Source organism: Paraprevotella clara YIT 11840, from assembly GCF_000233955.1.
Taxonomy (GTDB): domain Bacteria; phylum Bacteroidota; class Bacteroidia; order Bacteroidales; family Bacteroidaceae; genus Paraprevotella; species Paraprevotella clara.
In genome coordinates this window covers 1-57,671 of record NZ_JH376642.1, presented here as the reverse complement: position 1 = coordinate 57,671, position 57,671 = coordinate 1, and the positions used below count along the sequence as shown (strand labels likewise).

At 45.2% G+C, this 57,671-nt stretch carries 53 protein-coding genes, 1 tRNA gene and 1 pseudogene (1 of these 55 running past the window's edge); 14 read left to right on the top strand and 41 right to left on the bottom strand.

Annotated features, from left to right (window positions below; all coding sequences use genetic code 11):
• From HMPREF9441_RS15470 to HMPREF9441_RS15455, 4 genes are all read left to right on the top strand, one after another.
• Positions 1–111: the 3' end of a tagaturonate reductase gene (locus HMPREF9441_RS15470; RefSeq protein ID WP_008622788.1), read on the top strand. The gene continues 1,335 nt to the left of window position 1, outside the view; only the last 111 of its 1,446 coding nucleotides appear in the window; the start codon falls outside the window, past its left edge; it ends in the stop codon at positions 109–111.
• Positions 112–120: 9 nt separating this feature from the next.
• Positions 121–1,608: a UxaA family hydrolase gene (locus HMPREF9441_RS15465; protein ID WP_008622787.1), complete on the top strand. Its 1,488-nt coding sequence runs from the start codon at positions 121–123 to the stop codon at positions 1,606–1,608.
• A gap of 87 nt (positions 1,609–1,695) precedes the next feature.
• On the top strand, positions 1,696–2,253 hold the full coding sequence (locus HMPREF9441_RS15460; RefSeq protein WP_008622786.1) for an NUDIX hydrolase: 558 nt from the start codon (positions 1,696–1,698) through the stop codon (positions 2,251–2,253).
• On the top strand, positions 2,220–2,801 hold the full coding sequence (locus HMPREF9441_RS15455) for a hypothetical protein (RefSeq protein WP_230315577.1): 582 nt from the start codon (positions 2,220–2,222) through the stop codon (positions 2,799–2,801). Before HMPREF9441_RS15460 ends, HMPREF9441_RS15455 begins: the two co-directional genes overlap by 34 nt.
• Positions 2,802–3,319: 518 nt before the next feature.
• On the opposite strand, the gene HMPREF9441_RS15445 is transcribed toward HMPREF9441_RS15455, so the two are convergent.
• From HMPREF9441_RS15445 to HMPREF9441_RS15430, 4 genes are all read right to left on the bottom strand, one after another.
• The gene (locus tag HMPREF9441_RS15445; RefSeq protein ID WP_008622783.1) at positions 3,320–3,751 is read right to left on the bottom strand and encodes a Fur family transcriptional regulator; all 432 of its coding nucleotides are present in this window, start codon (positions 3,749–3,751) and stop codon (positions 3,320–3,322) included.
• Between the two features lie 67 nt (positions 3,752–3,818).
• Entirely contained in the window at positions 3,819–5,759 is a 1,941-nt protein-coding gene (locus HMPREF9441_RS15440; RefSeq protein WP_407946632.1) for a heavy metal translocating P-type ATPase, read from the bottom strand.
• A 306-nt stretch (positions 5,760–6,065) separates the two neighbouring features.
• Entirely contained in the window at positions 6,066–6,734 is a 669-nt protein-coding gene (locus HMPREF9441_RS15435; protein WP_008622780.1) for a bifunctional 4-hydroxy-2-oxoglutarate aldolase/2-dehydro-3-deoxy-phosphogluconate aldolase, read from the bottom strand.
• 25 nt (positions 6,735–6,759) lie between these two features.
• A complete protein-coding gene (locus HMPREF9441_RS15430) occupies positions 6,760–7,782 on the bottom strand; it encodes a sugar kinase (RefSeq protein ID WP_008622779.1) in 1,023 nt (340 codons plus the stop codon).
• A gap of 212 nt (positions 7,783–7,994) precedes the next feature.
• Here HMPREF9441_RS15430 and HMPREF9441_RS15425 point away from each other — a divergent pair, with 212 nt between their 5' ends.
• From HMPREF9441_RS15425 to HMPREF9441_RS15415, 3 genes are read left to right on the top strand one after another with little or no spacing between them, the layout of a single operon-like run.
• Entirely contained in the window at positions 7,995–9,074 is a 1,080-nt protein-coding gene (locus tag HMPREF9441_RS15425) for a LacI family DNA-binding transcriptional regulator (protein ID WP_008622777.1), read from the top strand.
• A 28-nt stretch (positions 9,075–9,102) separates the two neighbouring features.
• On the top strand, positions 9,103–10,386 hold the full coding sequence (locus HMPREF9441_RS15420) for a Na+/H+ antiporter NhaC family protein (RefSeq protein WP_008622776.1): 1,284 nt from the start codon (positions 9,103–9,105) through the stop codon (positions 10,384–10,386).
• Between the two features lie 56 nt (positions 10,387–10,442).
• Positions 10,443–11,618 (top strand): MFS transporter, encoded by a 1,176-nt coding sequence (locus HMPREF9441_RS15415; RefSeq protein ID WP_039865544.1) that lies wholly within the window; start codon positions 10,443–10,445, stop codon positions 11,616–11,618.
• 21 nt (positions 11,619–11,639) lie between these two features.
• Here the strand turns inward: HMPREF9441_RS15415 and HMPREF9441_RS15410 are convergent, their stop codons facing one another.
• Genes HMPREF9441_RS15410 through HMPREF9441_RS15395 form a run of 4 tightly spaced genes read right to left on the bottom strand, consistent with a single transcriptional unit; the run spans position 11,640 to position 14,813 of the window.
• On the bottom strand, positions 11,640–12,161 hold the full coding sequence (locus tag HMPREF9441_RS15410) for an IbrB-like domain-containing protein (protein WP_008622774.1): 522 nt from the start codon (positions 12,159–12,161) through the stop codon (positions 11,640–11,642).
• Entirely contained in the window at positions 12,148–13,446 is a 1,299-nt protein-coding gene (locus HMPREF9441_RS15405) for a DUF3440 domain-containing protein (RefSeq protein ID WP_008622773.1), read from the bottom strand. The genes HMPREF9441_RS15410 and HMPREF9441_RS15405 overlap by 14 nt, the downstream gene beginning before the upstream one ends.
• A complete protein-coding gene (locus tag HMPREF9441_RS15400; RefSeq protein WP_008622771.1) occupies positions 13,443–13,847 on the bottom strand; it encodes a hypothetical protein in 405 nt (134 codons plus the stop codon). The genes HMPREF9441_RS15405 and HMPREF9441_RS15400 overlap by 4 nt, the downstream gene beginning before the upstream one ends.
• A 45-nt stretch (positions 13,848–13,892) precedes the next feature.
• On the bottom strand, positions 13,893–14,813 hold the full coding sequence (locus HMPREF9441_RS15395; RefSeq protein WP_008622770.1) for a restriction endonuclease: 921 nt from the start codon (positions 14,811–14,813) through the stop codon (positions 13,893–13,895).
• A gap of 245 nt (positions 14,814–15,058) precedes the next feature.
• Here HMPREF9441_RS15395 and HMPREF9441_RS15385 point away from each other — a divergent pair, with 245 nt between their 5' ends.
• Genes HMPREF9441_RS15385 through HMPREF9441_RS15375 form a run of 3 tightly spaced genes read left to right on the top strand, consistent with a single transcriptional unit; the run spans position 15,059 to position 17,133 of the window.
• Positions 15,059–15,838 carry an RsiV family protein gene (locus HMPREF9441_RS15385; protein ID WP_244949812.1) on the top strand — a complete coding sequence of 260 codons (780 nt, stop codon included), beginning with the start codon at positions 15,059–15,061 and terminating at the stop codon, positions 15,836–15,838.
• A gap of 13 nt (positions 15,839–15,851) precedes the next feature.
• Positions 15,852–16,472 carry a 16S rRNA (guanine(527)-N(7))-methyltransferase RsmG gene (gene rsmG / locus HMPREF9441_RS15380; RefSeq protein ID WP_008622766.1) on the top strand — a complete coding sequence of 207 codons (621 nt, stop codon included), beginning with the start codon at positions 15,852–15,854 and terminating at the stop codon, positions 16,470–16,472.
• A 13-nt stretch (positions 16,473–16,485) separates the two neighbouring features.
• Positions 16,486–17,133 (top strand): MBL fold metallo-hydrolase, encoded by a 648-nt coding sequence (locus HMPREF9441_RS15375; protein ID WP_008622765.1) that lies wholly within the window; start codon positions 16,486–16,488, stop codon positions 17,131–17,133.
• A gap of 391 nt (positions 17,134–17,524) precedes the next feature.
• Here HMPREF9441_RS15375 and galE read toward each other — a convergent pair whose 3' ends face one another.
• From galE to HMPREF9441_RS18085, 15 genes are all read right to left on the bottom strand, one after another.
• Positions 17,525–18,559: a UDP-glucose 4-epimerase GalE gene (gene galE / locus HMPREF9441_RS15370; RefSeq protein WP_008622763.1), complete on the bottom strand. Its 1,035-nt coding sequence runs from the start codon at positions 18,557–18,559 to the stop codon at positions 17,525–17,527.
• A gap of 144 nt (positions 18,560–18,703) precedes the next feature.
• A complete protein-coding gene (rsxA, locus tag HMPREF9441_RS15365; protein WP_008622762.1) occupies positions 18,704–19,315 on the bottom strand; it encodes an electron transport complex subunit RsxA in 612 nt (203 codons plus the stop codon).
• A gap of 19 nt (positions 19,316–19,334) precedes the next feature.
• Positions 19,335–19,919, bottom strand: coding sequence for an RnfABCDGE type electron transport complex subunit E (locus HMPREF9441_RS15360; RefSeq protein WP_008622761.1), 585 nt, complete (start codon positions 19,917–19,919; stop codon positions 19,335–19,337).
• 18 nt (positions 19,920–19,937) lie between these two features.
• On the bottom strand, positions 19,938–20,567 hold the full coding sequence (locus tag HMPREF9441_RS15355; RefSeq protein ID WP_008622760.1) for an FMN-binding protein: 630 nt from the start codon (positions 20,565–20,567) through the stop codon (positions 19,938–19,940).
• Positions 20,564–21,553, bottom strand: a complete 990-nt coding sequence (locus tag HMPREF9441_RS15350) for an RnfABCDGE type electron transport complex subunit D (RefSeq protein ID WP_008622759.1) — start codon at positions 21,551–21,553, stop codon at positions 20,564–20,566. The genes HMPREF9441_RS15355 and HMPREF9441_RS15350 overlap by 4 nt, the downstream gene beginning before the upstream one ends.
• Before the next feature lie 12 nt (positions 21,554–21,565).
• A complete protein-coding gene (gene rsxC / locus HMPREF9441_RS15345; RefSeq protein WP_172634985.1) occupies positions 21,566–22,912 on the bottom strand; it encodes an electron transport complex subunit RsxC in 1,347 nt (448 codons plus the stop codon).
• 29 nt (positions 22,913–22,941) lie between these two features.
• Positions 22,942–23,898: a Fe-S cluster domain-containing protein gene (locus HMPREF9441_RS15340; RefSeq protein ID WP_008622757.1), complete on the bottom strand. Its 957-nt coding sequence runs from the start codon at positions 23,896–23,898 to the stop codon at positions 22,942–22,944.
• Between the two features lie 8 nt (positions 23,899–23,906).
• Positions 23,907–24,326: a SoxR reducing system RseC family protein gene (locus HMPREF9441_RS15335; protein WP_008622756.1), complete on the bottom strand. Its 420-nt coding sequence runs from the start codon at positions 24,324–24,326 to the stop codon at positions 23,907–23,909.
• 125 nt (positions 24,327–24,451) lie between these two features.
• Positions 24,452–26,083 carry a RagB/SusD family nutrient uptake outer membrane protein gene (locus HMPREF9441_RS15330; protein WP_008622755.1) on the bottom strand — a complete coding sequence of 544 codons (1,632 nt, stop codon included), beginning with the start codon at positions 26,081–26,083 and terminating at the stop codon, positions 24,452–24,454.
• Between the two features lie 11 nt (positions 26,084–26,094).
• A complete protein-coding gene (locus tag HMPREF9441_RS15325) occupies positions 26,095–28,836 on the bottom strand; it encodes a SusC/RagA family TonB-linked outer membrane protein (RefSeq protein WP_407946636.1) in 2,742 nt (913 codons plus the stop codon).
• Positions 28,837–29,092: 256 nt separating this feature from the next.
• The gene (locus HMPREF9441_RS15320) at positions 29,093–29,659 is read right to left on the bottom strand and encodes a 6-pyruvoyl trahydropterin synthase family protein (protein ID WP_008622751.1); all 567 of its coding nucleotides are present in this window, start codon (positions 29,657–29,659) and stop codon (positions 29,093–29,095) included.
• Positions 29,660–29,672: 13 nt separating this feature from the next.
• Positions 29,673–30,077: a Fur family transcriptional regulator gene (locus HMPREF9441_RS15315; RefSeq protein WP_008622750.1), complete on the bottom strand. Its 405-nt coding sequence runs from the start codon at positions 30,075–30,077 to the stop codon at positions 29,673–29,675.
• A gap of 228 nt (positions 30,078–30,305) precedes the next feature.
• Positions 30,306–30,379 (bottom strand) — tRNA-Ala (locus tag HMPREF9441_RS15310).
• An 89-nt stretch (positions 30,380–30,468) separates the two neighbouring features.
• Entirely contained in the window at positions 30,469–32,115 is a 1,647-nt protein-coding gene (locus HMPREF9441_RS15305; RefSeq protein WP_008622748.1) for a hypothetical protein, read from the bottom strand.
• A gap of 32 nt (positions 32,116–32,147) precedes the next feature.
• Positions 32,148–33,020 carry a hypothetical protein gene (locus HMPREF9441_RS18085; RefSeq protein WP_244949811.1) on the bottom strand — a complete coding sequence of 291 codons (873 nt, stop codon included), beginning with the start codon at positions 33,018–33,020 and terminating at the stop codon, positions 32,148–32,150.
• 284 nt (positions 33,021–33,304) lie between these two features.
• On the opposite strand from HMPREF9441_RS18085, the gene prmA reads away from it, so the two are divergent.
• A complete protein-coding gene (prmA, locus tag HMPREF9441_RS15295; protein ID WP_008622745.1) occupies positions 33,305–34,150 on the top strand; it encodes a 50S ribosomal protein L11 methyltransferase in 846 nt (281 codons plus the stop codon).
• A gap of 63 nt (positions 34,151–34,213) precedes the next feature.
• Here prmA and HMPREF9441_RS15290 read toward each other — a convergent pair whose 3' ends face one another.
• Both HMPREF9441_RS15290 and HMPREF9441_RS15285 read right to left on the bottom strand, forming a co-directional pair.
• Complete coding sequence (locus HMPREF9441_RS15290; protein WP_253270819.1) at positions 34,214–35,167, bottom strand: glycoside hydrolase family 25 protein; 954 nt, start codon at positions 35,165–35,167, stop codon at positions 34,214–34,216.
• Between the two features lie 89 nt (positions 35,168–35,256).
• Positions 35,257–36,894 (bottom strand): diphosphate--fructose-6-phosphate 1-phosphotransferase, encoded by a 1,638-nt coding sequence (locus HMPREF9441_RS15285; protein WP_008622743.1) that lies wholly within the window; start codon positions 36,892–36,894, stop codon positions 35,257–35,259.
• Positions 36,895–37,081: 187 nt separating this feature from the next.
• Here HMPREF9441_RS15285 and HMPREF9441_RS15280 point away from each other — a divergent pair, with 187 nt between their 5' ends.
• Genes HMPREF9441_RS15280 through HMPREF9441_RS15270 form a run of 3 tightly spaced genes read left to right on the top strand, consistent with a single transcriptional unit; the run spans position 37,082 to position 40,815 of the window.
• Complete coding sequence (locus HMPREF9441_RS15280; protein WP_008622742.1) at positions 37,082–37,351, top strand: hypothetical protein; 270 nt, start codon at positions 37,082–37,084, stop codon at positions 37,349–37,351.
• Positions 37,352–37,906: a 1-acyl-sn-glycerol-3-phosphate acyltransferase gene (locus tag HMPREF9441_RS15275; protein ID WP_008622741.1), complete on the top strand. Its 555-nt coding sequence runs from the start codon at positions 37,352–37,354 to the stop codon at positions 37,904–37,906. It abuts the gene before it with no gap.
• Entirely contained in the window at positions 37,906–40,815 is a 2,910-nt protein-coding gene (locus HMPREF9441_RS15270) for a golvesin C-terminal-like domain-containing protein (protein ID WP_008622740.1), read from the top strand. Before HMPREF9441_RS15275 ends, HMPREF9441_RS15270 begins: the two co-directional genes overlap by 1 nt.
• On the opposite strand, the gene HMPREF9441_RS15265 is transcribed toward HMPREF9441_RS15270, so the two are convergent.
• From HMPREF9441_RS15265 to HMPREF9441_RS15190, 16 genes and pseudogenes are all read right to left on the bottom strand, one after another.
• The gene (locus tag HMPREF9441_RS15265; RefSeq protein ID WP_008622738.1) at positions 40,778–41,893 is read right to left on the bottom strand and encodes a glycosyltransferase family 4 protein; all 1,116 of its coding nucleotides are present in this window, start codon (positions 41,891–41,893) and stop codon (positions 40,778–40,780) included. The genes HMPREF9441_RS15270 and HMPREF9441_RS15265 overlap by 38 nt on opposite strands.
• Before the next feature lie 283 nt (positions 41,894–42,176).
• Positions 42,177–42,429, bottom strand: a pseudogene (locus HMPREF9441_RS19125) (glycosyltransferase family 4 protein); the annotation flags it as partial.
• Between the two features lie 9 nt (positions 42,430–42,438).
• Positions 42,439–43,671, bottom strand: coding sequence for a glycosyltransferase family 4 protein (locus HMPREF9441_RS15260; protein ID WP_008622736.1), 1,233 nt, complete (start codon positions 43,669–43,671; stop codon positions 42,439–42,441).
• Positions 43,672–43,690: 19 nt separating this feature from the next.
• Complete coding sequence (locus HMPREF9441_RS15255; RefSeq protein ID WP_008622734.1) at positions 43,691–44,704, bottom strand: capsular polysaccharide synthesis protein; 1,014 nt, start codon at positions 44,702–44,704, stop codon at positions 43,691–43,693.
• Between the two features lie 101 nt (positions 44,705–44,805).
• Positions 44,806–45,243 (bottom strand): serine O-acetyltransferase, encoded by a 438-nt coding sequence (locus HMPREF9441_RS15250; RefSeq protein ID WP_008622733.1) that lies wholly within the window; start codon positions 45,241–45,243, stop codon positions 44,806–44,808.
• A gap of 7 nt (positions 45,244–45,250) precedes the next feature.
• Positions 45,251–46,249: a glycosyltransferase family 2 protein gene (locus HMPREF9441_RS15245; RefSeq protein WP_008622732.1), complete on the bottom strand. Its 999-nt coding sequence runs from the start codon at positions 46,247–46,249 to the stop codon at positions 45,251–45,253.
• Between the two features lie 2 nt (positions 46,250–46,251).
• On the bottom strand, positions 46,252–47,124 hold the full coding sequence (locus HMPREF9441_RS15240) for a glycosyltransferase family 2 protein (protein ID WP_008622731.1): 873 nt from the start codon (positions 47,122–47,124) through the stop codon (positions 46,252–46,254).
• 10 nt (positions 47,125–47,134) lie between these two features.
• Positions 47,135–47,812, bottom strand: a complete 678-nt coding sequence (locus tag HMPREF9441_RS15235) for an acyltransferase (protein ID WP_008622730.1) — start codon at positions 47,810–47,812, stop codon at positions 47,135–47,137.
• Positions 47,790–49,073 carry a glycosyltransferase family 4 protein gene (locus HMPREF9441_RS15230; RefSeq protein WP_008622729.1) on the bottom strand — a complete coding sequence of 428 codons (1,284 nt, stop codon included), beginning with the start codon at positions 49,071–49,073 and terminating at the stop codon, positions 47,790–47,792. The genes HMPREF9441_RS15235 and HMPREF9441_RS15230 overlap by 23 nt, the downstream gene beginning before the upstream one ends.
• A 32-nt stretch (positions 49,074–49,105) precedes the next feature.
• Positions 49,106–50,194 (bottom strand): hypothetical protein, encoded by a 1,089-nt coding sequence (locus tag HMPREF9441_RS15225; RefSeq protein ID WP_244949810.1) that lies wholly within the window; start codon positions 50,192–50,194, stop codon positions 49,106–49,108.
• Positions 50,195–50,394: 200 nt separating this feature from the next.
• Entirely contained in the window at positions 50,395–51,447 is a 1,053-nt protein-coding gene (locus HMPREF9441_RS15220; protein WP_008622726.1) for a polysaccharide pyruvyl transferase family protein, read from the bottom strand.
• A complete protein-coding gene (locus HMPREF9441_RS15215; RefSeq protein WP_008622724.1) occupies positions 51,437–52,681 on the bottom strand; it encodes a Coenzyme F420 hydrogenase/dehydrogenase, beta subunit C-terminal domain in 1,245 nt (414 codons plus the stop codon). Before HMPREF9441_RS15215 ends, HMPREF9441_RS15220 begins: the two co-directional genes overlap by 11 nt.
• On the bottom strand, positions 52,678–54,147 hold the full coding sequence (locus tag HMPREF9441_RS15210) for a lipopolysaccharide biosynthesis protein (RefSeq protein ID WP_244949809.1): 1,470 nt from the start codon (positions 54,145–54,147) through the stop codon (positions 52,678–52,680). The genes HMPREF9441_RS15215 and HMPREF9441_RS15210 overlap by 4 nt, the downstream gene beginning before the upstream one ends.
• Positions 54,148–54,258: 111 nt before the next feature.
• Entirely contained in the window at positions 54,259–54,867 is a 609-nt protein-coding gene (locus tag HMPREF9441_RS15205) for an acyltransferase (RefSeq protein WP_008622721.1), read from the bottom strand.
• Positions 54,868–54,901: 34 nt separating this feature from the next.
• A complete protein-coding gene (locus tag HMPREF9441_RS15200) occupies positions 54,902–56,152 on the bottom strand; it encodes a nucleotide sugar dehydrogenase (protein ID WP_008622720.1) in 1,251 nt (416 codons plus the stop codon).
• Between the two features lie 463 nt (positions 56,153–56,615).
• Positions 56,616–57,671, bottom strand: a 1,056-nt coding sequence (locus tag HMPREF9441_RS15190; protein ID WP_008622717.1) for a PD-(D/E)XK nuclease domain-containing protein, incomplete at its 5' end; no start/stop codon positions are given.

The following is a 57,671-nucleotide window of genomic DNA, read 5'->3' as shown; positions in this document are numbered from 1 at the left end:
GGTGAAGATTTGAACCGGATACCCGGATTGGCCGGACGCTTGGCATGCTACCTGAAAGACATCCGCTTGCAGGGCATGCGGGGTGCGCTGAAACATACGTTGGATTCATAGAATTTCTTTATGCTGAAATATATTGTCATTCATCCGGCGGACAATGTGGCCGTGGCTTTGCAACCGTTGGAAGAAGGAGAAAGCATCACCTGCGGGAGTACGGCCGTCAAGGTGAGGGAGCAGGTTCCGGCCGGTCATAAAGTCTCGCTCGCCCATATTGCCGCCGGACAGGACGTTATCAAGTATGGCAGCCCCATCGGGCATGCCACGGAAACGATAGAGCCGGGCCGGTGGGTGAACGAGCGGATGTTGCGTACCAACCTGAAGGGGATATCGGATTACCGGTACCAGCCCGTACCCGTCCCATGTCCTCCGCCCGACCGCCTGCGGACCTTCTCGGGTTATGCACGCCGGAACGGCGAAGTGGGCATCCGCAATGAATTATGGATTATCCCCACCGTGGGATGCGTCAACGGCGTGGCCGAACGTTTGGCGCGGATGCTCGAAAAGGAAACCCGTGCCGAAGGAATAGACGGCATCAGGGCTTACACGCATAATTACGGGTGTTCGCAATTAGGAGACGACCATGAGCATACGCGCCGGATCCTGCGCGACATGGCGCTCCATCCCAATGCCGGCGGCGTGTTGATAATCGGTCTGGGATGCGAAAACAACCAGCCCGACGCATTCCGTGCCTTACTTGGAGATTATGACACGGAACGCATACGCTTTATGGTCTGCCAGCACGAGGAGGATGAGATGGAGAGCGGGATGAAGATTCTCCGGGATTTATATGCCCGGATGGTGGAGGACCGCCGGACAGAAGTACCGATGAGGAAACTGAGAGTGGGACTCAAATGCGGAGGTTCCGACGGTTTTTCCGGCATTACGGCTAATCCGCTTTTAGGATGTTTCTCAGACTATCTTGTGGCCCAAGGGGGCACCACGGTGCTTACCGAGGTCCCTGAAATGTTCGGTGCCGAAACGCTTTTGATGGCCCGTTGCAAGGATGAGACGGTTTTCCGAAAGACCGTTTCGCTCATCAATGATTTCAAAAACTATTTCATCAGCCATGGGCAACCGGTCTTCGAGAACCCCTCGCCGGGAAACAAGGCCGGAGGGATTTCCACCTTGGAAGAAAAGTCATTGGGATGCACACAGAAATCCGGAACGACTGCCGTGTGCGATGTGTTGGAATATGGAGAGACCTTGTCTTCTCCGGGACTGAATTTGCTGAGTGCTCCCGGCAACGACCTTGTGGCCAGTACCGCTTTGGCGGCCTCCGGATGCCATATCGTGCTGTTCACGACCGGACGCGGCACGCCTTTCGGCACGTTTGTGCCCACGGTGAAGATTTCGTCCCACACCGGATTGGCCGGGAAAAAATCCAATTGGATAGATTTCAATGCCGGCACGTTACTGGAAGGGGAACCTATGCCGACCGTATTAGAACGCTTCACGTCTTTCGTCCTCGATGTGGCCAGCGGGCGGCAGACGTTGAATGAAGAGAACGGCTACCACGAAATCGCTATTTTCAAATCCGGCGTTACCCTGTAAGCCGGAATCATGCTTCCGGAAGATTTTCGCCTTCCGGAAGCTTTTCTTTCAGGAAAAGACTTACCTTTGCGTAGTAAATAACTTGATATGACGGACGACAAAGACAAGCAATGGACTGTTTTGGAAAGCGAATATCTCATCCGCCGCCCTTGGCTGACGGCGCGGCGTGACTGGGTGAGACTTCCAAACGGCGTGGAAAACAATGAATATTACGTGTTGGAGTATCCGGATTGGGTCAATGTGATAGCCCTGACCGAAGATGGAAAATTTATCATGGAGAGGCAATACCGCCACGGTTTGCGGTGGACCGGTTATGAGATATGCGCCGGGGCGTGCGAAGAAGGGGAAACGCCGTTGGAGTCCGCCCAAAGGGAACTGCACGAAGAGACGGGATTCGGCGGCGGGGAATGGACGCACTTGATGACCATTTCGCCCAATACGTCTTCCGTGAACAACCAATGCCATTGTTTTGTGGCACGCGGCGTGAAACGCGTGTCGGCTCCTCATCAGGAAGCCACCGAGGACATCAGCGTGCATTTCCTGACTGTGGACGAGGTACGTAGCCTCTTGCTGCACAACGAAATCAAGCAGGCGTTGATGCTCGCACCGCTATGGCGTTATTTTGCGGAGCATCATTTATGGTAAGCCCGGCTTCATCCGCTTCCGAATGGCAGGACATGCTGTCCGGCCGCCTTCCTATGCGTGAAGTCCGTGCCTGGGGGAAACGCTTGGCGCACGATGGAATGTTCCGCGACACGTTGCACCATATCATGACGGACGGCGACAGCCGCATGGCGGAAAATGCCGCCTGGGTTTTCACGTATGCGGATGCCGATGTTTTGCCAAGCCTCCCGTCACACTACGTAGACACGTGGATGGAACGCGTCATGAATACCCGGAGCGAAACGCTCCGCCGCCTGTTGCTCACGCTCATCAGCCGTTCAACGCTCCCCCACCCGTTCCGCACGGATTTCCTGGACTATTGCCTTGCCGGGATGTCTTCTTCCCGATATCCCCATAGCGTCCGTGCGCTTTGTATGAAACTGGCCTATAAACTATGCCGCACCCATCCTGAGTTGTTGGAAGAATTGAAGTTGAATCTCGAAATCATGGAACCGGACCTTCTTCCGCCCTCATTGCGCAGCGTGCGCTGCCGTGTCATGGCTGGTATTGCTTCCCAAAAGCGCGGATAAGGCTACTGACAAAATGTCAGTCCTTTACGGGCAAGAATCGCGTATTTGCATCCCGTTTGGAGTCCTTTGGATTTCAAACGATTCTCGTGCTTCCGTTTTTTATTAAAATGACGGGATTTTGTTTGTATTTCCATCTTTGTGAAAACAAAAACATCCTGTGTCTGACCTTATCAAGAAAAACCTGCGGGCAAGCCGGAAAATGAAGCAACATTTTGATTTCGGATTTTGGGACGGAAAAACGGCCGGAAAAACAAAAAAAGGCCATCCGAAGCCGGTTGACAAACCGCTTTCATGGCATTTTCCCGACGGTAAACGCATGAATGCGGAAAATTGTGCGGCAAATGATTTTTCGCTTTCAGTCGAATAAAAAATCGTTTGCAGCCGATTGAATGTTACGAATGCTTAAAACACCTGCGAGAATACATGAGAATGTTTAAATACGTGAAAGAAGCAGGTGTATTTTCCTCCTGTTTGACCATAAAAATACAGGCGAAACAAGGTGAAAAACTGCCATTTTGTCAGTCCTTATCCGGTCGGGCCGCACATGCCGGGCACAGTCCCTTAAGTACATAATTCACTCCGTACAGGACAAATCCTTCCGGTGCTTGCACCACCGGAACCGCCTGGCTCCGGAAGCAGAAAGCGCGATGGCATCCTTCGCAATAGAAATGTACGTGCTGGTCGCTCACCGAACAAGTGCAATCGTCGCTGCATACCGCATATTTCAGTGCGCCCGAGCCGTCGTCGATGGCATGAATCAGGTGGCGGTCCAAAAACAGCGAGATGGTGCGGAATATGGTGGACTTATCCACGGTTTGCAGTTTTTCTTCCAAATCGGGTTGCGACACGGCACGGTTCATCTCCATCATCGTACGGAGAATCAACAGACGGATGGCTGTGGGTTTCACGTTCCGTAAATTCAGTTTATGCAGATAGATGTCTTCTTCCATAATGTATATGCCTCCAATATAACTATGGGATAAAGGTACGTGCTTTATCCCATAGTATAACAATGGTTTAATCTTTTTTATTACTCAATAGCCGGACTGCATTCAGAATAGCCAACAAAGCCACTCCCACGTCGGCAAAGACGGCTTCCCACAAGGTGGCCGCACCTGAAGCCCCCAATGCCAGTACGAGCAGTTTCACTCCGAGGGCACCGATAATGTTCTGCCACACGACGGCCCGTGTGCGGCGACCTATGCGAATGGCTTCGGCTATCTTCGACGGTTGGTCGGTTTGCAAGATGATGTCGGCCGCCTCGATGGCCACATCACTTCCCAATCCGCCCATCGCAATGCCTACCCTGCTGGCTGCCAATACGGGTGCATCGTTCAGTCCGTCGCCGACGAAAGCCACACGTGCGTGTTCTTTCGTTTGAAATTCTTCGATATGCCGCACTTTGTCCTCCGGCATCAGGTCGCCGAAATAACGGGAAATCCCTAATTGTCCGGCCAATTTGCCCACCAATGCCGACTTGTCTCCGGATAAAATGCAGAGGTTGCGGATACCCAGAGCGTGGAGAGCCGTCACGGCACGGGAAGCATCGGGTTTCGGTTCGTCAGCCAACAGCAGGTAGCCGGCATAGCGTCCGTCGAGAGCCACAACCACAATCGTATCGGGAATTTGAAGAATGTCTTCGGGATAAGCCACTTGGTTTTGAGCCAATAAGGCCGCTTTCCCGACTAAAAGTTCGCCTCGGTCGGTCATGGCGCGCAGACCTAATCCGGCTCGTTCTTCCGTACTTCTTACCGCAGGAAGCATAATGGCCTGTTGTTCGGCATATTCACCGATGGCACGGGCTATGGGATGATTGCTTCCGGATTCTGCCGCTGCGGTCCAGGCCACCAGTTCGTCGGCTGTGAGTCCGCCGGAGGGATGTACTTCCTGCACCCGGAAGACGCCACGGGTCAGTGTGCCGGTCTTATCGAATACTACGGCATCTATATGGGTAATGGCATCCAGATAGTTACTGCCTTTGAACAGGATGCCCCGGCGTGAGGCTGCCCCGATTCCGCCGAAATAGCCCAGCGGTATGCTGACCACCAATGCACAGGGGCAGGAAATGACGAGAAAGACCAACGCCCGGTAGAGCCATGCCTGAAAATCGTAGATGAAACCAGGATTCCATGAGGCATACAGCCAAGGCAACACGACCAACAGCAGGGCAAGCATCGTGACTGCCGGAGTGTAGATACGGGCAAACCGGCGGATAAACTGTTCGGTGGGTGCTTTACGTGAAGCCGCATTCTGTACCATATCGAGGATGCGCGACAGGGCACTGTCGGTATATCCGCGTACGGTACGCAATCTGACGACCCGTTCGGTCGGTATCATACCAGCCAGTACTTCTTCGTTCTGTCCGATCATGCGCGGCACGCTTTCGCCGGTCAATGCCGCAGTATTGAAAGCTGTTTCAGGCTCCAACAGCACGCCGTCCAAGGGCACGCGTTCACCGGTCTTGACTTCAATCTCCTCGCCGACACCCACAGTTTCCGGTGCCACCGTCTGCCATCGCCCGTCGCGCCGCACGGTGGCAGTCTGCGGCCGCACGTCCAACAATGACTTGATATGACTCCGGGCTTTGTCCACAGCACGATCCTGAAACATCTCTCCCACGGCATAAAAGAGCATGACCGCTACGGCTTCCGGATATTCTCCGATATAGAACGCGCCGAGCGAGGCTAACAGCATCAGCGTAAATTCATTGAAGAAGTCCTTGTGGCGAATGGTTTCCCACGCCTCTTTCATGATGGGGATCGCTACGGATAACCATCCCACGAAGAACCAGCACAACCGTACCCATGAAGGGCGGAAAAAGGCTGTGTCCAAGCTTTGACATGCGATACCACTGATTAAAACCGCGAAAGAAAACCATAGACGGAGGCTGGTTTTCCGATTGTTTTCCGTGTGGCAGGTGCCATGACCGCACCCGCAAGTATGTGCTTTTGTTTTCATTATATGGCTTTTTTATGATTTCTATGGCAAAGTTATCCGGATTTCCGTGCAACTTGGTTGCAAAGACCTTTCCGCTAATGGGACAGTGCATTTCCCGTGTATGCAAAAAAAGATGCAGCTTTTCACAAAGCCGCATCCATATAACCTAATTTTAATAGTTATGAAAACTAAACAGTGCCACGTTTTTCACAAGACATGGCCCCACGTCTAAAAACATTAAAAACCGAGATATGCGGTTTTCGCAAATCACATACCCCCAAATCAATCTTGTATTAATTAACCATAAAAATCTAATGTTCTTTATCATCATACACGGGCTTCGGCGATATAGCCTAAAGCCTCTTTACATTTGTCGGTAATGTATTGCCAATTTCCGGCTGCTACTTCTTCTTTCGGGAACAGCTTGGAGCCCATTCCCACACAATAGACTCCGGCCTTGACCCATGCGGTCAGGTTTTCTTTCGTAGGTGCCACGCCGCCCGTCACCATGAGTTTGGTCCACGGACAGGGTGCCATCATTCCTTTTACGAAAGCCGGGCCGTACACGTCGCCGGGGAAGAGCTTGCAAAGGTCGCAGCCCAATTCCTGTGCCTTGCCGATTTCCGATACGGTGCCGCATCCCGGACAGTAGGGCACCAAACGGCGGTTGCATACCGGTACGATGTCGGGATTGAACAGCGGTCCGACTACGAAGCAAGCTCCCAACTGAATGTAGAGGGCAGCCGTCGGGGCATCTACCACGGAACCTATTCCCAAAGCCAGTTCCGGACATTCCTTGGCAGCGAATTTTACGCATTCGGCAAACACTTCCTGGGCAAAATCGCCACGGTTGGTAAATTCAAATGCGCGCACGCCACCGTCGTAGCAAGCCTTGATGACTTTTTTGGCCGTTTCGGCATTGGAGTGATAGAATACGGGGACCATTCCGGTTTCCCCTATTTTTTGCATGACTGCAAGTTTATCGAATTTTGCCATATCTTTTTGTTATTGTTGGACGGATTTATCTTTGTACGCGGCCGTTGGCGGAACCTCCGGCCAAAGCAGCCACCTCTTCAGCGGAAACCATGTTGAAGTCGCCCGGAATCGTGTGCTTCAAAGCCGAAGCCGCTACGGCAAACTCCAACGCTTCGCCTTGGGTCTTCATCGTCAGCAGACCATGAATGATACCACCGGAGAAAGAATCGCCACCTCCCACACGGTCGATGATGGGGTCTATGTCGTAACGTTTGGACACGTAGAACTCCTTGCCGTCGTATATCATGGCTTTCCATCCGTTGTGAGTGGCCGAGATGGATTCACGCAAAGTGGAAATGACGTACTTGAAGCCGAACGTATCTATCATGCCTTTGAAGATGCCTTTGTAGCCTTCGGCCTCCGTGCTGCCTCCTTCTACGTCCGCATCCGGCTTGAAACCCAGACAAAGTTCTGCGTCTTCTTCATTGCCGATGCATACGTCTACGTATTGCATCAGGGGCTTCATGATGCTTTGGGCTTTCTCGGAAGTCCAAAGTTTCTTGCGGAAATTGAGGTCGCAGGAAACGGTTACACTGTGCTTTTTGGCTGCAATACATGCCTGGCGCAAGCATTCGGCACTGGCGTCTGAAATGGCCGGTGTGATACCGCTCCAATGAAACCAATCGGCACCTTCCATGATGGCGTCGAAATCGAAATCGGCCGGACAAGCTTCTGCAATAGATGAGCCTGCACGGTCGTAAATGACTTTGGACGGACGCATGGAAGCTCCCGTTTCCAGATAATATATTCCCACACGCTGACCGCCACGGGCGATGAAATCAGTGTGTACACCATAACGGCGCAAGGCATTTACGGCAGCCTGCCCTATTTCGTGCTTGGGCAGTTTGGAAACAAAGTAGGCCTCATGTCCATAATGGGCACAACTTACGGCTACATTGGCTTCCCCGCCCCCGTAATTAATATCAAAAGTGTCTGTCTGTACAAAACGAGATTGTCCGGGTGTGGACAAACGGAGCATGATTTCTCCCATCGTTATTATTTTTCCCATACCTATAGTTTTGGTTATTATCAGTCTTAATTTTTGCTGTTAACCCACACAGCTTGTCTTTTTGACATACAAAAATAGATATTTTTTCCGTGAAACGTTCTTTTTTACGGAAAAATAATTCAAAAAAACGAGTTTTTATTTTTTTCATACCGTGCGGACCATTAAAATAATGTATATTCGCAACATTTTCTATCTCGAATAAGAAAAATATCATGTGGGAAGTCCATTCGTCAGATAAAATCAGAATCAAAGACATAGCCGAACGTTCCGGTGTTTCGGTGGGTACGGTAGACCGTGTGTTGCATAACCGCCCCAATGTATCGGGCAAGGCGAGAGCCAAAGTGGAGGCTGTATTGAAAGAAATCAATTATCAGCCTAATATGTATGCCAGTGCTTTGGCATATAACCGTAAATATACGTTTTGCTGTCTGCTACCCGACCACGACCGAAATGCTTATTGGACCAACGTGGAAAAAGGTTTGCAGCAGTGTATCCTTAACCGGGGCGATTTCCACCTTTCGCTGATTACGGAGTATTACGACCAGTTTGAAGGTAGTTCTTTTGCCGTTGCCGCCGAGCGCATTTGGGATAAAAAGCCGGACGGGGTGGTCATTGTCCCACAGAATTTCGATGTGACTCAGGCATTTTGCCGCCGGTTGCAGGAACAGGACATTCCCTTTGTTTTTCTGGATTCCAATGTTCCCGAGATAGAGCCGTTGGCTTTCTTCGGACAAGACTCCTTGAAGAGCGGTTATTTTGCCGGGCGCATCTTCATGATGCAGGCCGGAGAACACGCCCGACGTATTTTGTTGATGAAGCTCATGTCGAAAGGACGTGTGGCTTCCCGTCAGCAAGAGTACCGTGAGGTGGGTTTCAGGGAATACATGACGACATATTATCCGGATTGCGAGGTGGTGGAACTTTCCCTGCAACTTGACGGAGAGGACGGCTACGAAAGTCGGATACGTACGTTTTTGGATGAACATCCGGACGTCCGGCATTGCATCACGTTCTGTTCCCGTGCTTACATTTTGGGTGAATACTTTCAACGTAACGGCTTGAAAGATTTTCATTTGTTCGGCTACGACATGGTGGAACGGAATGTGGAATGTTTAAAACAGGGCACGATTGATTTTCTTATCGCCCAGCATCCGTGGAAACAGGGCTATAACAGCGTGAAGGCCCTGTTCAACCATATCGTATTGAAGAAAGCCATACAGCAATGCAATTACATGCCGCTTGAATTGTTGACGGCTGAGAATTATATTTATTATACGGCCGACGAGAAATAACAGGCCGTCTACATGTAAACGTTGTGAAATGTCTATAAATGGAAAAAGTGTGGCAGCCATCAGTCCGCTGCTCGTTTTCGTGGTCCTTTATCTCGTGACCAGCATTATCGTTCGGGATTTTTATAAAGTGCCTATTACGGTGGCTTTCATGGTGTCGTCCGTTTATGCGGTTGCGACTATGCGTGGCGTTCCGTTAGAAGAGAGGGTAAAGGTGTATTCCCAAGGTGCCGGTTCGCCGAACCTTATGCTGATGATATGGATTTTTATCCTTGCAGGAGCTTTTGCCGCATCGGCCAAAGCTATGGGGGCTATCGATGCGACGGTAAATCTTTCCCTGCGACTTTTGCCGGACAACCTGCTGCTGGGAAGTATTTTTCTGGCGGCGTGCTTCATCTCGCTTTCCATAGGGACTTCGGTCGGTACGATTGTGGCGTTAACGCCTTTGGCGGCAGGCATCGCCCGTGAGACAGGAGCCGGCCTTCCGTTATTGGTGGCCATCGTAGCCGGAGGAGCTTTTTTCGGCGACAACCTGTCGTTTATATCCGATACGACCATCACGGCAACCCGTACGCAAGGGTGTAAGTTGAGCGACAAGTTCAAAGTCAATTCACAGATTGTCATGCCTGCGGCAGCCATTGCGTTCGCATTGTATATCTTTATGGGAGTACATATCCACGCACCGCAACAACTGCCCGAAGTGGACTGGATTAAAGTGGTTCCTTATCTGGTGGTGCTGGTTACGGCCGTCGTGGGAGTGAACGTCATGGTAGTCTTGGTGCTCGGGTTGGTATTGAGCGGTGTGGTTGGTGTTTTTACGGGTACATACGATTTGTTCGGTTGGTTTGCTGCCATGGGAGAAGGTATCACCGGAATGGGGGAACTGATTATCATTACGATGATGGCGGGCGGACTGATGGAAATCATTCGCTACAACGGAGGTATAGATTATATCCTGCACGCACTGACCCGGCATATACGTTCCAAACGCGGGGCGGAATTAAGCATAGCGGCATTAGTGAGCGTTATCAACTTGTGTACGGCTAACAACACCGTAGCCATCATTACGGCGGGGCCGCTGGCTCATGACATAGCCGGAAGGTACGGAGTGGATAAACGTAAAAGCGCGAGTATTCTGGATACGTTTTCTTGTTTTACGCAAGGGCTGATTCCATACGGGGCACAGCTCCTGATGGCTGCCGGGTTGGCATCCATCAACCCGATAGACATCATACCTTATTTATATTATCCATTTATCATGGGAGCCTGCGCGCTGCTGAGCATTCTGTTTCGTTACCCGAGAAAGTATTCCTGACAAGGATGAATGCCCGGCCGGATTGCGGGGTAGAACTATTAAAAAAGAAAAAGCCGATGAATGCTGAATTAAAGGAAAATGCCGGTCTTCCGGCACATATATTATGGACATTGGCCATCGTGGCCGGTATTTCCGTAGCGAACCTGTATTACAACCAGCCGCTGCTGAACCTTATGCGGGCCGATTTGGGCGTCTCGGACTTTCAGGCCAATCTGATAGCCATGATTACGCAAATAGGATATGCGCTCGGTCTGCTCTTCATCGTACCGCTCGGCGATCTGTACCGCAGGAAAAAGATTATATTGATCAATTTTCTCCTGCTCGTCTTTGCCTTGCTGACTATGGCGATGGCTGAAAATATTTATACGGTTTGGGCAGCTTCTTTAGTGACGGGTGTTTGTTCCATGATTCCCCAAATATTTGTTCCCATCGCTTCCCAATACTCCCGCCCCGAGCATAAGGGTCGCAATGTGGGAGTGGTCATTTCCGGTCTGCTTACCGGAATATTAGCCTCCAGAGTGGTTAGCGGTTGGGTTGGAGAACTGTTGGGATGGCGCGAGATGTACTTTATTGCCGCCGGACTGATGTGTATCTGTGCCTTCGTCGTCCTGAAGGTACTTCCCGACATACGTCCTACGTTCGAGGGGCGATACAGTACTTTGATGAAATCCCTGTTTCACCTTCTCCGGGATTATCCGGCCCTTCGCATTTATTCCATACGGTCGGGATTGGCCTTCGGAGCGTTTCTGGCGATGTGGTCATGCTTGGCTTTTAAGATGGGAAACGCCCCGTTCTATGCCGATAGCGATGTAATCGGCGGATTGGGGTTATGCGGAATCGCTGGGGCACTCACGGCTTCTTTCGTAGGGAAATATGTGAAACGTGTGGGCATACGTAATTTTAATTTCATCGGTTGCAGTCTGATTTTGTCGGCATGGGCTTCATTGTATTGGGGTGGAAACAGTTATGCCGGTATCATTGCCGGAGTCCTGCTTATCGACATCGGTATGCAATGTATCCAACTCAGCAATCAAGCCAGTATCTTTGAACTGTGTCCCTCGGCCTCCAATCGTGTCAATACCATTTTCATGACCACTTATTTTGTCGGCGGTTCCATGGGGACTTTTCTGGCCGGAAGTTTCTGGCACGTCGGCGGATGGGCAGGTGTGACCGCAGTCGGCATCTTGCTGACGTTATGCTCTCTTGTCATCACATTGTATTCCCAAAAATAAGAAGGAGTTTCCTCTATGGAATTATTCTTCCAGCCAGTCATCCGACGGGCTGAAAGCCTTGTCGGCAAAAAGCTCTGCCAATCCCGATATTTGCTTCAGTCGCAGAAGTTCGTCTTTGTCCATCCCTATATTGCGTATGATCCAACTGTCCGACATTCCGGATTTGGTCAGTTCAGACACGATGTGGCTCATCAATTCCACCGAATGCATGCCGCGGGCCCGGTTGTGCCGTATGGTAGATGCCATGCGCTCCGAAAGGTCTTTGTCGATGACGGAAACGGGAAGCAAGCCCCTCTCCCGTTCATAAATGCGTGGTGAGGTTTTCATGACCTGGTAACGATGGAATCCGTCCACGATTTCATACACGTCTTCGTCTTTCCGATAATAACATACGCAGGGCATGGTGTAGCCGTCTTCCCATATCGAAAGTTCCAGAAGTTTCATTTCAGGAGGAGCCACTATGTTAGGGTTATATTCGTTCGCCACCACCTTTTCGATGGGCACCGCGATAATATTGTATACAGGGCTTTTATATTTGTCCATGTTCTAACGATTTATATTTCTTCATTACTCTTTCGCGCTGTTCTTTTTCCTGTTTGGTCTGTGCAAATCCCATGTATTTGCACGTATGGTCGTTTTTCAATATACAGATACACATGCGTTTATAGGTCGGTATCTCCTTAAATTCGGGAATGTCGATGTCGTCCAGATATTCCATTCTTACCGGCTGCTTGTCCGTATGGTAGGCCGTTTTCTCTCCGAGTGTAAAATCCACACCGGCTTCGCGTAACTTTTGTATCGTCTCTTCACTCAAGCATCCTCCCCGCTTGCGCCAGAAACGGATGCTTACGTCCAGTTTGTTGAGATAGTTCTGCCGAGTGGATTCCGGGAGCGTGTCTAAGAGGAAATACATATATTCTTGCCAAGAAAAGCCGGGAGGACATTTAATCATCCTCCACCCCATTGCCATGGTACGGCCATACATACCTGCAAAGTTTACTCCGTTGACTCTGCCTAACATTTTTCCCCAAGTGTCCGGATCGATGATACGATAAACTTTCAACGCCGAGATGGCTTGGGAAATAAACGGACTGGCCACACGCTGGTGAGCGATAGGAATTCCGGCCTGATAGTACAAGTCGTACAAATGGTTGTATGTCCATTGGAATTTTCCGTTGGCAGTCCAGATATCCGTGGTTTTCCAGTCGTAAATGGGATATGCGTTGTATATGTGATGGTCGAGCCTGTGAGTCCATTTATAATAGGCCAAACGTTTGTAGTTTCTGTCACTGTGTATGCTTCTCCATCGGTTGAAACTCTCTTGCGTGCGTATTCCCACCAAGCAACAGACACGCTTGCATTTCTTTTGCATACGTAACCATGGGGCAAAAAGGTGTTGGAAATCATAGTCCCATAGTTCCTCGTTGAAAAAGTCGAAGTCTTTGGCCGTATAACAATCTTTGGGCTTTTCCCGAACCCAGATGTCACGCTTGCTCTCCTCCCACGGACGCCAATAGGATTGGTACATGGAAGTGCAAGTGGAAACTTTAAAAGGAACGCAACAGTGGTATACCTCCAGAATATCAGGATGGGAAGCCATGGTTTGTTCCACATATTCCGTAGTTTGCCGGTACTGTGCCTCGTAATCCATGTGGAATACTCCAAGTTTCCGGCCCGGTTCATACTTTCGGAGGTAGTCGATACATAAGTTTAAAAGCACGCCGCTGTCCTTACCTCCGGAAAAGGATACATATACATAGTCGAAATAATCAAAAATGATTTTTAATCTCCGTTGCGTGGCTTCGTATACATTTAACTGGCGTATCATATTTCAGGGACAGGAATATACTCCATTTTATCATAAAGAGTCAGTTGTTTATCCGTTCGGAAATGATTTTGACGGAAAGCCTCCGTATGACGTTTATGCACCAAGGCCGTCAGTAAAGAGTCGGTTCCTAAATCGTCGATGACACGATGCAACAAAGCATCAATCGTTTCCGTACGGTCTCCTTGTATGTAGTAATTGTCTATATGGTAACTCTTTTCATTTTTCTTCAAGGGGATGAATCCGACGATTACTCCGTCCGATATGGCGATATACCACAAGTAGCGGTTGGAGGTTTTAAAGGGATAATTATTGTTCTGTCTTAAAATGGCCGGGTTCATGACCAACGGTCCCACAAGCGGATACAGTCTGGCATCCACCCCGTTCAAACGCATTATCTCCATGCTTACAGGTAATTTTGTCCGACGTTCACTTATTTCCTTTTATTTTCATTCTTCCGACTCGAAAAAGTCGATATCTATTCGTTTCACCTCAAAGGTGTTGGCAGTAAACACCCCGATATTATAATCTATCATGTATTCACACAGTTGATTCCCATCTATCAGCACGATTTTGATATTGTTCTGCGGTTTAAATTCCCGTGCTCCCCGACTGAACGAGGATGTGGTAATGAATATCCCTTTGGTGGCTCCTTTGCCGGCCAAAGCACCGACAAATTTTTGTACTTCGGGACGCTCCACTACGTTATTCCAACGTTTAGCCTGGATATAAATGTTGTCCAGACCGAGTTTATCTTCTTTGATGATACCGTCTATGCCTTCATCCCCACTCTTTCCTACCACCATGCCCGCAGCCTCGTTTAAGGAACCGCCGTATCCCATCGCTACCAGTAATTTGATAACCAAGGCTTCGAAGAAGCCCGGGTCTTTTTTTAAGATACGCTCCAACAAATCTTGCGCCAGTATATTGCGTAACTTCTTATATTCCTCTTCCATGATGATGTCCGGTGTCTGTATGACACACTCAGATTCCTGTTTGGAGTTCCGCTTCGGTTCACTGTTTCTGTTGGATAAAGCTATCCATTCCTTATAAGCTGGATAGTTGAAAAGCAATTTCATATTAATATGCTCCGGACGAGTTTGCAACAGGCGCAATCCCGCCTCCGTAATTCTATATTGTGCACGTTGAGGAGTTTCCAGCAAACCGGCTTTTTGCATGTGGGTTTTGGCCCATCCTACGTTACTTCTGAAACGCGTGGTCCTATTGCTGGGTAACATTTCCTTTATATCGGTTTCCGTCAGATGAAACTCTCTGATAAGTGCGTTTTGTATTTCTGTCATTGAATGGACGCTGCCGTCTTCTAATTTCCGAAGAAAAGGCAGCATGCAGGATTGGAAGTCCGGTATCATTGTTTATCGCTTGTTATATAGTGTCCAAAAGTACGAATATTTTTTCAGAAATCCATCGTATTTTTGCTACAAAAAGCATTTGTCTTACGATTTATCGGTAAAAGCGATATGTTGCGTAAAAGGCGGAAGCCGACAAGAGGTAGCCCGGTACGGTTTCATCAGAAAATTGCGTTTTCATTTGCCTCTGCGCCCGCCTTTCACTACCTTTGCATTCATAACAGGCTTTTGGGATGAAATACGGAAAGATGAGTAAATATATATATGGCCTTGCTTTTGCCATGGCTTTTTTATGTGCATGCCGAGGTGAAGATGGAAGTTGTTCGTTGTCCTTTCAGCAATTGAAAGTTGAGAAGACCGTACCATTGGACAGCAGCGAACACTCGCCTGCATGTAAAGTTATCATAGAGGCGGACGAGATAAACGACACGACCCGTGCCGCCCGGAACATGAACCGGACCATTGCCTTTCATCTGTTTGGAGGAATGCACCGTTCGTTCGCCTCGGCTGCCGATTCGTTCTGTCTGACGTACGCGGAGCAATACCGGAGAGATTTGACCGATTTGTACAAAGCCGACCGGCAAAGCGGCATCAACTCCTCGTGGTACGATTACAAATACCGGATGGCCACGGAACACAAAGACGGACTGAACGGATATTTGTGTTATCTGATTCATAAAGTAAAGTACGAGGGAGGAGCACGGGAGTACCGGGAGGAGCAATGTTTGAATTTCGATACAGAAACAGGTGAGTTGGTGAAGTTGGAGGATGTGTTGCCTCCTGCTTCCTTGGCCTTGCTTCCTTCCCTGCTGACAGAGGAACTCCTGAAAACGTACGGTTGCCGCAACCGGAAGGAATTGCAGGATAAAGGCATACTGCGGCTTACCGACATTTACATTCCCTTGAATTATGAACTGGGAAAAGAAGGTATTACTTTCATTTACAATGCCGACGAGATAGCTGCGTACGAAGTCGGGGCTATCAGGCTGACTTTGCCGTACAGTAGGTTGGAAACCCATACGAAATAAAAAATAAAGATATATGGAGCTGATTTTAAAATACTTTCCGGAACTTTCGGAAAAACAGACAGAACAATTCCATCAGTTGGACGCGCTCTATCATGATTGGAATGCTAAAATCAATGTCATTTCCAGGAAAGACATCGACAATCTGTATGAACATCATGTATTGCATTCCTTGGGAATTGCCGAATTCACTCGTTTCAAATCCGGCACTGAGATTATGGATTTGGGGACGGGAGGCGGATTTCCGGGAATACCCCTCGCCATCATGTTCCCCGACTGCCATTTCCATCTGGTGGACAGTATCGGTAAGAAAATCAAGGTTTGCATGGAAGTGGCTAGGGAGCTCGGGGTGGAGAATGTGACTTTCCGCCATTGTCGGGCAGAGGAAGAGAAGGCCAAATTCGATTTCGTGGTAAGCCGTGCCGTCATGCCGTTGGCAGATTTGGTCAAGATTATACGCAAGAACATTTCTCCCGTGCAGCACAACGCCATCCCCAACGGCCTTATCTGCCTGAAGGGGGGCGAATTGGAGAAAGAGACGAACCCGTTGAAGAACCGCACAATGGTTACCCCGTTGAAAGAGTTCTTTACGGAAGAATATTTTGCCACCAAGAAAGTGGTGTACGTTTCACTTTAAAAGTATAGGAAAGATGCTGGACATAAAAAAAATTCCGGTAAACATGCTGGAGGAGAACTGCTACGTCGTGAGCGACGACACCCGTGAAGCCGTCGTCATAGATTGCGGTGCCCTTACCGATGACGACCGCAGGCGGATTACGGATTATATTGAAGACCGTCGTTTACAGGTCAGGCACCACCTTTGTACCCACATGCACTACGACCACTGTTTCGGGGCCGCCTTCATGTGGGAGACCTTTCATGTCGGTCCGGAGTTCAACCGGGCGGACGAACCTATATATAAAGGTATGGGAGCGGAGATATTCGGACCGTTGGCACAGGTGATGAAAGAAGGGCTTACTCCGGCGGCTGCACGTTACTTGACGGAGGGGGATGACATCTTGTTCGGACATCACAAGTTGACCGTCCTGAGCACTCCTGGACATACCCCCGGAGGTATTTGTTTTTACTGTGCCGCAGAAAAAGCCGTATTTGTCGGTGATACTTTGTTCTATTGCAGCGTTGGACGAACGGATTTCCCCGGCGGGGACAGTGAAGCCTTGTGCGAGAGCGTCAGGAACAAGCTGTTTACACTGCCGGAAGATACCCGTGTCTATCCCGGGCACGGGCCACACACTGAAATCGGATTCGAGAAAGCCCACAATCCATATATAGGATAATCGGCATCTTTCGTTTGTAGACATTTCATACGAACTTGTTTTTATTGGTTTTCAATCTCTTACGCATCCAAAATCACCTTGCGCCAAACGAAACGCCGTTCTGCGGCAAACGATTTTTCATTCTGCGGCAAATGAAAAACCGTTTGCCGCAGAATGATTTTTGTATGTAAGTTTCATCATGTCGCGGTTTAATTCAAAAAAAGCTCTCTTCCGACTCACGTCGGAAGAGAGTAACAACACAAACACAAAATAAAACACGACAAAACTATTCTGCACACTAACCTGCCTTAAATAGTTCAAAGCGTGACATTCCCGCCTATTCACATATTGGAAATACCAACCGGATTAATGTGCAATTACGCATAAAGCGTTTTCTGTGTCCTTAATCTATTTACATTATTCCTTTTTCGCGTAACACGCATTGCCATTTCCAGGCAGAGGCTAACACGTCCTCCAACGGGGTCTCGGCTTTCCAACCCAACACTTTGTTGGCTTTGTCCACGTTGCCCCACACCTTTTCGATGTCACCGGCACGGCGTCCTACGATCTTATAGTTCAATTTCACACCGGTAGCTTTCTCAAAAGCGTTGATCAATTCAAGCACGGAAGTACCCGTACCCGTACCGATGTTGTAAACCTCCACCGGTTCGGTGGTCTGGTCTTCCATGATGCGCGTCATGGCGCAAACGTGTGCCTTAGCCAAATCCACCACATAAATATAATCGCGGATGCAAGAGCCGTCCGGCGTGTCGTAATCGTCTCCGAACACACTCAATTCCTTACGGATACCCATGGCCGTTTGCGTCAGATAGGGAATCAGGTTCTGAGGCACACCGTTCGGCATTTCGCCGATAAATGCCGTGGGATGTGCACCGATCGGGTTGAAATAACGCAGCAAAATGGCCTTTATCGGAGAACCGCTCTTGATGGTGTCCGCGATGATTTCTTCGTTAATCTGTTTGGTATTACCGTATGGGCTTTCCGCCTTTTTGATGGGGGTCTCCTCTGTCGCAGGTAGCACATCCGGCTGGCCGTATACGGTACATGATGAAGAGAAGATGATACCCTTCACATCATACTTCGGCATCAACTGCAGCAGATTAATCAGGGAAACGATATTGTTATGATAATACAGCAACGGTTTCTGTACGCTTTCACCTACAGCCTTGCTCGCTGCAAAATGAATGATACCGCTAATTTTCGGATATTTTTTGAATACGGACTCGGTGGCGTCGAAATCGCGCAAGTCTACTTTCTCAAAAGCCGGACGAATGCCGGTAATCTTTTCGATACCATCCAATACATCTTCACGTGAATTCGAGAGGTTGTCTACGATGACTACGTCATAACCAGCCTGCTGGAGTTCCACCGTCGTGTGTGAACCGATGAATCCGGTACCGCCTGTCACTAAAATTGTCTCTTTCATATTAGTAAGCTTCGATTTTTTGTTTTTGTAACAGTAGCAAATGTACTAAATTTAATTATATGTTGTATAATTTTAGGCTATAAAAAACCGATACGACCTGCATTTTCTTTGCAGGTCGTATCGGTTTTGAAAAAACGTGGCAGATTAGAGGCTCAGAAATGCCTTCAATCCGTTGTCTACTCCACTGAAACCCATAAATGCCATGGCCAATAGACCGGCGGTGACTAACGCGATGCTCATGCCCTGCATCCCCTTAGGTACGGACACGAGGTTGAGTTGCTCGCGGATGCCGGCGAAAATGACTAAAGCCAGTCCGAAGCCCAACGCAGTGCTTAGGGCATACCATACGCCCATCATCAGATTGAATTCCTTTTGGATAACCAATATGGCCACACCGAGGACGGCACAATTGGTAGTAATCAAAGGTAGGAATACCCCTAAAGCTTGGTAGAGCGAAGGGGAAACCTTTTTCAGGATGATTTCCACCAGTTGCACCAATGCCGCAATGACCAGGATAAAAGCTATGGTCTGCAAGTAGCCGAGGTTGAGCGGATTCAAAACATAATACTGCAACAAGTAAGTCACCAGTGTGGCGAGCACCAAAACGAACGCCACCGCGCCCGACATGCCTAAGGCCGTATTGATTTTTTTGGATACGCCGAGGAACGGACAAATACCGAGGATTTGTGACAACACGACGTTGTTGACAAATATGGCGGTAATGAAAACGATTAAATACTGATATATTGCTTCCATATTGTTCTAAGTTTACAAATTACGCTTTCTTCAGTTTGTTCACAATGGCAATCAAGTAACCTAATACGATGAAAGCTCCGGGAGCCAACACGAACATCAGCATGCCGTAGTCTTCCGGCCAAACTTCCAGACCGAAGATTTTACCCGTTCCCAAAATCTCGCGTACGGCTCCGAGGACAGTCAAGGCGATTGTGAATCCTAACCCCATTCCCACTCCATCGAAAAACGAAGGCACCACTCCGTTTTTACTGGCAAATGCTTCGGCACGTCCCAGAATGATACAGTTCACCACAATCAAAGGGATGAACAAGCCCAATGTGGCATAAATGTCGGGTACGAATGCCTGCATGCACATTTGCAAGGCGGTTACGAAAGATGCGATAACGACAATGAATGCCGGAATACGCACCATGTCGGGAATCAAATTCTTAATTAAAGAAATTACCACGTTGGAACATACGAGCACGAATGTGGTGGCCAATCCCATCGACATACCGTTCAATGCGGAAGAAGTCGTACCCAAAGTGGGACACATACCCAGAAGAAGTACAAACGTCGGGTTTTCTTTGATGATACCGTTCATCAACACTTTAAAATTATTCATATTACGTCCCTCCTTTCTTTAATGAATAGAATCACTTCCGGTTCCGGTTGCGTTTTCCACCCGTCCGACCTGTACGCTGGCTCCGCTCGCTGCATCGCTGGTATTTCCTTTAAACGCCTGATAAGCGGCATTCACGGCATTCAGGAAAGCCCGGCTGGTAATGGTAGACGCCGTGATGGCGTCGATGTCTCCGCCGTCTTTGGATACGGCCAGTTCCTTCTCTCCCGGATTCCGTCCGATAATGTTGCCCTTACCGCCTTCCTGGAACCATGTGTCGGCTTTCACACCCAGTCCGGGGGTTTCCACCGTAGCCAGAATCGTATAGCCCAGAATATTGCCGTCCTCGTTGAAGCCTACCAATATTTCGAGTGGTCCGCCAAACCCATTGGTTACAGCTTTCACAGCCGTTCCCTTGTCGGTTTTATAGAGAGTATAACCGTTTGCTTCAACCGGTTCTTCCACTTTCAAATCGCCGGGTTGGCTTCCCAAAATCACTTTTTTGATGCCATCCTGCAAATTCTTTGCATTGATTTCGGCAATGGGGCCTTGTGTCACCTTATTAATATAAGCCAAAGTCCCGCCGGCTATGAGGGAAATGGCGGTCAGCACCAAGACCATATTGAGTAATGAAGACTCTAACTTTTTCATTTTTTTACGACCTCCCCGAATCTTTTAGGTTTACAATAGGTGTTAATCAACGGCGTAAAGGCGTTCATAATCAGGATGGCGAACGACATGCCTTCTGGATATGCGCCGAAAGTACGAATGACTACGGTGAGAAGACCTATGGCCACTCCATAAATAATCTGCCCCTTCGCTGTCATGGGTGAGGTTACGTAATCCGTAGCCATGAAGCAGGCACCCAGCATCATACCGCCCGTCAGCAACACTGTTACGGGAGACGCATAAACGGGATTGTACAGATGAAGCAGTCCGGCCAGTACAAAAACGGTAACCAGAATGGAGACCGGAATGTGCCATGTCACGATGCGTCGGGCCAACATGTAGGCCAACCCTATCAATAAGGCCAAGGCGCTCACCTCGCCCAAGCATCCCCCGGTCTGCCCGACGAGCATGTCGATGGCGTCCGGTAGCCTTTGGAGCACGGAAGCGTCTCCGCTCTTGATGGCTTCCTTCATGACGGCCAACGGAGTGGCACCCGTCTCGGCATCAAGGTAAGCTGCCATTTGTCCGGGCACAGGCCATGTGGTCATCTGCACCGGGAATGAAACCAGAAGGAACACGCGCCCCACCAATGCCGGATTGAAGGGATTACACCCTAATCCGCCGAAAGTCATCTTGCCGATGCCGATGGCTACCAACGCTCCGATGAGGATGATCCATATCGGCAGGTTGGAAGGCAGGTTGAAACCCAACAGCAGTCCGGTCAGGATGGCCGAACCGTCGGTTATCGTTACGCGGTCGCGTTTCAATACATATTTCGTTATAGCCCACTCGAAGAACACGCAGGCGGCCACGGACGTGGCCAATACGATTGCGGCTCCCAACCCAAAGAAATACAACGAGGTCAGCAGAGCCGGTATGAGTGCGATACACACTCCATACATATTTCTTTGTACACTATCCCGTCCATGCACATGGGGCGACAGCGATACAATTAATTTCTTTGCCATAATCTTTCTCTTTTATTTTGCATTACGAGCCCGGATGAGGGCCATTACAGTAGTCTTACCCATACGGATATTATCCAACATCGGGCGTGTGGAAGGACAGGTAAACTGGCACGACCCGCATTCGATACATGACGTGATGTCGTTCTCTTCGGCCAACTCCCAGTTGCGCAACGCGGAAGCCGTGGCCAACAAATAGGGTTCGAGCCCCATCGGACAGGCACTGACGCATTTGGCGCAACGGATGCAGGGCTGCGGTTCCGCACGGCGGGATTCCCTTTCGCTCATGAGCAAAAGACCGGAAGAACCTTTGCATACCGGTACATCGAGGTTCATCAGCGCCTTTCCCATCATCGGGCCACCGCCGATTACTTTTCCTGTATTTTCCGGCAAGCCGCCGCATTCCTCGATGAGTTGGTTCATCGGCGTACCGATACGGGCCAACAGGTTGGAGGGGTTTTGCACTTCCTTGCCGGTCACGGTGATGACACGTTCAAACAGGGGCTTGTTCTTCATCACCGCTTCGTAGATGGCAAAAACCGTACCTACATTTTGCACCACTGCTCCTACGTTAATGGGCAATGCTGGCGGTGCCGGGACTTCACGTCCGGTAACAGCGGCAATCAACTGCTTTTCTCCTCCCTGAGGGTATTTCACTTGCAAAGGCACGATCTCAATATGCGAATAAGCTTTCGCTTTCTCCGTCAGAAGGGCGATAGCGTCCGGTTTGTTGTTCTCGATGCCGATATAACCTTTGTCCACACCTACCGCCTTCATGATCAAATCCACTCCCACCAGGATTTCGTCCGGCTTTTCCAACATCAACCGATGGTCGGCCGTCAAGTACGGTTCGCACTCCACGGCGTTGATGATGACGCATTCGGCTTTTGTCCCTTTTGGGGGAGTCAGTTTCACGTGGCAGGGGAACGTGGCACCGCCCATACCGACAATACCGGCCGCTTTCACCTTGTTCACGATGTCTTCGGCCGTCAACTCCGGCCTTTGGGCCAATGTCACCAAATCGGGGGTCCGATCGATCGTCTCGACCCATTCATCCCCTTCCACGTCTACAAAGATGGCCGGACGACGGTAGCCGCTGGCATCGACAATCGCATCTATCTTGCTCACTTTTCCGGACACGGAGGAGTGAACGGGAACTGACACGAAGCCGTCTGCCTCGGCCAACATCATGCCTACTTTCACTTCATCCCCTTTGGCTACGACCGGTTTGGCCGGTGCGCCGATATGCTGATAAAGCGAAAAGACAGCTTGTTTGGGCAGTCCGGCCCGGCGGATGGGAGAAGTGGCGGAAAGTTTGTTTTCAGATGGATGAACTCCACCTATCTTAAACGTTTTCACGATATTCTTTTTTAATTTGACAATCCTATGAATTATGCTTCTTTCTTTTCTTCCGATGTAACGGTGGTTACAGGCTGTGCTGCGGGAGCGGATACCGGTCGTGCAGCCGGCTCGGCTGGTTTCGGGGCTGCTGTTGCAGCCGGTTTCTCCACTTTCGGCTTACGCGGTGGGAAGTTGATGGCATGGATGGCTCCTTTCGGGCAAGCTTCCTCACACTTTCGGCACAACTTGCACTTTTCCGGGTCGATATAGGCCAAATTGTTGTTGAGAGTGATGGCCTCGAACGGACAGGTCTTCACGCACTTACCGCAACCGATACAGGAAGCCTTGCAAACTTTGTTAGCCACAGCGCCCTTGTCGCGGTTTACGCACATCACGACCATTCGGCGGTTTTTCGGTCCTTTCGGCCGGAGCTCGATGACTCTTCGCGGACAGGTCTTGACGCAGGCACCACAAGCCGTACAGCGTTCTTCGTCCACTTCGGGCAACCCTGTTTCCGGATTGATGGACAACGCACCGAACTGGCACGCCGCCACACAATCGCCGCCTCCTAAGCAACCGAATGCACACGCTGTCTCCCCTGTGCCCGCTAACAGTTGCACGCGGCAACTACGCACTCCGTCGTAATCCACCACACGCGGACGATTGGCACAAGTCCCGTTGCAACGCACAACGGCGACTTTCGGGGTACTGGCCGTAGCCGCAAGCCCCAAAATTCCGGCTACTTTTTCCATAACCGGTTGTCCGCCTACGGGGCATAACTTGCCTTCGAGCGAACCGCCGTCTGCCGCTTTCACGCAAGCAGCGGCAAAACCGGCACATCCCGGATAACCGCATCCCCCACAATTGGCTTGCGGCAAGACTTCGGCCACCTGTCCGATGCGTTCATCTTCTACGACAGCAAACTTCTTGGATGCCGCATACAGCATGATGGATGCCACCAGCCCTACGACTCCCAGAATGATTACTGCAATCAAAATCACGTTCATAACAATGTTTATTTTATGTGTTTAATGGTAAATGAAAATTTTCTTGTCAACCTGTTTTTGTTGAGATAGAGCACACCGTAATAGGCTGCCAGGCCTACTAATGCCATCAGGGCTGCCAATGGCTCGTCAGTCGTGACTTGTAAAGTAGCAAGCAAGACAACCATCAATAGCAACAACGGCGCACCGTAAGCCCAAAACACGGCTGTCAGTCCCATTTCCACACTTCCGGTCAGGAGTACTTCCTCTCCTACCCGGTAAGAAAATGCTTCGGAGCTGACAATATCGACCAGCTTCTCTTTGCTTTCCGATGAATTACACATTTTTTTAGCTACACAAGATGAACACGCGGAAGCTTGGGTTATCTGCACACAGATGTGTTTTCCTTTCACGCTTTTCACGGTACCTCGATGTATGATTATTTGGGCCATTTTGTAAACTCGATATTGCAAATCGCCGCAAATGTAGCATTAATTTAGTAACTAATAGTAGGTATTTAAATAGAAAATTCTCCGTATTTGTTTTTTTTAACCTATCAGGTTTTTCAAGCAATTCATCACTTCTCATATCCGGGATTCTGGGATAAGCGCGGATTCAAAGACAGCACCTTGGCTGGGATAGGAAACACCGTGGTGTAGCCTGATGACTCACCCTCCAGTTGCGGACGGTCGGTGTAAGCTTGCGTATAGGTGCCGAAACGAATCATATCCTGTCTTCTCCATCCTTCCCATACGAGCTCCAACTTACGTTCCTCCAGGATATTGTGAAGGGTAGCCGGACGAGGATACATACCAGAACGTTGCCGTACTTCGTTCAGCTCGGTTGTTCCGTCTTCCCCGTTTCTTATTTTAGCCTCGCTTTTCATCAGTAATACGTCGGCATAACGAAACAATACGATGTCGTTGTCCGACAATTTACCGTCTTTTGTGCTTTTCAGGTCTACTTCATACTTCTTCATCCGTGCACCGGCGGATTTCTCGTAAGGTTGTGCCGATACGTCCAAGCGTATGGCCCACGGTAGATACTCCAGGGTACTTCCGTCATCCAGTTTCACCGGGTTGCCATTTGGGTCCAAAACCGTTCCGGCAAAGAAACTGTCTTCGAAGCGATGGTCTACCGAATCAGTATCGTAACCGAATGTACGTAAAGTTTCAACCGTAGCACTGGTTCCATTCTCTCCACTCAGTCCGTAAGCCTTTCCATGGTTGTAATGGCGGGAACGGAATAAATATTGCATTTGGTTTTGCAATGCATGTTTATCCATCGGTATCGTAAATATATTTTCTTCCGAAGGCTCGTTATAGACCACGAAATTATCAGCCATGCGCGAGGATAATTGGTATCCCATACCCCGTATCGAATCGCAATACGCTTGTACGGCCTGCCATGCGTTCAGTGTTTGGGAGCCAATTTTCACTCGATATGTTTTTCCACTGGGACGGCTTCCGTCCGTCCAGTCGTTATCCGTGTAAATCTCTACATTCAGGAATAGCTTGGCCAACAGGAAACAGGCTACCGGACGGGTCATCCGACCATAATATTCACCTTTTTGATTGCTGTGCGCTTCATTCAGATAAGGCAATGCCGCCTGCAATTCGTTTACGATAAACTTGAATACGTCCTCACGTTCGCTTTGGTTGACATCTTTCATGGGGGTGGACGAAGATAATACCAAAGGTACACGCCCGAACATATCTAACAAATAATAGTAGTACATCGCCCGAAAGGCTCTGACTTCTGCCACATAATTTTTCAATTCTGCAGGAGCATCCTTACGGTTCTGCAGTTCCGTCAGACGTTCTATCGACTTATTGCTAAGCACAATCACTTTGTATAGATACTCCCACGAAGCTGCTATCACGTCATTATTGACTCCCCAATCGTGCAGGAACAGTCCTTGCCAAAGTCCGCCGTCGTACCAGTCTCCTCCACGGGTCGGCAACAAGGCTTCATCTGTGGTCAGTGTGTTCAAGTCATATACGCCTCGACAGGTTCCCTGCAACCCTTGACTGTCTTCGTATCCGCCTACATAGTTATAGAGGGTAGCTACAGTGTTCAGATATATATTGGCTGGCGTGTCATAAGCGTCCTCTTCGGGTAACTGGTCTCGCGGGGCTTCATCTAAGAATCCTGCACAACCATAACAGCAAATAAGGGTATATCCCGCCCATAAAATCCACTTTCTCATGTCGTCATGCTTTAAAATTGAATAGTTAATCCCAAGGTATAAGAACGATATACCGGATAGTTCCGTTTGTCGTCCACTCCGAGTGTGGCATCTACGATATAACTGTTGATCATAGGAGTCAGTCCGGAATAGGCTGTAATGGTAGCCAGATTGTTTACCGAAGCCGATAAACGCAGATGCTGCACGTATTTGCCCCATTTCTTCAACGGGATATTCCAACCGATAGTCAAATAATCAAAATTCACGTAGTTTCCATTTTCGAGCCAGTAATCTGTAGCAGTCTGATCGTAAATGTTACGTTGGGGAGCGGCTGCCATTACGTTGTAATCGGGAAAACTTCCCATATTCATATAAGCCAAGGCCGTTCCATTATAAATTTTATGTCCGAAAGCACCATTGATTTGCAACGATACGTCCACATTCTTATAACGGAAGCTGATGTTGGAGCCCAATAGAGTCTTGGGAGTGGCCTGTCCGGCTACGTAACGGTCTCCTCCGTCTTCCAAGTCCACACCTCCCCCGTCAAGGTCGGCTATCTCGTATGCGTATGTTCCGTCTTCGCGTTGGATGAGTCCTGTGCAATGGGGTAAATAAAAGACACCCAAAGGTTGCCCTACGATTTGGTATACGATGTGATTGTATCCACCATGAAAGCCTGCACCGGTTAAGTCGGCAATCGGTGTATATTGTGGAGCCGACATATATTCTCCATTATACATTCCGCTCAGAGAAAGTAGCTTATTGCGTTGGAACGTTACATTGACGTTGACGTTCAGTTCCATGTCTTTTTTACGCAAAGGAGTGAAGCCGAATCCTAATTCCACTCCGCTGTTACGCATGGATCCCAGATTGGCCAGCAATTTATTATAGGCAAAGGGCGGTACGCTTACATCATATTGATACAGCATGTCGTCCGTGACGGAATGGTAATAATCAAATGTGAAAATAGCCCGTCCGTCCCAAAAAGCAGCATCCAGTCCAATGTTCATCGTACGTTTTACCTCCCAACGCAAGTCAGGATTGGCATTGCGTATCAACCCCATTGTCACCGTTGGGTCACCGCCAGAGGATACTACGCCATTGGGTTTCACCAATTGGAGGGAATTGTAAGAATCAATGGCATCCTGATTTCCTGAATATCCATACCCGAATCTGAGTTTCAGATTGTTCAGCCAGTAGAAAGACTTCATGAAATTTTCCTCACTCAGAATCCAGGCCGCGGAAAGCGATGGGAAAAAGCCCCAACGATGGTTGCGTCCTACCTTGGATGAAGCATCGGTACGCATGTTTACGGTAGCCACATAACGATCGTCATACACGTAATTGACACGTCCTAAAAAAGATGCCAGACGAGGATTCTCATAATAAGAGCCCGTCCCCTCCCATAGTCTTACGGCTCCGGCCTGTAGGTTGTGAAAACCAAACTTATCGGTTGTAAAATTCGTGACAGTCGTATGGAAGCCGGACATAACACGTTGTTGCGCTTCTCCCAACAGGAGAGCGTCCAGTTTATGTTTTCCAAAAGCTCGATTGAAGTTCAACATCACGTTTCCCAGCACATCTTCCACCTTCTGTTCGCTTCGATAAGCTTGTCCATGTGCCCATACGGTAGTAGGAAGATATTGTCCGTTATCTATGACATTGTACAAGTAAGATCCGAAGGCGGAAAGTACCAAATGGGGGGTTAGGACCAGCTCCATTTTCAGATGGGCATTAAAATGTGCATTCGATTCTTCGTCGCTTACTTCCATCCAGGCCAAAGGGTTGGTAATCCAACTGGCAGTTGTCACTTGATCCCAACCGCCCGTCGCGTTCTTATGGGCCGGAAAAGTGGGATTGAAAGCTGCGGCTGAATAAAATGTCTTTTGTATATCTACCAAATTGTTGCTCTTACGTACGGCCCCCATTACCCCCAGGTCGAAACGCAGGCGGTCATTGAACGCCCGTTGCGTAATGTCTATCTTGGCCATGTAATTCCGGTAGTCCGAACTTTTCACTACGTCTTTTCGATCCAAAAGTGCCAGAGAAGCACGATAATAAGAGGATTCCGTACCACCTCCAAAAGCTACATGATGATTTTGTACCCATCCCATACGCGTAATTTCCTCTGGAAAATTCGTGTCATAACCTAAATCTAAAATAGATATACCGCGTTCGTGTGCCACGCTCCTGAAAGCATCTCCGGAAAGCATTTTCATGTTTTTATAAATAGACTCGACACTGAAATTCCCGTCGTAACTCAAACTGAAACTTCCGCTGTGTCCTTGTTTGGTACTTACTTTTATGACACCCGAAGCACCTCGTGCGCCATATTGAGCCGTTTCTGAAGCATCTTTGAGGATCGTGAAACTTTCGATGTCGGCTGGAAAAATCATACTTAACGTACTCAAATCAGCAAACACGCCATCGATGATTACCAAAGGGTCATTACCTCCGGTAAGGGATGTTGTACCCCTGACACGTACGGAGTTGAGCATGGCCTCCCTTCCTGGTAACATGCTGACACCGGCTACTTGTCCGTTAATAGAGTTCAAAGGGTTGGAAATCATACCTTTGTTCATTCTCTTTTCAGAAATCTGATCTACGGAACCGGCTACGGTTCTTCGGTCTCCTGTAGCATAGCCGATTTGCAGTATGTCTCCTCTCATTAATGAATCAGACAACATCCAGGGAATGGAATCCGGCAGAATCACTTTGTTCTGTGCTGCGAGAGGATATATATGGCATAATGCCAAAGACAAGGGTAATCCCATTCGCCCCAACCATAAAAATGTCCCTTTTTTCATAAGCAAAGAGATTTAAGAGTAAACGTTGGTACACTTTGAGTATTTACATAGGCAAATATACAGAAAATCCTTTAGATAAGCTCACTTTCAAAGGGAGAAAAATAAAGGAAAAAATAGAAGATAGACTCTTATATTTCTGTTCTCTAAGCATCAGATATTACAAAGCTAAATAAAAAGAGACATCGTTACCGATGCCTCCTCTGAATAAAACAACATTGAAGTGTTATTTTTTCTTATATCCACATTTCGGACATACTCCCTCTTTGTTTAAGGTAATACCGCATAATGGACAACGTTCGATATTATTTTTCGTTTCAAATTCGGCAGAACCGGCATTCACTCCGCTCGTAAAGGTGATCTTAGCAATATTTAATTTCTCTTTTAGGAGATCATATACGATTTTAATCATACCTTCTACAGTCATAGTTTCCTTGGTTACTACCAAACGACAGTCAGGATAGGCTGTAGCGAGCGGAGTTTTGAATGCTTCGCCTTTCATTTTGTTCTGGGGATGACCATTCTTGATACCTTGCTTTTCGTACACATCGAGAATAGCCGGTAATAAAGGGTCATCTTCCCGAAGAACAAGGGCATGGTCAAAATTTTTAAGCACGTCCCAAGCTACTTTCTGAATTTCGTTACATGGATAAACCATGTTTACACCTTCATTTACCGTGTCTTCCACTTCAATGGTCAATACACCGGTATGTCCGTGAAGGTACTGGGCTTCGCCTTGGAAGCCATAAAATCTGTGCGCATACTGCAAGTCAAATGTGGTGATACTTCTCATTTCAAAAACATTTCTAAATTAAACTTTTATTAACTGTGATTTGTACTTGTATCTTTTCTATATCAGCCGATACAAGATTTTTCTTTTCCAAGTGTTGCCGTATCAATTGCGTAAGTTCAGGGTCTTCGTAATCTACGATTTGTTGCCCATAGAACAAATGGTGGTGACTATGAACCGTGATATCATAATAGCATTTGTTCGTTTGGGGATGGTATACTTGCGATAGCAAACCAGCTTTATAAAAAGAATCGAGTATACGATATACCGTAGAAAGGGTTATTTCTTTGTCTTTTGATTGCACGCAGGAAATAATTGCCTCAATAGGAGCATGGCGCAACTCCATCATAGCCTCATATACGGCTTTGCGCTGTGGGGTCAGTTTTAATCCAGCTTCTCTTATTTTGTCTATTGCTTCCATTTATTTATCATCTTCTGGAGCAAAGATAGTGCAAACGATTTTTAAATGCAAATGTTTTGCAATAAAAAAAGAATAAAATACCAAAAGAGTATCCGAATAAAGAAATACTATATGTATCAAAGAAGATACCTTGTACCAGAATTGCTTTAATATAGAGGATTATAACAAAAAAAGACATTGAATAAATGTCTTTTACTTGATTTTTTCTTTCTTTATAAGAAAGAAATGTGGAGTATACAGGACTCGAACCTGCCACCTTTTGACTGCCAGTCAAACGCTCTAGCCAGATGAGCTAATACCCCAACCTTTTTGACGATGCAAAGTTAGATATATTTTTTGAAACGCAAAACTTTTTTGCTATTTTTTTTCGTCTGACTTTGCTCCTTTATAATCAGAATTTATATCCTAATGTAAAAAATACCTGATGGGTATTTAGGTTTACATCCACTGGAGTAAGACGACCGCTGGTTTGCGTGATGTAAGTATCGTCGAATGCATAGAAATCTCCCGACTGTATGCGACACTTATAAGCCATATCGGCATAAAAATGCTTTCCGTGGTAGCCTAAACCGGCTGTGAATATATTCACGTCATTTTTATTCAGATAATCTGTTGTAGTTTGGTAACCGAAAGCCGGAGAAGGCCCTGTTTGATCTAAAGTCGCTTCTTCCTTGAACATGCGGGAATAATAATTATATCCTGCACGGAATGCGACATTATCCGTCAGATTCAATTCCATACCGAATTTGAAAGAATGGCTTCCGCGTAACGTAGACTTGTGCAACGCATCCATATCGCGGTCGTGTGTCGTTCCTCTGGAATAACCATAGCCCCAATAGTCGTAGTCCCAGTCTTCATACCCCTGTTTCGTTTTAGAGTAATCGGCGTATTCATATTCGGCTCCTATAGCCAGATAAGTTCCAATCGTATGTCCTAACGAAACTCGAAATTTCCACGGTGTGGTAATTTTCATGTGCAAGTTTGCCAAATCTACATCCGGAAGATAATTGGTATATATAAACTTACCGTTTCTGTCTTGATTGATGTAGATGTCATAGTTCTCATCCTCCATCATGGGAGAGTCTATACTATATGAAGAATAAGATTCCAAATGATAGAAAGTCGGTGTTTCTACGGCCAGACCTATGCGGAAGGGGGAATTTCCGATGGGACGGAATATACCACCCAACTTCACATTGATTCCATATCCACTTACATGTTGGGTGTTATATAAGGAATAATTCTCGAAATCACTGTAAGAGTTGCCTTGGCCGTCCGAAATCGTGCCGAACTCTCGATAGGTGCTGTAACTGTAATAGTCTACGTCGTTCACTCCCAAAGTGAAACCTAAATACACACGGTCTTTAATGTTCATCGACAGATTGAAATCATATCCTGCGATACCGCCTTCCGTCGTACGGTCATAATTATTCCGGTCGGACGCTAAGGCATTATAGGAATCATATAAGGGATTGCCCTCTTGGTCTACCTGCACATTACCTTGATTATCCCGTATGTATTCCGGATTCACAAGGCAGGAATTATACATCAGGTCTGCCAAAGGAGTGGAATACTGGGTATGGTTCAGAATGTCTGCCATTTGTTGCGTCTGCGACAAACCGTTCAAGGCTCCGTTATCTGCGATAAATGACTGGTTGAAATTGGCTCTTTTCTGATAGTTGACTCCAAAATTAACATATCTTACGCTTTTAGCCATAACCGGGATGCTTACCACAAATCCCATCTGATCAAAAGACAAATGGGTCATGTCTGCATTTAAATCCGGTTTTTCTTGCTGGGTCAATACGCTGAATGATAAAGCTGCATCACTTCTACGATAGAGTCCCAATGCAGCCGGATTGGAAGAAGCGGCAGACAAATCGGCTCCCAATGCTCCTAATGCACCGCCCATACCTACGTAGCGTGCACTTCCGATTAAATCGGTCGGCATATAATTCTCATTCATATATGGTGTCTGTGCCATCATAGACTGGCTTGCCAGCAATGCGCTTACAAATATGAGGTTTTTTCTTTTCATTATTTCTTCCTTTTATGGTTTATCTTTGTTTGTTAACGTCGACCGCCTCGTGCTCCTCCACCCCTGGATGGGGAGAAACCGCCTCCGGAACGGCTGGGGGAACTTACCGACGGACGGAAAGTACTTCTTGTGGTCGATGGCGTGAAGTTAGAACTTCTCGACGGTTGAGTGTTACGTTGAGGAGTTGAAGTCGTACGCGTACGAGGAGACTGCCTGGTAGTTGTTGAAGAACGATTTGGAGTAAATCGTGCAGAATTCTCCGAAATAGTTTGCCGGTTGGTGTTGCCTGAGTTTCGTATGGCCCTTCTGGCTGAAGAACTGTTTCTTACATTAGTGCGGGATGTTCCTCTTGCCAGTGTACTATTCTCCCGATATCTTACACTGGGCCGAGTAACCGGTCTTGATGGATACCATCCATGACCGGGATGTCCCCAATGCGGGTGATGCCAGTGTGGTCCCCAATACCAAGGATCATACCATCCGGCATACCAAGGGCCTCCCCACCCCCAAAAAGGATTGTATAATCCCCATCCCCACGAGTAGGAAAAGGTAGGTCCCCAATACCAACTGCTAGGATAAGCGTATGCGTAAAATCCATCATCATATACATCCCAATATATGGAATTGGGACCATAACGTAAGTCCCAGTATAAAGGACTGCTGACCGCAACGCCGATAGTTGGGGTGTTGAAACGAAGAATTCGTTTGGTGTATTGATAATCTTCTTCCAATCCCTGAATGCTGTCGGCTCGCGCATTTTCTTCGTTTGCCGTCTCTTCCTCATTTGCGGCTGTACTATCATTTTCCCAACGATATCGCCGATTGTACTCATCTACATCTCTTGCATTATTCTGAACATGTCCATTGGCTGCTGTTGTTGCTGCATATTCGGAGATCGCGTGCATTGAAGGTTGCGACCTTGTCTGTTGTTCCTTCTGTTCTTTCGTTTCTTTTTGGGGAACAAAATACATGTCATCTATTTGTGCAAAGCTAAAAAACGGAATCACTGCAACGACGAGTGAAAATAATATTCTGTTTTTCATTGTCTTTCCTCCTTTACCTATATTATATGCAAATATAACTTTTTCTCGGTTGTCGGACAATACGGAAACGAGAATAAAGTTTAGTATATAACTCTTTTTTTGCTATTTTTGCAGAATCAATAGATTCTCGACATAAAATAAACAATATGAAATATTTGGAATTGGATTTCATTATATCCCCTTATAGCAGGGATGCTGCCGACATCTTGATAGCATTGGTAGCCGATGCCGGTTTGGAAAGTTTTGTAGATACTCCACAGGGGGTGAAAGGATATGTGCAAACCGGACTTTTCGAGCGTTCCGTATTGGATAGCTTGACAGACATATTTCCCATGGACGGGGTGAAAGTGACCTACCGGTTGGCAGAAGCGGAAGATAAGAATTGGAACGAGGAATGGGAACGCAACGGCTTTGAACCGGTCCGAATCGCCGACCGTATTCTGATTCATAGCCCGGAGCATCATAACCTATCTCCAGCCGAATATGATATCGTGATAGATCCTCATCAGGCTTTCGGTACCGGTACGCATCACACTACGGGCATGATATTGGAACGTTTGCTCGGGATGGACCTCGGACATAAAACCGTATTGGATGCCGGGTGCGGAACGGGAGTGCTGGGTATCTTCTGTACTTTGAAAGGGGCAAAATCGGTGTGGGCTTACGATATAGATCGTTGGAGTGTGGACAATACGAAAGAGAATATGTTGCTGAATGGTGTGAAAAACATGGAAGTGGTTGAAGGGAACGCCTCCATATTACAAGGAAAAGACGCTTTCGACTTGATTCTGGCCAATATCAACCGGAATATTCTTTTAGCCGACTTGCCATCGTTCGTATCGGTTATGCATGCGGGAAGCCAAATGATTCTCAGCGGTTTTTATGTAGAGGATATGCCTTTGCTTGTGCAAAAAGCGAAAAGCTTGGGGCTGAACTACCTTAACCATACGGAAAAAGAGAACTGGGCAACGCTTTTATTCGAACGTTTGTAATAAGCGATATGAATCCAGAGCTGCCGGTAATGTCTGTAGGACTTCCGGCGGCTTTATTTTTCTTTATAACGAATCTTCAGGGTCGGTATAATTGTCTTCCTGTTCCGGTATGGTCAGGTTCATCAAGTCTTCAAACGACCCGTTGAAGATATTGCAGTCTACATTCCCTTTGATTCCGGTAACTTTTCCACAGTCCGTATGTTGCCAGAAATTCCATTTTCTTTTATATTCCAACTTCTCCACATAATAGTGCGCTATCCAATAAGGATATTCATCGAATGCTGGAGTATTCAGATAGTGCAATTTGAATTTGTATCCCGTATAAATAATGGGTTTCACGCCATATTCTTTTTCTACAATATCCAGCCACGTCTTTACAGCCTTTTGGAGCTGTGTTTCCGTTAGTCGTCCTGCCTTTTCCACGTCTAAAACAGGAGGTAGGTCACCGGGTTCCAAATGTACTTGTTTCAAGAAAAACCGAGCTTGTTTTTGGGCATCCACATCCGGCAAAAAGAAATGATAAGCTCCTCTTATAAAGTCATTTTGCTTTGCTTCATAAAAGTTTAGGTTAAAATTGTCATCCAATAGTGTCGTACCTTCGGTCGCCTTAATGAAGACAAAACTGACAGGGGATGAATTCAAGCTGGCATTGCGCAAACGTTCCCAATCTATGTTCTCCTGATAATGAGAAACATCAATGCCGTGCACGTCAAAACCTTCAGGGTATACAGGATCCCCATAGATGGCTTTCCAACGGAATGAATAAGGACCGACAAAGAAATAATAAAAGAAAAGTATATAAGCTATTCCTAAAGACAACGCTCCTACCCATATCGCCCACGACGGCCAGCGTTTGAAAAACAACCATTTGCTTGTCCCTTTTTTCTTTTGCTTCTTGCGCGAAACGGTTTTTCTCTTAGGACTACGTGCTGTGGGAGTGCTATCCACTTTCTTACGGCTTCCCCTCTGAACAATCGTTTTTCTGTTTTTTATAGTTTGCGGCGTTTGTGCACACATGATAGAAACGGTCTCTATTATCCTTTTATTCAGAAAAATAACAAGTCCCTTCATCGACGGATAAAGGGACTTGCATATCTATAAATGAATTACTTAGCTTGTTCCAATTGCAACGTCTTGGTAGCTTGGTCGCAGACTTCGGTCGGACCGAAATACTGTATAGGACCGGGATATACGAAACAAGTTTCACGAGCCCATTGGTTGCGTCTTGATGCAAATTCCTTGAACGGAGCACCGTCCAAACGAACCAATGCCTTTTTGATGACCGGTTTCATCTCACCATTACGTTTCTCCATATTCATCATCATGGTGATGGGCACACCACCGGCAATCCATTCAGCAGCCGGTGCCGTCGTGTTCTTCACAATAGCCATATAACCGGTCTTGCCGTTAGCCATCAACATGGCGGCACTTGTACCCAAAGCATAGCAATAGTCTGCGTCGTAATTGGAAGGAGCCGCACAACGGCCTTCATAACCGAAGAAATGATGCAAAGCTGAGAACTTGCCGTTGAACTTACCTTCTTTCTTCCATGCAGCCAGTTTGTTGGCCACCATTTCGGACAACAGCTTTTCCGTTTCGATCAGTGAAACCTGTACATTTCCATGCGGGTCACGTTCCATGGTCAACTGAGCCGCTACTCCCAAAGGAAGAGATTCGTATACAGCCTTGTTTGCTGCAGAAAGTTTATTCAAAATCCATTCGCGTTGCTGATCTTTAGCCAATGCAGCACCTTCTGGGGTTGCCAACAAGTCGTTCAATTCGGCAATCAAAGCCTTCATAGCCGGGATGAACTCAATCAAGCCTTCCGGAATCAATACCGTACCAAAATTGTTTCCATCGGCCGCACGGTCGGCTACAACTTGAGCAATATAAGTAACGATATCATCCAACGTTTGGTTTTTGGCTTCCACCTCTTCCGATACGATACAAACGTTGGGTTGGCACTGCAAAGCGCATTCCAAAGCGATGTGAGAAGCCGAACGTCCCATCAATTTGATGAAATGCCAATATTTACGGGCAGAGTTTGCATCGCGTTGGATATTGCCGATAACCTCTGCATACGTTTTGCAAGCCGTATCGAAACCGAAAGAAGTTTCGATCTGTTCGTTCTTCAAATCGCCGTCGATGGTCTTTGGACATCCGATAACCTGCACACCGCATTTCTTGGCTGCGTAATATTCAGCCAAGACACAAGCGTTCGTATTAGAGTCGTCGCCACCGATGATGACAATGGCTTTAATACCCAATTCCTTGATGATTTCAAGTCCCTTTTCGAACTGTTCCTCTTTTTCGAGTTTGGTACGTCCGGAACCGATCATGTCAAAACCGCCCGTATTGCGATATTGGTCTATGATGTCAGCCGTCAATTCCATATATTTGTGGTCCACCAGTCCACCGGGACCCAAAATAAAGCCATACAACTTGCTTTCCGGGTTCAGTCTTTTAATACCGTCGAACAAGCCGCAAATGACATTATGCCCGCCGGGAGCCTGGCCTCCGGAAAGAATTACACCGACGTTGAACGGGGCGTAAGACTGAGCCTCGCCCGGAACGAACTCAATAAGAGGCATTCCATAAGTGTTCGGGAATAATTTCTTGATTTCCTCTTGGTCGGCCACAGACTGCGTGGGTACGCCTTCCTTTACAGATACGTTACCCTGCAATCCTTTGGGTAACTTGGGCTGATAAGCCGCTCTTGCAATTTGCAATGCACTTTTTTCCATGTTGTGATTCTAATTAATTGTTGAAAAGCATTTTCAGCACACAAAATTAATGTTTTTTGTCGGAATGAAGAAACTCTCACCCCAAAAACATACAGTTTATTTTCTTCTATAAAATTTCCCGATATCGTCAACTTTGCGTATCTTTGTCCAAGTTACTAATTTACATCATAATTTGAGATTAAAGAATATGGCTAAAAGAAGAACATTAAAAAAGAATATCAACTATATCTGTAGTGAACTGTTTGCAGAATGTGTAGCGTTGACGCATTACAAAGTAGATATAAAACAAGAAGATGTGGATAACGTAATGACCCGCATATTGTTGATGCATGATGAATTTGTCAGCAGGATCAGTCATACGGAACCGAGAAACGTAAAAGGATTCTACAAGAAGCTGCGCATGGATTTCAATGCACAGGTCAGCGACATTGTCAGCACTATCAGCCAGCTTTGCTAAATGAGCCGACGTTTTTGCAGTTTCCTCCTGTTCAGGCTGATGGGATGGAAAGTCGACGTGACGGTTCCCATGGGAGATAAATACATCATTGCGTTGGCACCTCATACAAGTAATTTCGATTTTTTGTTGGGAGTGCTTTATAGTCGTGCAATGAATTTTCGTTGTGACTTCCTGATGAAAAGCGAATGGTTTTTCTGGCCTTTGGGAATCTTAATGCGATGGTTGGGGGGAATTCCAGTGTACCGAAGTAAGAAGATGAGTATGACGGACCAGTTGGCACAAGTGGCTCGGAAACGGGATATATTTCACCTTTGCATCACTCCGGAAGGCACTCGTTCACGTACGGAAGAATGGAAAAAAGGGTTCTATTATATCGCCTTGAAGGCCGGGCTGCCCATTTTATTGTATGGAATTGATTATCCGACCAAAACCATACGTTGCACGCAAGTAGTCGTCCCCAACGGAAATATAGATAAACAAATGAACGACATTAAAGCATACTTTAAAGATTTCACAGGGCGGCATCCTGAAAAGTTCGCAACCGGATTAAAATAATGGTAAGTATGAAGAAAAGACTTATGGTCCTGGCGGGAGCATTCTTGCTGGGACTTTCCGTATATTCACAGAGTGGAGAGAAAGTAGTAAAATCCAGATTAGGGGTTTATTTCTCTGACTATCAAACATCTTATACTACGGCTACCGACCGCTGTAAGATAGAAAGGGTTAAAGTGGATGCTTCTGCGCGGACGGCAGAGATTTATCTGAATGAACTCTTTGCCGGACAGTCTTTTAGCAGGGATAAGGTCAAAAGTATCTATCGCGACGTAAAACGTTTGCTTCCTGCGCCGTACAATGCTTATACTATTATTATATATGGCAACGGTATCCCCATAGAGAATCTTGTTACGGATATGAGCGGAACTCCATCGGAGGTTCAAAAGAAATGGGGGCAGGCTTTGTATCGCGGAGCCCCGTGGGTGGAACGGACGCAACGCCCCTATCCTATCACCAAAGGTATGCAACAACGCCATTTGTCTGTTTGGGCCAGTCATGGACGTTATTACAAGAACGACCAAAAAGAGTGGACATGGCAACGACCGTATTTGTATTGCACGACAGAAGATTTGTTCACTCAAACGATAGTCGTTCCCTACTTACTCCCCATGCTGGAAAACGCCGGGGCGTACGTCTTTACACCTCGTGAAAGGGATTGGCAGCCCCACGAAGTAATAGTGGACAATGACACCCGGGATTCGGGCGGAACATATTCAGAACATGAAAACAAATATGCATGGGAAAACGGTGGTGTAGGATTTGCACAACTTAAACGGACTTACCTTAACGGCGAGAACCCTTTTACGGACGGGACGGTGCGCAGTACCCATACGGTAACCCGAAAAAGCCAGGCTTCCGAAATACGTTGGACGCCTGACGTACCTGAATCCGGACGTTATGCCGTATATGTTTCATACGCGACTTTACCTACGAGTGTTTCCGATGCCCATTATGTGGTTCGTCACCAAGGTATGTCTACGACCTTCAAAGTCAACCAGCAAATGGGAGGAGGAACTTGGGTTTATCTCGGAACGTTTGATTTCGACAAAGACCAGCCCCATTCCAACTATGTCAGTTTAAGCAATCTGAGCAACTATCGCGGAACGGTGACAGCAGATGCCGTACGTTTCGGAGGTGGAATGGGAAACATTGCTCGTGGAGATTCTTTGCAGGAAGTCGTAAGCGGTTTCCCGAGGTACTTGGAAGGTGCCCGTTACAATGCACAATGGAGCGGCATGCCTTATTCCGTATACAGCGGTAAAAACGGGACAAACGATTATAGCGACGACATCAATGTCCGTTCATATATGACAAACTATCTGGCCGGAGGTTCTTCTTATTTTCCGGCCGACAGCGGATTGCACGTACCGATTGAAATGGCCATCGCGCTTCATAGCGATGCCGGCATGGCACCCGACAGTACTTTTGTCGGTACATTAGGCATTTATACCACGGATTTTAATGAAGGGACGTTTGCGACCGGAATGTCGCGTTTGGCCTCACGTGAGCTATGCGATGTGGTTATGACGCAAGTGGATGAGGATTTGAACCGACTTTACGGACAATGGAAAAGACGCCAAATGTTCGACCGGAATTATAGTGAAACGCGCGAGCCCCAAGTTCCGGCCATGATATTGGAAATGTTGTCCCACCAGAATTTCCGGGATATGGCCTTGGGGCACGATCCTGCATTCAAATTCAATTTGGCACGGGCCATATATAAAGGAGTACTGAAATATACATCCTATCAACATGAGGCAGATTATGTCGTACAGCCCCTTCCCGTCACTTGTTTCCAAACTCGTTTGAACCCGGATGAAAAAGAAATAACATTAACCTGGACACCTGGGCAAGATACGTTGGAACCTTCTGCCACTCCCAAAGGCTATGTCGTGTATACCAAGCAGGGAGAGAACGGTTACGACAATGGTATATTTGTACATGAGCCTCGGTTCTCGTTCCGTGCGGAGGAGAATGTGATTTACTCGTTCAAAGTGACAGCCGTGAACGACGGTGGAGAGAGTTTTCCTTCGGAGGAACTGTCGGCCATGATAGCCAAGAATGCCTTTGCCAAGGTCCTGATTATCGACGGCTTTCAGAGGGTGGCCGGACCACAGGTTATTCTGACGGATTCGACCCGGGGATTCGACCTGTCAGCGGATCCCGGTGTTCCTTATATGCGCTCTCCCGGATTCTGCGGTCGGCAAATCGTATTCAACACAGAACTGAACCCCAAGAGCGCGTGGGGCTTTAGCGGGAATGAACTTGAAGGCAAGATGATAGCGGGAAATACATTCGACCATAGCCGCATGCATGGTGAGGCCATAGCCACTGCTGGCGGATATTCGTTTGCATCCGTTTCCCGTACGGCAGTAGAGGCGCAGTCTGTGGACTTAAACGAATACAACATCGTGGATTTGATTTTGGGATTGCAAAAAAATGACGGATACAGTACCCGGCCGTATCCGTCATTGACACCTGCTTTATGTAGTGCGTTACAAGAATTTACCCGCATGCGTGGCAGCCTGTTGGTGAGCGGTGCCTATATAGCCCGGGACCAGAAGCAAAAGGAAAATGCAGACTTCCTGCGTAATACGTTGAAAGTAGACGCATACACTCCGGTCACCTTGGATGCCTATTCTCAAGCCACAGGAATGAATACCACCCTTCATTTGTACACGGAACTCAACTCCCAACACTATGCCGTTACACATGCAGACTGCCTGATACCCCTTCCCGAAGCGTTTTCCACCTTATTATATACACCAACCAATTATTCGGCAGCCGTGGCTTATCAAGGGAAAGACTACCGTGCGATTACGTTGGGATTCCCTTTCGAGTGTATCAAATATGCTGCCGACAGGGATAAGGTCATGGGCGCGTTCCTGAGTTTCCTGTTGTCAAGGTAAGATAGACTTCCGACACTTGTGTGGCAATCCGGTTCCAATCGTATTTCGACATGCCGTAGTCTGTATGTTTTAAAGGCAAAGCAGCTATCTTGTCCAGTTTTTGTGCCAACGCCTCTACATCTCCTACCGGAAAATAGCAACCCTTGTCCAAACCTACTTCAAGGTTTGCAGGGATGTCGCTGACTACAACCTCTACGCCATAACTCATAGCTTCAAGCAAGGCTATCGGAAGCCCCTCGTGACTTGACGGCAAACAGTAGCAGCGGCAGTGGGTCAACAGAGAATGGAGCTTGCGCCCTTTGACAAAACCGGTCAACACTACCCCATTTGCTTTGGCCGCTTCTTTCAACGACCGGGAATAGTCGTCTTCGAAATCCGTATCACCGGCAAGGACCAGTTTAATCCCCCGGGCATTTTTCATCCGGGCAAATGCTTGCACAAGATGATGCAAGTTCTTTTCGGGGACAAAGCGGCACATGCCCAAAACGTATTTCCCTTTCTCGATACCCAGTTCCTCGAAATATTCAGGAAAATCGCACACTTCCGGTCGCGACACTCCATTATATATAAGGTGTACACGGTTTGTACGCCCGTACTTTCGACTTATCAGATTGCGAATCACATCGGATATGACGATGACATCGTCTGCAAACATGCAGCCCATGCGTTCACCGAGTTTCAGCATCGTTTTGGCGGCAAGCCCCCACTTATCACGGTCGTAATCCGGCCCATGATGTGTAAATACCACTTTCATCCCCAACATTTTGGCGTACGGCACGAGCAAAGCAGGACCGATGGCGTGGATATGCAAGATGTCCGCCCCCACCCTCCGGGCTTCGTTGATGGCACGGAAAGTATGGATGATGGCCTCAAACGACTTTTTCTTGGGAGAAGGAAGCGTGACGAGCCGAACACCCTTCCACTCCTTCAGGCCATCCTCCACATAATTGGAGCGTCGCACCACTGTCACGTCCCATCCTCGTTCCGCCAAGCGCGGGAACAATTCCTCACAATGCGTCTCCACCCCACCCATGACACCGGGTATGCCGCGGGTACCGGTTACCACTATTTTCTTCATTTTATCATCCGCATTGAAAATAATTCATTACTTTTACACTCAAATACCACAACTTCGAGAACTCATGAGAGCATTTGTCACCCGAATCAAAGAAACACTCCAATATGTCGGCATTCTATCGTTGACATGTCTTTCTGCCTTTTGGCTTTGGCTGACGGGGCAAAGGAAAGACGGCTCAACAGGAAATTAGTTGGAAATCCATATAGTCTGTTATTCCGGACAGGAAAACCGGACGACGTCTTTCATGGTAGTTTTACTTTGAAAAGGGCATCAAAGAGTTGTACTTCCAAGTTGACACTATACCTATGGCGTGGAAAGTGTGTATAATGGCCTCAAATATTTTTTCTTTGGAGAAAGTATGGTCATAAGTTTTACGCCTTTCCATTCTGTAAGTTTATCGCAGGTATTAGTTCGGTCGGCGAATAACCGTTATATCGACGCTACGTTCCGCCATTCGTGGAAACAATTCCTCACAGTGTGTTTCTACTCCCCCATGATATAGGGAATCCCACGAACCCAGTTATTACAATTTTCATGGCGATAGTTTATTTGTGCAAAAAACGATTATAAAAAGCTATCAACTTTGGATAGTAGTTTTCTGTACTCAAATTCTCACCGGCAAATTTCAAAACACCTTCACTGAGCTTCGAATACTTTTCTGCCGTTAATCCGTCAACAAGTTCCACTTTGTTTTTCAGATCTTCGCTGTTACCGCTCATAAACAAATAACCAGTCTCCTTCTCTATAACAATCTCGGGTATACCTCCAATTCGTGCTCCAAGTATGGGAGTTCCTGTAGAATAAGCCTCAATGATAGCCATTGGGTTGTTTTCATACCATTCTGAAGGTACGATGACGAAATAGGCTTTCCTTACCAAATCCGTAAGTTCATGGCCTTTCTTATATCCTACGAACTCCACGTTTTTCATACCATAAGTTGCTATATAGTTTTTCAGTTCCTTCTCTTTAGGTCCCGTACCCACTATTTTCAGATGGCTTTCAGGTAAATCTTTGAATGCCTCCAAGAGCGTTTTTACCCCCTTTTCATAAGATAACCTGCCAAAGAAAAGGTAGTATTTGGTTTTAACTGTCATTTTGTTTTTCCCGACAATATCTGTAGAGAAATTATAGAGCGTGATGTTCGGCGTGTCTTTTATTGATGGCATATATTTCTCTTGAATGCTCTTTGCAAAGTTACTCACATAAAGAAAACCATCAATATATTTGGTTGGACTGAAGAATTCGTTACGGAAATACTGTTCTGCTGCCATTATGGCACTCATAATCTTGTTGCCCTTACAACAGGAATGTATGAAGCATTTATAAAACAATCTACCTTTGCACTCTTCACAAATCTTGCCTTTTCCGTTACGAAACGTATAAGCAGGACATACAATACGATAATCATGTACCGTAAATAAGATAGGCACATGAAACTTCTTCAATACAGGAAGTATGGAAGGGGTTATTTGCCCCCATATCAGATGGATGTGGGCGATATCAGGTTTCTCTTCCATTAATAACCTCTCCATTTTCTTGGCAGCTTCGAAGTGGTAGAAATAGTTCACCATATTCCTTACTTGTCTCAACATTCCTTTTCGGGTTTCTTTCGATTCGGGAAAATATTTGCTGTAGGGAGACGGATTGTTACCGGTCCATTTTAGACAAAAATATACGACTTTGTGCCCATGTTTTTCTAATAGTTTACCAGTATTGAAACATACAGTTTCAGCACCGCCCTTATTAAAATTGTATACGTCGATTAATAGAATTTTCATAATAGAAAACTGTGATATTCTACAAAATTCCCTCTATCAGCATTCCATAAAATGTCTTCTTGCCGTTAATTTCTTTCGGATAACTTTGTTTCCATGTCAATTTGAAAAGCATTGTATCCTTTTTGATGTGTTGCCACATTTCTTCATTGAAAGGTCTGCCGAGGACTTTGAAGAGTTCATCGCATTCAGGGTTGTTGGGTTGAATGGCATTGAAAGCATTGGCAAACGGCTTAATGTGTTTTTCAGCAAGGACGATGGCATAATCTGTCAATAGATAATCCACTAATCTATCATAGGTCTTCCAATAGTTATAGAGGAAATCCCTTACTACGGCATAGACCCAACGGTTTTCACAACTGCATCCTAAAGAATAGTTGGCGAAATAGCCACAGGCTACGGATGCATGGAAATAATCAGGGCGTTTGATAGACCATAATGGCAAATTCATGTACTCTTCAAAGCAAGGCTTGGTACAGAAAAAAGTTGAGTCAATCCAGATTCCACCATATGTAGAGAGTAGGTTCATTCTCAACAAGTCTGAAAATATTGTTCTGGAAATAATTCCTTTTCTATGCTTCTCTTCTAACCATTTTGGAAATTGTACATAGTCTTTCATATTTTCATCAGTGATGATAACGACTTCTAGTTTACCGGCATTGCGTCGTATGGATTCCACACATGCTTTTACTATTTCTGGAGCTTGGTCTAACCCTTGCCACCAACATATCCAAATTTTGTCATGCAGTCGTTCGTCTGTGGCAAGCATAGACTTTGGGCATTGATAATTGTCCCAATATGCTTTAAACTTACGGTCTAAGAAATCTAGCATTATATGATGCTTTTTCAGCAGTCGTTTTTTTCTTGCTTCACTTTCCTTAAAACCGTTGTAGTTCATTACTTGTATGTCTACTTTGGCTCGGAAAGTAATAAAAGCCGCTCTCCAACTGATTGTTCTTGCTACATCGTACGTAGCTTTTATTTCTTCGCTGATGCGGTGTATTAGCCGTTTGATATTGTTGTGATTTTGTATCATAATGTATTTTCCTATTTTAATAAATTATGATTTCTTATTACTGTCTTTATATAGTATAGACTGGTTGATGTTTTTTGTTTCTGTATATAGTGTACTTATTTTTATTGAAGATTTCTAATGATTTTAGCTGGAACTCCTGCCACGACAACATTGTCGGGAATATCCTTGCATACTACGGCGTTTGCTCCAATAACGACATTGTTGCCGACATGAATTCCTCCAATGACTTTTGCACCACAGCAAATCCTCACATTGTCTCCAATAATAGGAGATTCAGTTCCATTGAAACCAATTGTAACTTGTTGGTAGATATGGCAATTCTTACCGATTTTCTTGGCATTTATAATAGTAGAAAAACCATGTTGTATTATAAGACCTCCCTCTATATCTTTTATGCAGATATACAAGCAATCTTGTCCTTTTATAATCCAACTCGTCAATATCCTGATTTTTCCCAGTCTTTTGTATACTACTGAACGGAATTCCTTATAAGAAGCAAAGACTATAAAAATAGCTTGAACACTTCTAATCAATCTCATATTAGTCTTATTGAATTATCATTTTTAAGAAAAATACCATTTTTATTATTATTGTTGCTAATCCGTAATGGCCTTGAAGGACAAACTTCCTTACCATTGAAAGATGTTGCTTTGTTGGACGGGAATTTTCAAGGATTTCCCGTATGGTAGTATCCATAGCAATATATTTGATGTCATTCCCTCTCATTATGTTTGATTCGAACAGGGGATATACCATTCCATACAAAATGGTACAAACAATGTTTTTGTCAAATGTAGAATGCCATTCTTCATGTAATAAGTTAAGGTCATTATAAATGAGTTTTATCGTTTTGTAATAATCAGGTTTTATTCTTTTCGCTCTTTCCTTACTTAAAACCCGATACATATAACCGGAATTGTTAGTTACAAGAACACTTTCTGCGAAATTGTAATATCTGTAATTGAAAACAATATCCTGTGAACGACGCAAGTCTGGAAACCGGACATTGTTTTTTTTGATTATATTTGCTTTGTAAATTCTGCAATGAGGGGCTTGTATAGCTCCTTCTTCAAATAGGGTGAGATAATTGTCGTGTACTTGTTGCTTGCCGTAAAATCGCATTCCATGAAAATGCGGAGGTCTTACTTTTTTTATCTTTCCATGTTTATTGAAATATATTGTAGTCTCACTGACTGTCACCAAGTCATAGTTCTCTTGTTGTTGTAGTCTCAGCATATTTTCTACATAGTCTTTTTGACACCAATCATCAGGGTCTACAAACATGATATATTCCCCTGTAGCTCTGTCTAATCCGTTGTTTCTAGCGGGACCACTTCCTGCGTTGTCTTGCCAGTATACGGAAAATCGGTCGTCATTTCTGCAAAAATCCTTAGCAATCTTGAAAGATCCGTCTGTAGCTCCATCTATGATGACGATGACCTCTATATTCTTGTAAGTTTGCTTTGCTACGGAGTTGAGACATTGTAATAAAAAGTCTGCAACATTATAAGTTGGTATGATAATAGAAATCTTAGGATTATTCATGTTTACATAAGTTTTTTAATCTTTGAGTTTTGTTTTCTAACCGTTTTCAACTCGTAAAGATGGTCACTAAGTAAATTGTTGAAATGTAAGGCAAGAAACAACCTAATGGCTTTTGCCAGCCCAAAATGCCTTTTCGTATATTTAAAATTTATAATTGGGTTGTCTCCAAGCGGTGAATACAATCTTCTGAAACGTTTGCATAACGTCAAACCACTTTTTCTTTCTCTATGCGAAGCCATGGGATTAGTTGGGCATGTTCCTATATATTTACGGGTTGAGACTATGCAAATGTCGGCCTCAATAGCCCTTAAACCATAATCAAAATCCCCCATGTGGTGTTGAAACATGGAATCGAGTAAACCTATTTTTTTTACCACATAGTCTGGTACTAATACGCAATTGCCGTTCAGCCAATATACTGGTTGCAATGTTCCATTTGGTATCAAAGGTTTGTACTGTTTGTCTCGTCCTCCATAACTAAAACACCCCACATCATCACGGAAAGAACCACAAATGATGCTTTTATCATTACATAAAGCAGAGCAGTCTATCAGTTCTTGCAATGCATCTTCCATCAGATAAGCGTCATCATTCAACCATATATAAGCATCATATGTAATACCGCTATCATAAGCTTTTTCCCATGAAGCCAACATTCCCCTGTTCCAAAATAAATTTCCTGTTCCTTTAGACAAATAAACGTCGGGAAATTCCGTCTTTACTGCTTTAAAGGTACCATCGGTAGAACCATCGTCACACAAATACACATCTACTATTCCAGATGTCTTTTGCCGATATAATTGTTTCAGGCATTTCAAGGTAGTCTCCCTACGATTGAAACAAGTCAATAAGACTGCGTATCGTTTTATCTTCATGTCAAATATTTTATTTATAAAAGTCTTGTCGTGCAATATTACCTTTTATGATAGTATTGGGATTTCCACCATAGATGACATTAGGAATTTCGCATGATTTTGTTATGATGGAACCGTACGGGATTGTCGTATGATCTGATAGGCTGACCCCCTTCATGATGGTTACATGGGCTGCAATCCAACAATTATTCCCTATCATGATAGGGCGTGACGGGTTGATCTGCTTATAAGGAGATTGTAAGCAGCACAGTGGATGTCCGTCACCGTCGATGATAGTGACATTCCAACCTATATTACAATAACTCCCGATTGAGATGTGATTTTCGCAAGATATAGTTAAGAAACAATTCGGCATGAACCCTTTGCCAAATTCCACACAACCATTTACATTCAAAACCGATCCACACGGGATATCAAGTTTGTCTGCAATTATAAGGTTTGCATTCTTGCCAATATGGATATATGTCCTTTGCTTATGGCCTGAACGGAAAGAACCTTCTGACATACCTACAGTCATTCTTTTAAAAGCAATGCCGTTCCGAAAATGAATTTTGCTTTTTTCTATTTTTCCGAAACAGATAGTTGCTCCACAAACAATAGGAAATCTTACAGCCTCTTTGAAAGGGAAAGCTTTGAAATTAAAATACAACGTATTGTATAATGCTTTAACAATGTATAGAAGTTCCATTTGCTCTTCTTAATATGTCTTTATAAGATTTTGTTAATTCTGTAATCACATTTTGCGGATTATGTCTTGCTAACGCCTTTCGACGTGCTTTTTCCCCCAATATTTTACATAAATCAAAGCTTTGACTCATTTTTACAATAGATCCCGCTATCGCATAAGCATCTCCATCCTGAACCAAATATCCTTCTTCGCCATCTTCGAGAATACTGCTTGTTCCCCCTGCATAAGAAGCTAAAACAGGCACTCCTATAAGCATGGCTTCACATACGCTATTAGGGCTGTTTTCCATATGGCTGACATGACAATATATATCAGAACTAACCAAAATCTTTGAAAGGTTGTTTGCCGATTGTAAACCCAAATAGCGAACATTTACATCACAGGCTTTTATATGGGTATAATCTTCACATAATCTTTCATATCGGCCATCAAAGGATAAACCCACCACATTCCATACAAAATTTAAATGGGTATATTTTTTCAAAAGTTCAGCCGATTGTAGTAACGTCTCAAATCCTTTGTATATACCTGGTGAGATAATACTGGTAATTTGAATAATATCGTTATATTTCTCTTTTTTCCATTGGTTTATATAAAAAGGTTGACGAAGGATCTCATTGACTATATAATATTTTCTGTCTGGATTCAATAGTCCCGTAACATTATGATCCCATGATGTCCTGCCTAAAATATATTGTGCTTTTTTCAAAAACATACATTCTCTACGCCCCCTATAATAGAAACTACGATACAACCTTTTTGTGTCTATACCTCGAATTTTCATTAAAAAAGTCTCTCTCTTCTCGACTTCTGCGCAAGGGATGCCTGAATAAAATTTTTCAGTATATGGTGCTAACAATCCTTGAATTGAAAAAACAACTGGAATATGTTTAACGTAATCCTGTATCAGGCCAAATGACTGTTCTGTTCCATGTATATGTATTAAGTCTGGCTTAACCGAATTTACTATATCTATCATTATAGGTAATATCCGTTTATCTACAGATTCTATATTCTTTCTTCTATCAAGGATATGTCCTATTTTTGATTTTCTTGAAGGTATAAGTATAGGTAAGTACCGTACATCTTCGAAAATGAATGGAGCTTCTTCGGTTTTTGAAAAGAAGGCGACATTCAAATCTATATCCGAACATTTTTTTATTTCATCTTCCAATGAAATCAACCAACCTCCGGTTATTGTTTTTATGTTATTCCTCTTTATGCTACCACATGGAGAATTTGCAAACCATAGTACTTTCATTATTTATAACATTATAATTCTGGTATGATATATTAAAAACATAGTTTTGTAACTTCATTATCTGTCAGTTTTCTCATATATGATGAATTGCATACGCTTACTCCTAACCAAATGATCAAATGGGAAAAATTAAATGCAGGCCACCCGAAAGGGTATAAACTGATTATTTGCATTAGGCAAATTAATGCGAACGATTTACAGAACAAGTTTTTTGACCTGAAATACCCATTGAAGAAACTTAATGCGAGGACGGTTACATATGGTAAGAGATATAGGAATCCCCCCCGAAGGATTAAAGCCAGATACCCTGTTTCAATGGAAGAACGGTAAATGCCAAAGGCCGGTTCATAATATTGTCCAAACCACCCTCGTCCGAAGAGCCAGTCTTCTGTGGATTTCATGTCATCATAAAATCCCTGCTCTACGCTTTCACGGGTGTCTTCCGTTCCTCGCTCAATTAATGAAGCGAAAAGGGAATCTGCCATATTATTAAATAATACGTAGCATAATGCAACCACGGCAATTGCCATTACGACCATTTTTATTTTTGAGGTAGTTTTATCATTCAGGGAATACATGCACCAAGCAGCAACAAGGTAAGTGAGAGAGATGACCAAGCCTCCCCGTCTTGCCATAAAAGATTGGAGAAGTATGCTGAGTATGTATGCAACAAAAAAGAAATTGAAATATTTAGACGATATATATCTTTTGAAGTAAATCATGATGACAGATGGTGCCAATGATGCAATTCCCATGGTACTATTGGTGATAAAATCGCCATAAGTACCACTTTCTCCCCATTCTGCCCCAATCATATTAAATGACCAGTCATAATGTACCATGTTCCAAAAAGCAAAAGGATAATAGAATAAATACAGGATACAAAGTAATAACATCACCCTCCATAAATATTTAAAGTCAAAATAAGATAACTTATATATCACCAATAAAATAAAAGGCATTAAATTGGGCAAAAAATAAGGTGAACCGAGATATGTTAGAATCCAAGTGGTTATCCCGTGATATTCCACAAAAGTACTGCGTATATCAGCGATGAATAACATGTGGAAAGTCAAGCATATACTCCACATGATAAGGAATGCATAAATTATTTTTGTCATTCCTCTTAAATGAATATGTTTTTTATTTTTGAGAATTATGATAATAAAACCAGAACCACATATTGTTACAATGATATTCAGAAATACACTTGGAATATAATACTTCAATACGCCAGTAAAAGAATACAGTAGTATGCAAAGTATTATCCAGTGTTCTGTCTTATAAGGCTTTAACGACTTAATAAGAGAAATAAAACCATTCATAATAATCGTTCAAACAATTTATCCCAATAATTTTCCTTAAAATACGGAGGATTGTCTAAATGTTCTTTTCTTTTAAGTATAGAGGAAACTTTTTGAAAAGCCTCTTCAAGATTACTGGCAAACTGTACATTCAATCCAAATTCTTTTGGAAACCATTTCACGCCACTGCTTAATTTATGGTCGGCAGAATTGATTACCACAACCGGTGTACTTGCTATTGCGGAAAAGATGGTTCCATGATAACGATCCGTTATAACAACCTCGAAAGTAGAAATTTTCTCAATCATCGTGTTTATAAGTCGGTCACGGTGAAGTTTCATTTCTTTCTCTGAAATATGAAGCGTAGTGTCTATTTTCTCCTTTCTTATATTGCCGAAACGTTGCATCAAACCGTCAATGTCTGCCGGGGAATAAAATGCTTCTATATCATCTCGCATGCAGAACAAGATACCGTTCCGTAGGCTTTTATACTCACGAGTTCCTATCAAACTCGTCACGATGTCTGGATATAAAAGAAGATTCGTCGTTCCCAACATTCCCCTCGCATTATTGTATGAGACTTCATCACGGCATAACAACGTAAGATTCCGCTTATTACCAAAATCCTTTGAAACACGTTGTTTTACTACCGGAGCATAAAAATTCACCGTCTGTGGAAGAATTATAAACTTGTTTGTCCAATATCGAAGAAGATAATCGTAAGAATACCATCCGCCATGGTGATCCACAAAAAAATAACCGCTGTGGCCTATAAAAACATCATCTTTCCTGATAACCATTTTAAGTATGATGTGTTGCCAGAAATCTACGTTTAGTGCCAACACCTTCATATTAAAATGAGGGAATGGTGAAAGTAAATGTTCCATTTCTATGATTTTATATCCATTGTAGTTCTCCTTTATCCATTTCTCCGTACACATTAATTGAGCCTGGTCGCCCAAATTCGGATGGGAAGGGACACTGAATAGCCATACTTTCTTCTTGAAAGTAAAAAAAGCCTTGAAAAAAATAACAATTAATTGCAGAAGTCGTTTCAATTCACTTTTCATGCCTTGCCAATAGTTTTGAAATTTTATTATAGATTCTTTGAGGTAACATCAAGAATCTGATTATTATCAATAAATAGTCCGTATTTTTATGGTGTTGTCGCAAGTTCACATCCCATGTCACCTTTTCTGGCATCATGTACTTTTCTACCATTTTGTCGAATGGTATTGTCTTATAGTCTTTCCAGAAAGAATCCCGTTTCGTAGTAAAAGGAAAGGGGTGTGACAAACTAATGTTCGTACGTTTTGCATCTTCCATCGTCCGTTCACGCAAGTACATTTTCAAATGAGGTAAAAGTTTTAATGCCTTATCCGTATTTACCAACAATAGACTGACACCTTTGTATGCAAAATCCTTGTCAATGGCAGATGATTTTTGGTATCCCCACCAGTCTGCTATGGTGAAATCACTATAGCGTTTGGTAGACGTAAAATGGCAATGGTGACATGAAGGACGTAGGAAATAATCACGCAAGAAACCACGAATATAAGGGTCTTCATAATAATACCCTTCATACAGTTTCGGCGAAGCCGTTTTTTCAATATGACCTGTACAGGTCATATTGAAAAAAATCCATGAGGATTTTTTACAACGGAATTTCACGGAAGTAAGTTCCATGTTTTCACGTTGTTGTATGTACTTTTTGTAGTCTTCAAAAACTTTGGGTGAAGGAACTCCATGGCAAATCAAATCGACCGTAAGTAAGTTGTCATACTCCTTTCGCAAGACATTCTTTAGACCTGCAATCTGGCATGGTGTACCGCTGAATAATACTTTTCGCCCTTGCTGTAAAAATGCCTTCGCCAACTTATATGTCTCACCAATATGGCTCTGCACATATTTACTTCCGCTTAGCTTTTCAGTCAAACCATCTAAGGTCTCAACATAAATATGTTGTGCCTGTAATTTATCATTCAAAGCACATCCAAATACCACACCGCCATCTCTCAAAACATGCCGTGATATTTCCGTAAAAGCACCACCAGACGAACTCAAGATCCGAACGGTTTCATTTTGAGACCAACCACTAAATGCTTTTTTGGCTTCATTGGCTTTTGGGGGATGGTTGATAGGGCAAACTTGTACGCATAAGCCACAATCCACACATAAATCTTGATTTATGTGTGGGCGTTCAAAACCTTCATCATCAAATTCAATGTTTATAGCAGAGTGAGAGCATGAATTAAGGCATGCCATACACCCTGTACATTGGCTATATTCACAAATATCTATCATTGTTTTTTGCTTAGGAATGGAACTTTCTTTTGCAGGATGTCTTTGACAATTCGTCTTTCCGAAGAATTGAGTCCTATCATATAGATGTCAATGATGGCAACCAAAACGGAAGTTACAATGACAGATATAAAGTTTACCCATAAACCGTCAATGGACATTTTTATAACTAGCGGAATGGGCAACCCTATTATTGATACCATAAATATGGATAGCAAGACCTCCTTGCAATAGTCTTTTAAGGGAAAACCAAGCTTTTTATTTATGTACCAACAACGTGTTGCAAAAACCAACAGCGTAACGAAAATCTTCATGCACCAAACGGTATATACTGGAAAACCAAGATTTAATGCCATATACGATAAAGGAAAATTCAGGAGAATCACACAGGACATCAATATCTGGTAATTTCTTATATTTCCTTTTGCTTCTACAGACATCCACAAAGGTGCTGCTGTGGCTTCTATTATTAGAATAATGAGAATAAGTTGGCAAAAGATTGCCGTATATTGTGGTACATCCACCAACCATATTGACAGTATTGTGTCGATGGTAAGCATAATGGGTAAAGTAAGCAAAAACATCAAATAGAAAGAGAACTTGGATGAGCTGAATATCAGTCTGTAAAACCTATCAAATTCCCCTGCGGCATAATCCTTGACAATTTGAGGACGGAAGGCCATTTGGAAATTGCTTACGAATTGGTTTACTGTCCCACACACTTGATTAGCTATTCCGACAGCAGCATTGACAGTGACACCGTAAAATACGTTAATAAGAATATTCAGTCCTTGTTGGGCCGACATCGTGGCAAGGCTACCGAACAACGACCAACCCGTAAATCCAAAAAGACCTTGAAAAATATGCTTGTCCCATGTCCTACGGTAAAGGCAAATTTCAAAGTTCCTTATACAAAATAACTTATAGATTATTGTAATCAACAAAGGTACCACAGTATAAAGGAGGGCATATACAATTAGTTTATCGTAGAATGATACGTACAAAAGATACACTACCAACAGTTTCAACACGGCCTCTCCTAAACTTGTATAAGCATAAAAGTCCATACGTTCGTATGCAAGGATTGAGGCATTATAAGGAATACGGATGAGATTTATTATAAAGGTCAAGATAGTGCATTGATACACCCAGTTGGCGGCCCCCATCCTTTCTTCCGGAATGTTTAATTGGGTATTGACAAAACATAATCCGATTGTCTCAGCTAATATGACAATTACCACGCTAAGTAAGGCATATACGTTCAAGCTCATACAGAATACGCTGTTGGCTTGTTTAAGGTCATTCTTTCCGAGGTTGAAATTAATGAATCGTTGCGTGGCAGCATTAAGGGCAGCATTGAGGAATGAAAAAAGTACAATCACTCCTCCTATGATATTGTAAATACCGTAGTCTTCGGTTCCAAGTACATCCAAAACGACACGTGAGGTAAATAGTGACACTATCATCATCACGAACATTCTGAAATATAGGAATACTGTGTTCTTTGCTATTCGTTTATTATTACCTGATATTGTAGACATTATATTTTGATTTCATTTTTGAATCACTTTGTCGGGAAACTAAATAGAGATTTGTTTAATAATACGACATGGATTTCCCACCGCTATACTATTAGCGGGAACGCTATGGGTCACCACACTATTCATTCCAATAACAGAATTCCTTCCGATTGTTACTCCTTTTTTCACAACCACATTTGCGCCTATAAAAACATTATCTTCTATGATTATTGGTTTGGGCGGTGATGTACGCTCATCCTCAAAATGGGCATCTCCATCCATAATCAAAGAATTGGCACCACAACGGACGTTATTTCCAATTATGATTTTTTTAAAACACCATATGGATGTGCCACTGAATCCACAATCATTTCCGATTCTTAGCTCACAAGACGAATCTACAGGGGTTGTGGAAAAAATACATCTATGGTTCAACCCTATGCGGTTTGAGGTTTTCTTGGAACGAAAAATACATCGATCTCCTATTACCATCTTACCACCATTACCTACTTCAAATGTCATATTTCCATAAAATACACATTCATTTCCTATAATAACATCTTGAAATAAAAGTTTGAAACGAACTATGATTTTACACAAAATGCTATTATAGGCTATATAATATCTATAGAGAGCGTTATAGATTCTATTTGTATTTCTTTTAGGCATCAAAAATGTAAATTATTCTATTTAAATCTTATTATCAATCCCTCCTGAAAATATCCCTCGTATAAACCTTTTCCTCCACATCATCCAGGCAAGCATCATACCGATTGGCAATGATGGCATGGCTTTGGCTCTTGAAAGCATCCAAGTCATTCACCACCTTGCTGCCGAAGAACGTGCTGCCATCTTCTAACGTGGGTTCATAGATGACGATCTCCGCACCTTTGGCCTTGATGCGCTTCATCACGCCTTGGATGCTCGATTGGCGGAAGTTGTCCGAGTTCGATTTCATCGTCAGGCGGTATACGCCGATGACGCATTTCCGCTCTTCGGAAGGATTGAAGTCTCCACGGTTGTAATAGTCGTAGTAACCGGCCGTGTGCAGTACGCGGTCGGCAATGAAATCCTTGCGCGTGCGGTTGCTTTCCACTATGGCCTCGATGAGGTTTTCCGGGACGTCTTGATAGTTGGCCAACAGTTGCTTGGTGTCTTTGGGCAGGCAGTAGCCGCCGTAACCGAACGAGGGGTTGTTGTAATGGCTCCCGATGCGTGGGTCGAGGCTCACACCGTCGATGATGGCTTTCGTGTCCAGCCCCTTCATTTCGGCGTACGTGTCCAGTTCGTTGAAGTAGGATACCCGCAAGGCCAGGTAGGTGTTGGCAAAGAGTTTCACGGCCTCGGCTTCGGTCAGTCCCATGAACAGCGTGTCGATGTCCTTTTTAATTGCCCCTTCTTGCAGGAGGGTGGCAAAGTCGTGTGCGGCTTTGTTCAACCGGGTGTCTCCTTCGGGGCGGCCCACGATGATACGGCTGGGGTAGAGGTTGTCGTACAGGGCTTTGCTCTCGCGCAGGAATTCGGGCGAGAAGATGACGTTTTCCGTACCCAACTTTTTGCGTACGCTTTCCGTATACCCCACGGGAATGGTGCTCTTGATGACCATGACCGCATGGGGATTGACTTTCTTCACTAATTCGATGACTTCCTCCACGTGGCTGGTATCGAAGTAGTTCTTCACCGGGTCGTAGTTTGTCGGTGCGGCGATGACCACGAAATCCGCATCGGCATAGGCTTTAGCTCCGTCGAGCGTGGCGGTCAGGTTCAGTTCCTTTTCGGCCAGATACTTCTCAATGTATTCGTCCTGAATGGGTGACTTCCTTAGGTTAATCAAGTCCACCTTTTCGGGGATGACATCTACGGCCGTTACTTGGTGGTGCTGACTTAAAAGTGTGGCGATACTAAGCCCGACGTAACCTGTACCGGCTACGGCTATTTTCATATCCTTATCCATTTGATTATAGTGTTAGCATCCATTTCTGACGTAGGGTATATGGAAACAAACCTACCTTAGTAGTTTCCTCTTAAATAAGTCAAAAAATGGAATTGGTTTTCAAATATTGTTAGTTGTAATGGTCCTACACAGGATTTTTCCAAAAATATCCTTCATCTTTCAGGATGCATGTCAATCCGCTCATTATTTTGAAGTTACGACCTGAAGGATGTTTCAGGCATCTTTCAGCCAAGCTTCATTCCGCAGGGAAGAGAACGGAAAATCATTCGGCTGAGAATGAAAAATTGTTTGGCTTAAATTGGAAAATCGTTTGGCGCAGAGCGTTTGACGGCTCTCAGCCATGAAAGGGAACTGAAAGATGAGCATTTCATCTTTCAGCCCGTAATATGTTATATAATAGATATTTACCACATATCCTGAAGGATGAAGGATATTTTTGCAAACTCTTAGGGTTGAGTGTATTTTATCTCGTAATCATCCAATCCTTCAGGGTGTGCCGTTCCATGTCAAAGTTGATTCCGACCTTCACCACGGGCAAGCCACACAGGGCAAAGCGTTCGGGATAGTTCTTCAAGTCGATCTGTTGCATGGCAGCCTCGGCGGATTGGTTCAGTTTCAGTTCCACGACGTAGAGCGTGGTGGCCGTGCGCATCACCATGTCCACCCGCCCACTTGGGGTACGTACTTCCACATCCACATAGATACCCAAAAGACTGAAGATGATGTAGAGCATCTGTTGGTAGTGGCCTTCGTAATCCGTACGGTCGCAGTAAGGAACAGTGGAAAGGAACGTTTGCAACAACCGCAATGCGTCGTCCAATCGTTCCTCGTAAATGGCTTCATAGAGCAAGGCCACGGTGGTCAATCCGTCGGTCGTGCGGCGGTCTAAATAGCCGGGCAAAAGGCTTTTCATCAGTCCGATGCGCACCTCCTTGTTGGGGATGTCCAACGTGTAGAGCTGCGTGACGGGGGAATACCCCTTGATGGTGACGTAACCGCTTTGATAGAGCAACGGGGCGATGTCCGTCATGCGTTCCGTCGGGGCATCGAAAGATTCCGCCATAGCTTTCCGTCCTCCGATTTGTTGGGGCTGCACACCGTACTTCTTCAACATTTCGATAAGGTAAGTGGGTGTACCACTGCCGAACCAATAAGAATCCAACCGCCCGTCAGCAAAAGCGTTCAGCAGGCTGAATGGGTTATAGATGTCCGGTGAAGGCCAAGTGAAATGGTAACCGTCGTAATTGTCCTTGAGTTTCTGCACGGTCTTTTCGCGGCTTATGCCCATCCGTCCGGCCAAAATGTCCAAGTCCTCGTCCATTTGGGTGGCCATTTCCTCTTCTGTGATACCGCAGATGGCGGCGTATTCCGGCAACATGCTGATGTTTTTAATGTTGTTCAGTTCGCTGAAGATACTGAGCTGCGAGAACTTGGTGATTCCAGTAAGGAACACGAAACGCAGGTAAGGGTCACAGGCTTTGAGCAGACTATAAAAGTTGCGCATGATGTTACGCAGGAC

Bases quoted from the DNA above. Each gene is read 5' to 3' on its own strand.
- HMPREF9441_RS15265 (WP_008622738.1), bottom strand. From the start codon at position 41,893: ATGAAGAAAATAGTGGTAACCGGTACCCGCGGCATACCCGGTGTCATG.
- HMPREF9441_RS15215 (WP_008622724.1), bottom strand. From the start codon at position 52,681: ATGATAGATATTTGTGAATATAGCCAATGTACAGGGTGTATGGCATGC.
- rsxA (WP_008622762.1), bottom strand. From the start codon at position 19,315: ATGGAAGCAATATATCAGTATTTAATCGTTTTCATTACCGCCATATTT.
- HMPREF9441_RS15320 (WP_008622751.1), bottom strand. From the start codon at position 29,659: ATGAGAAGTATCACCACATTTGACTTGCAGTATGCGCACAGATTTTAT.
- HMPREF9441_RS15290 (WP_253270819.1), bottom strand. From the start codon at position 35,167: ATGTGTGCACAAACGCCGCAAACTATAAAAAACAGAAAAACGATTGTT.
- galE (WP_008622763.1), bottom strand. From the start codon at position 18,559: ATGAAAGAGACAATTTTAGTGACAGGCGGTACCGGATTCATCGGTTCA.
- HMPREF9441_RS15360 (WP_008622761.1), bottom strand. From the start codon at position 19,919: ATGAATAATTTTAAAGTGTTGATGAACGGTATCATCAAAGAAAACCCG.
- HMPREF9441_RS15375 (WP_008622765.1), top strand. From the start codon at position 16,486: ATGCTGGACATAAAAAAAATTCCGGTAAACATGCTGGAGGAGAACTGC.
- HMPREF9441_RS15410 (WP_008622774.1), bottom strand. From the start codon at position 12,161: ATGGACAAATATAAAAGCCCTGTATACAATATTATCGCGGTGCCCATC.
- HMPREF9441_RS15210 (WP_244949809.1), bottom strand. From the start codon at position 54,147: ATGATGATAGTGTCACTATTTACCTCACGTGTCGTTTTGGATGTACTT.
- HMPREF9441_RS15435 (WP_008622780.1), bottom strand. From the start codon at position 6,734: ATGGCAAAATTCGATAAACTTGCAGTCATGCAAAAAATAGGGGAAACC.
- HMPREF9441_RS15250 (WP_008622733.1), bottom strand. From the start codon at position 45,243: ATGAGATTGATTAGAAGTGTTCAAGCTATTTTTATAGTCTTTGCTTCT.
- HMPREF9441_RS15355 (WP_008622760.1), bottom strand. From the start codon at position 20,567: ATGAAAAAGTTAGAGTCTTCATTACTCAATATGGTCTTGGTGCTGACC.
- HMPREF9441_RS15260 (WP_008622736.1), bottom strand. From the start codon at position 43,671: ATGAAAATTCTATTAATCGACGTATACAATTTTAATAAGGGCGGTGCT.
- HMPREF9441_RS15350 (WP_008622759.1), bottom strand. From the start codon at position 21,553: ATGGCAAAGAAATTAATTGTATCGCTGTCGCCCCATGTGCATGGACGG.
- HMPREF9441_RS15325 (WP_407946636.1), bottom strand. From the start codon at position 28,836: ATGGGATTACCCTTGTCTTTGGCATTATGCCATATATATCCTCTCGCA.
- HMPREF9441_RS15460 (WP_008622786.1), top strand. From the start codon at position 1,696: ATGACGGACGACAAAGACAAGCAATGGACTGTTTTGGAAAGCGAATAT.
- rsmG (WP_008622766.1), top strand. From the start codon at position 15,852: ATGGAGCTGATTTTAAAATACTTTCCGGAACTTTCGGAAAAACAGACA.
- prmA (WP_008622745.1), top strand. From the start codon at position 33,305: ATGAAATATTTGGAATTGGATTTCATTATATCCCCTTATAGCAGGGAT.
- HMPREF9441_RS15315 (WP_008622750.1), bottom strand. From the start codon at position 30,077: ATGGAAGCAATAGACAAAATAAGAGAAGCTGGATTAAAACTGACCCCA.
- HMPREF9441_RS15240 (WP_008622731.1), bottom strand. From the start codon at position 47,124: ATGAAGATAAAACGATACGCAGTCTTATTGACTTGTTTCAATCGTAGG.
- HMPREF9441_RS15330 (WP_008622755.1), bottom strand. From the start codon at position 26,083: ATGAGAAAGTGGATTTTATGGGCGGGATATACCCTTATTTGCTGTTAT.
- HMPREF9441_RS15285 (WP_008622743.1), bottom strand. From the start codon at position 36,894: ATGGAAAAAAGTGCATTGCAAATTGCAAGAGCGGCTTATCAGCCCAAG.
- HMPREF9441_RS15440 (WP_407946632.1), bottom strand. From the start codon at position 5,759: ATGAAAACAAAAGCACATACTTGCGGGTGCGGTCATGGCACCTGCCAC.
- HMPREF9441_RS15275 (WP_008622741.1), top strand. From the start codon at position 37,352: ATGAGCCGACGTTTTTGCAGTTTCCTCCTGTTCAGGCTGATGGGATGG.
- HMPREF9441_RS15415 (WP_039865544.1), top strand. From the start codon at position 10,443: ATGAATGCTGAATTAAAGGAAAATGCCGGTCTTCCGGCACATATATTA.
- HMPREF9441_RS15255 (WP_008622734.1), bottom strand. From the start codon at position 44,704: ATGATACAAAATCACAACAATATCAAACGGCTAATACACCGCATCAGC.
- HMPREF9441_RS15340 (WP_008622757.1), bottom strand. From the start codon at position 23,898: ATGAACGTGATTTTGATTGCAGTAATCATTCTGGGAGTCGTAGGGCTG.
- HMPREF9441_RS15200 (WP_008622720.1), bottom strand. From the start codon at position 56,152: ATGGATAAGGATATGAAAATAGCCGTAGCCGGTACAGGTTACGTCGGG.
- HMPREF9441_RS15235 (WP_008622730.1), bottom strand. From the start codon at position 47,812: ATGGAACTTCTATACATTGTTAAAGCATTATACAATACGTTGTATTTT.
- HMPREF9441_RS15245 (WP_008622732.1), bottom strand. From the start codon at position 46,249: ATGAATAATCCTAAGATTTCTATTATCATACCAACTTATAATGTTGCA.
- HMPREF9441_RS15425 (WP_008622777.1), top strand. From the start codon at position 7,995: ATGTGGGAAGTCCATTCGTCAGATAAAATCAGAATCAAAGACATAGCC.
- HMPREF9441_RS15220 (WP_008622726.1), bottom strand. From the start codon at position 51,447: ATGAAAAGTGAATTGAAACGACTTCTGCAATTAATTGTTATTTTTTTC.
- HMPREF9441_RS15205 (WP_008622721.1), bottom strand. From the start codon at position 54,867: ATGCCTAAAAGAAATACAAATAGAATCTATAACGCTCTCTATAGATAT.
- HMPREF9441_RS15455 (WP_230315577.1), top strand. From the start codon at position 2,220: ATGGCGTTATTTTGCGGAGCATCATTTATGGTAAGCCCGGCTTCATCC.
- HMPREF9441_RS15385 (WP_244949812.1), top strand. From the start codon at position 15,059: ATGAGTAAATATATATATGGCCTTGCTTTTGCCATGGCTTTTTTATGT.
- HMPREF9441_RS15430 (WP_008622779.1), bottom strand. From the start codon at position 7,782: ATGGGAAAAATAATAACGATGGGAGAAATCATGCTCCGTTTGTCCACA.
- HMPREF9441_RS15420 (WP_008622776.1), top strand. From the start codon at position 9,103: ATGTCTATAAATGGAAAAAGTGTGGCAGCCATCAGTCCGCTGCTCGTT.
- HMPREF9441_RS15465 (WP_008622787.1), top strand. From the start codon at position 121: ATGCTGAAATATATTGTCATTCATCCGGCGGACAATGTGGCCGTGGCT.
- HMPREF9441_RS15335 (WP_008622756.1), bottom strand. From the start codon at position 24,326: ATGGCCCAAATAATCATACATCGAGGTACCGTGAAAAGCGTGAAAGGA.
- HMPREF9441_RS15305 (WP_008622748.1), bottom strand. From the start codon at position 32,115: ATGAAAAGAAAAAACCTCATATTTGTAAGCGCATTGCTGGCAAGCCAG.
- HMPREF9441_RS15400 (WP_008622771.1), bottom strand. From the start codon at position 13,847: ATGGAGATAATGCGTTTGAACGGGGTGGATGCCAGACTGTATCCGCTT.
- HMPREF9441_RS15270 (WP_008622740.1), top strand. From the start codon at position 37,906: ATGGTAAGTATGAAGAAAAGACTTATGGTCCTGGCGGGAGCATTCTTG.
- HMPREF9441_RS15445 (WP_008622783.1), bottom strand. From the start codon at position 3,751: ATGGAAGAAGACATCTATCTGCATAAACTGAATTTACGGAACGTGAAA.
- HMPREF9441_RS15225 (WP_244949810.1), bottom strand. From the start codon at position 50,194: ATGACAAAAATAATTTATGCATTCCTTATCATGTGGAGTATATGCTTG.
- HMPREF9441_RS15405 (WP_008622773.1), bottom strand. From the start codon at position 13,446: ATGATACGCCAGTTAAATGTATACGAAGCCACGCAACGGAGATTAAAA.
- HMPREF9441_RS15280 (WP_008622742.1), top strand. From the start codon at position 37,082: ATGGCTAAAAGAAGAACATTAAAAAAGAATATCAACTATATCTGTAGT.
- HMPREF9441_RS15230 (WP_008622729.1), bottom strand. From the start codon at position 49,073: ATGAAAGTACTATGGTTTGCAAATTCTCCATGTGGTAGCATAAAGAGG.
- HMPREF9441_RS18085 (WP_244949811.1), bottom strand. From the start codon at position 33,020: ATGCACGCGATCTCCGAATATGCAGCAACAACAGCAGCCAATGGACAT.
- HMPREF9441_RS15395 (WP_008622770.1), bottom strand. From the start codon at position 14,813: ATGATACCGGACTTCCAATCCTGCATGCTGCCTTTTCTTCGGAAATTA.